41 protein-coding genes are annotated in these 57671 nt (G+C 73.5%); 22 read left to right on the forward strand and 19 right to left on the reverse strand.

Annotated features, from left to right (window positions below; genetic code table 11):
• Positions 1 to 150: 150 nt before the first annotated feature.
• A complete protein-coding gene (locus ACF061_RS06495; RefSeq protein WP_392265678.1) occupies positions 151 to 1797 on the reverse strand; it encodes an ABC transporter substrate-binding protein in 1647 nt (548 codons plus the stop codon).
• A 1041-nt stretch (positions 1798 to 2838) separates the two neighbouring features.
• On the opposite strand from ACF061_RS06495, the gene typA reads away from it, so the two are divergent.
• Positions 2839 to 4746 carry a translational GTPase TypA gene (typA, locus tag ACF061_RS06500; protein ID WP_392265679.1) on the forward strand — a complete coding sequence of 636 codons (1908 nt, stop codon included), beginning with the start codon at positions 2839 to 2841 and terminating at the stop codon, positions 4744 to 4746.
• A 210-nt stretch (positions 4747 to 4956) separates the two neighbouring features.
• Here the strand turns inward: typA and ACF061_RS06505 are convergent, their stop codons facing one another.
• Positions 4957 to 7185, reverse strand: coding sequence for an ABC transporter family substrate-binding protein (locus ACF061_RS06505; RefSeq protein ID WP_392265680.1), 2229 nt, complete (start codon positions 7183 to 7185; stop codon positions 4957 to 4959).
• Between the two features lie 433 nt (positions 7186 to 7618).
• Here ACF061_RS06505 and ACF061_RS06510 point away from each other — a divergent pair, with 433 nt between their 5' ends.
• The 4 genes from ACF061_RS06510 to ACF061_RS06525 are packed head-to-tail and all read left to right on the forward strand — an operon-like array spanning position 7619 to position 11521.
• Complete coding sequence (locus ACF061_RS06510; protein WP_392265681.1) at positions 7619 to 7906, forward strand: hypothetical protein; 288 nt, start codon at positions 7619 to 7621, stop codon at positions 7904 to 7906.
• 17 nt (positions 7907 to 7923) lie between these two features.
• On the forward strand, positions 7924 to 8760 hold the full coding sequence (locus ACF061_RS06515) for a hypothetical protein (RefSeq protein WP_392265682.1): 837 nt from the start codon (positions 7924 to 7926) through the stop codon (positions 8758 to 8760).
• 41 nt (positions 8761 to 8801) lie between these two features.
• Positions 8802 to 10754 carry a fumarate reductase/succinate dehydrogenase flavoprotein subunit gene (locus ACF061_RS06520; RefSeq protein WP_392265683.1) on the forward strand — a complete coding sequence of 651 codons (1953 nt, stop codon included), beginning with the start codon at positions 8802 to 8804 and terminating at the stop codon, positions 10752 to 10754.
• A complete protein-coding gene (locus ACF061_RS06525; protein WP_392265684.1) occupies positions 10751 to 11521 on the forward strand; it encodes a succinate dehydrogenase/fumarate reductase iron-sulfur subunit in 771 nt (256 codons plus the stop codon). Before ACF061_RS06520 ends, ACF061_RS06525 begins: the two co-directional genes overlap by 4 nt.
• Here ACF061_RS06525 and ACF061_RS06530 read toward each other — a convergent pair.
• Entirely contained in the window at positions 11502 to 11816 is a 315-nt protein-coding gene (locus ACF061_RS06530; protein ID WP_392265685.1) for a hypothetical protein, read from the reverse strand. The genes ACF061_RS06525 and ACF061_RS06530 overlap by 20 nt on opposite strands.
• A 36-nt stretch (positions 11817 to 11852) precedes the next feature.
• Positions 11853 to 13136, reverse strand: a complete 1284-nt coding sequence (locus ACF061_RS06535; protein WP_392265686.1) for a hypothetical protein — start codon at positions 13134 to 13136, stop codon at positions 11853 to 11855.
• A gap of 215 nt (positions 13137 to 13351) precedes the next feature.
• On the opposite strand from ACF061_RS06535, the gene ACF061_RS06540 reads away from it, so the two are divergent.
• Positions 13352 to 14812 (forward strand): hypothetical protein, encoded by a 1461-nt coding sequence (locus ACF061_RS06540; protein WP_392266164.1) that lies wholly within the window; start codon positions 13352 to 13354, stop codon positions 14810 to 14812.
• Positions 14813 to 14843: 31 nt separating this feature from the next.
• Here the strand turns inward: ACF061_RS06540 and ACF061_RS06545 are convergent, their stop codons facing one another.
• The 5 genes from ACF061_RS06545 to ACF061_RS06565 form a co-directional block, all read right to left on the reverse strand.
• Positions 14844 to 17645: a SpoIIE family protein phosphatase gene (locus ACF061_RS06545; protein ID WP_392265687.1), complete on the reverse strand. Its 2802-nt coding sequence runs from the start codon at positions 17643 to 17645 to the stop codon at positions 14844 to 14846.
• Between the two features lie 457 nt (positions 17646 to 18102).
• A complete protein-coding gene (locus tag ACF061_RS06550; protein WP_392266165.1) occupies positions 18103 to 18510 on the reverse strand; it encodes an ATP-binding protein in 408 nt (135 codons plus the stop codon).
• Positions 18511 to 18691: 181 nt separating this feature from the next.
• Positions 18692 to 19120, reverse strand: a complete 429-nt coding sequence (locus ACF061_RS06555) for a (deoxy)nucleoside triphosphate pyrophosphohydrolase (protein ID WP_392265688.1) — start codon at positions 19118 to 19120, stop codon at positions 18692 to 18694.
• A gap of 276 nt (positions 19121 to 19396) precedes the next feature.
• On the reverse strand, positions 19397 to 19594 hold the full coding sequence (locus ACF061_RS06560) for an SPOR domain-containing protein (RefSeq protein ID WP_392265689.1): 198 nt from the start codon (positions 19592 to 19594) through the stop codon (positions 19397 to 19399).
• Positions 19595 to 20058: 464 nt separating this feature from the next.
• Entirely contained in the window at positions 20059 to 20811 is a 753-nt protein-coding gene (locus ACF061_RS06565) for a GntR family transcriptional regulator (protein WP_392265690.1), read from the reverse strand.
• 543 nt (positions 20812 to 21354) lie between these two features.
• Here ACF061_RS06565 and ACF061_RS06570 point away from each other — a divergent pair.
• Positions 21355 to 22461 (forward strand): pyridoxal-phosphate dependent enzyme, encoded by a 1107-nt coding sequence (locus tag ACF061_RS06570; RefSeq protein WP_392265691.1) that lies wholly within the window; start codon positions 21355 to 21357, stop codon positions 22459 to 22461.
• 40 nt (positions 22462 to 22501) lie between these two features.
• Here ACF061_RS06570 and ACF061_RS06575 read toward each other — a convergent pair whose 3' ends face one another.
• Positions 22502 to 22780 (reverse strand): hypothetical protein, encoded by a 279-nt coding sequence (locus ACF061_RS06575; protein WP_392265692.1) that lies wholly within the window; start codon positions 22778 to 22780, stop codon positions 22502 to 22504.
• Positions 22781 to 22982: 202 nt separating this feature from the next.
• Between ACF061_RS06575 and ACF061_RS06580 the strand changes: the two genes are divergently transcribed.
• The 5 genes from ACF061_RS06580 (at position 22983) to ACF061_RS06600 (ending at position 33757) form a co-directional block, all read left to right on the forward strand.
• Entirely contained in the window at positions 22983 to 26627 is a 3645-nt protein-coding gene (locus ACF061_RS06580) for a DUF4132 domain-containing protein (RefSeq protein ID WP_392265693.1), read from the forward strand.
• On the forward strand, positions 26624 to 27730 hold the full coding sequence (locus ACF061_RS06585; RefSeq protein ID WP_392265694.1) for an AAA family ATPase: 1107 nt from the start codon (positions 26624 to 26626) through the stop codon (positions 27728 to 27730). Before ACF061_RS06580 ends, ACF061_RS06585 begins: the two co-directional genes overlap by 4 nt.
• Positions 27731 to 27885: 155 nt before the next feature.
• The gene (locus ACF061_RS06590; protein ID WP_392265695.1) at positions 27886 to 30171 is read left to right on the forward strand and encodes a DUF5682 family protein; all 2286 of its coding nucleotides are present in this window, start codon (positions 27886 to 27888) and stop codon (positions 30169 to 30171) included.
• A complete protein-coding gene (locus ACF061_RS06595) occupies positions 30168 to 31448 on the forward strand; it encodes a VWA domain-containing protein (RefSeq protein ID WP_392265696.1) in 1281 nt (426 codons plus the stop codon). The genes ACF061_RS06590 and ACF061_RS06595 overlap by 4 nt, the downstream gene beginning before the upstream one ends.
• Complete coding sequence (locus ACF061_RS06600) at positions 31445 to 33757, forward strand: hypothetical protein (protein WP_392265697.1); 2313 nt, start codon at positions 31445 to 31447, stop codon at positions 33755 to 33757. Before ACF061_RS06595 ends, ACF061_RS06600 begins: the two co-directional genes overlap by 4 nt.
• A gap of 15 nt (positions 33758 to 33772) precedes the next feature.
• On the opposite strand, the gene ACF061_RS06605 is transcribed toward ACF061_RS06600, so the two are convergent.
• The 3 genes from ACF061_RS06605 to ychF form a co-directional block, all read right to left on the reverse strand.
• Positions 33773 to 34495, reverse strand: a complete 723-nt coding sequence (locus ACF061_RS06605) for a DUF4232 domain-containing protein (protein WP_392265698.1) — start codon at positions 34493 to 34495, stop codon at positions 33773 to 33775.
• 103 nt (positions 34496 to 34598) lie between these two features.
• Positions 34599 to 37247 carry a BTAD domain-containing putative transcriptional regulator gene (locus tag ACF061_RS06610; RefSeq protein ID WP_392265699.1) on the reverse strand — a complete coding sequence of 883 codons (2649 nt, stop codon included), beginning with the start codon at positions 37245 to 37247 and terminating at the stop codon, positions 34599 to 34601.
• Between the two features lie 334 nt (positions 37248 to 37581).
• Positions 37582 to 38670 (reverse strand): redox-regulated ATPase YchF, encoded by a 1089-nt coding sequence (gene ychF / locus ACF061_RS06615; RefSeq protein ID WP_392265700.1) that lies wholly within the window; start codon positions 38668 to 38670, stop codon positions 37582 to 37584.
• 338 nt (positions 38671 to 39008) lie between these two features.
• Here ychF and ACF061_RS06620 point away from each other — a divergent pair, with 338 nt between their 5' ends.
• On the forward strand, positions 39009 to 39437 hold the full coding sequence (locus tag ACF061_RS06620) for a DUF6542 domain-containing protein (protein ID WP_392265701.1): 429 nt from the start codon (positions 39009 to 39011) through the stop codon (positions 39435 to 39437).
• Between the two features lie 33 nt (positions 39438 to 39470).
• Here ACF061_RS06620 and ppgK read toward each other — a convergent pair whose 3' ends face one another.
• Positions 39471 to 40223, reverse strand: coding sequence for a polyphosphate--glucose phosphotransferase (gene ppgK, locus ACF061_RS06625; protein WP_392265702.1), 753 nt, complete (start codon positions 40221 to 40223; stop codon positions 39471 to 39473).
• 307 nt (positions 40224 to 40530) lie between these two features.
• Complete coding sequence (locus ACF061_RS06630; protein WP_392265703.1) at positions 40531 to 41547, reverse strand: 4-hydroxy-3-methylbut-2-enyl diphosphate reductase; 1017 nt, start codon at positions 41545 to 41547, stop codon at positions 40531 to 40533.
• A 202-nt stretch (positions 41548 to 41749) separates the two neighbouring features.
• On the opposite strand from ACF061_RS06630, the gene xseA reads away from it, so the two are divergent.
• The gene (gene xseA, locus ACF061_RS06635) at positions 41750 to 42958 is read left to right on the forward strand and encodes an exodeoxyribonuclease VII large subunit (protein ID WP_392265704.1); all 1209 of its coding nucleotides are present in this window, start codon (positions 41750 to 41752) and stop codon (positions 42956 to 42958) included.
• A 9-nt stretch (positions 42959 to 42967) separates the two neighbouring features.
• Positions 42968 to 43204: an exodeoxyribonuclease VII small subunit gene (locus ACF061_RS06640; RefSeq protein ID WP_392265705.1), complete on the forward strand. Its 237-nt coding sequence runs from the start codon at positions 42968 to 42970 to the stop codon at positions 43202 to 43204.
• Positions 43205 to 43244: 40 nt separating this feature from the next.
• Here the strand turns inward: ACF061_RS06640 and ACF061_RS06645 are convergent, their stop codons facing one another.
• Positions 43245 to 43778 (reverse strand): DUF4245 domain-containing protein, encoded by a 534-nt coding sequence (locus ACF061_RS06645; protein WP_392265706.1) that lies wholly within the window; start codon positions 43776 to 43778, stop codon positions 43245 to 43247.
• Between the two features lie 127 nt (positions 43779 to 43905).
• Between ACF061_RS06645 and glpX the strand changes: the two genes are divergently transcribed.
• A complete protein-coding gene (gene glpX, locus ACF061_RS06650; protein ID WP_392265707.1) occupies positions 43906 to 44940 on the forward strand; it encodes a class II fructose-bisphosphatase in 1035 nt (344 codons plus the stop codon).
• A 399-nt stretch (positions 44941 to 45339) separates the two neighbouring features.
• Here the strand turns inward: glpX and ACF061_RS06655 are convergent, their stop codons facing one another.
• A complete protein-coding gene (locus ACF061_RS06655; RefSeq protein ID WP_392265708.1) occupies positions 45340 to 45711 on the reverse strand; it encodes a WhiB family transcriptional regulator in 372 nt (123 codons plus the stop codon).
• Positions 45712 to 45858: 147 nt separating this feature from the next.
• Positions 45859 to 46560 carry a DUF1707 domain-containing protein gene (locus ACF061_RS06660; RefSeq protein ID WP_392265709.1) on the reverse strand — a complete coding sequence of 234 codons (702 nt, stop codon included), beginning with the start codon at positions 46558 to 46560 and terminating at the stop codon, positions 45859 to 45861.
• Between the two features lie 191 nt (positions 46561 to 46751).
• Between ACF061_RS06660 and ACF061_RS06665 the strand changes: the two genes are divergently transcribed.
• The 4 genes from ACF061_RS06665 (at position 46752) to ACF061_RS06680 (ending at position 53278) form a co-directional block, all read left to right on the forward strand.
• Entirely contained in the window at positions 46752 to 48422 is a 1671-nt protein-coding gene (locus tag ACF061_RS06665) for a fumarate hydratase (protein ID WP_392265710.1), read from the forward strand.
• A 232-nt stretch (positions 48423 to 48654) separates the two neighbouring features.
• Positions 48655 to 50043, forward strand: a complete 1389-nt coding sequence (locus tag ACF061_RS06670) for a class II fumarate hydratase (RefSeq protein ID WP_392265711.1) — start codon at positions 48655 to 48657, stop codon at positions 50041 to 50043.
• A 71-nt stretch (positions 50044 to 50114) separates the two neighbouring features.
• Positions 50115 to 50807 carry a DUF402 domain-containing protein gene (locus ACF061_RS06675; protein WP_392265712.1) on the forward strand — a complete coding sequence of 231 codons (693 nt, stop codon included), beginning with the start codon at positions 50115 to 50117 and terminating at the stop codon, positions 50805 to 50807.
• A 308-nt stretch (positions 50808 to 51115) separates the two neighbouring features.
• Positions 51116 to 53278, forward strand: a complete 2163-nt coding sequence (locus tag ACF061_RS06680) for a SpoIIE family protein phosphatase (RefSeq protein WP_392265713.1) — start codon at positions 51116 to 51118, stop codon at positions 53276 to 53278.
• Between the two features lie 283 nt (positions 53279 to 53561).
• Here ACF061_RS06680 and ACF061_RS06685 read toward each other — a convergent pair whose 3' ends face one another.
• Positions 53562 to 55988, reverse strand: coding sequence for a transglycosylase domain-containing protein (locus ACF061_RS06685; protein WP_392265714.1), 2427 nt, complete (start codon positions 55986 to 55988; stop codon positions 53562 to 53564).
• 271 nt (positions 55989 to 56259) lie between these two features.
• Here ACF061_RS06685 and ACF061_RS06690 point away from each other — a divergent pair, with 271 nt between their 5' ends.
• Entirely contained in the window at positions 56260 to 57231 is a 972-nt protein-coding gene (locus tag ACF061_RS06690) for an SPFH domain-containing protein (protein WP_392265715.1), read from the forward strand.
• The gene (locus tag ACF061_RS06695; protein ID WP_392265716.1) at positions 57228 to 57476 is read left to right on the forward strand and encodes a hypothetical protein; all 249 of its coding nucleotides are present in this window, start codon (positions 57228 to 57230) and stop codon (positions 57474 to 57476) included. The genes ACF061_RS06690 and ACF061_RS06695 overlap by 4 nt, the downstream gene beginning before the upstream one ends.
• Positions 57477 to 57671 lie beyond the last annotated feature (195 nt).

Here is a 57671-nt window from a genome sequence, read left to right on the forward strand (position 1 = left end):
CGCGGCGCCGGCCCTGCCGCGCCCCGCCCGCGAAAAGGCGGAAGCGCGGGCGTGGGGGGGGGGGGCGGCGGCCCCCCCCCCCCCCCCCCCCCCCCCCCCCCCCCCCCCCCACCCCCGGTTGACGGATTCCGCGCGGAACGCGGTGACCCGTTACTTCGTGCTGATCTCAGCGAGGTTCGGGTCCTCGTGGAAGTCCATCTGCAGACCGGCGTACTTCTTGGTGTTGGCGAGACGCAGCTGGGTGCGGTTCCACAGCGGGATCAGGGCCATGTCGTCCATGGCGACCTTCTCCGCCTCCTTGTAGATCGCGTTGCGGGCGGCCTGGTCCTCGGTGCCGCGCGCCTTGGTGAGCAGGTCGTCGAACTTCTTGTTGCTGTAGCGGGCACGGTTGTCACCCGTGACCTTGCCGTTGGCGTCCTTGTTGATGGACGCGGTGTCCAGCAGCGGGTACAGGAAGTTGTCCGGCGTCGGGTAGTCGGCGCCCCAGGCGAAGCGGTACATGCCCGTGGCCTTCGGCTTCTGCTGGTCGGCGAGGAGCTCGGCGAACGGCTTGCCGGTGGCCTTCACCTTCACGCCGAGGACGTTCTCGACCTGCTGCTTGACGGCCTGGACCCACTCCTCGTGACCGGCGCCGGTGTTGTACGCGATCTCGATGGTGGTGCCCGGCTTCAGGCCGCCCTCGGTGGCGAGCTGCTTGGCCTTGGCCTTGTCCTGCTTGACGCAGGAGGCGCACAGGTCCTTCTGGTACACGTCCGTGAAGGAGGGCGGCAGGATCGTCGTCGACTTGGTGTACATGCCCTGGAAGACGCCCTTGATGATGGCGTCGCGGTCGATCGCGTAGGAGACCGCCTCACGGGCCTTGGCGTTCTTCAGCGGACCGTTGTCGGTGATCGGCATGATGTAGTTCATGCCGCTCATGTCCTGCTGGATCCACTCGCCCTGCGGGCTGTACTTGGCCTTGGCGGCCGGCAGCTGCGGGGTGGGCATGCGGGCCCAGTCGTACTGGCCCGACTCGAAGCCCTGGTACTCCAGCGTGACGCCGTTGTTGGAGTTGAGGATGTCGATCTGCACCTTGTCCAGGTGGGCCTTGGTCAGGCCGTAGTCGTCGTTGCGGACGAGCGTGATCGACTTGTTGTGCTCCCACTTGCCCTGCATCTTGAACGGGCCGTTGCCGATGGGGGCTTCGTTGAACGCCTTGTTCTTCGCGTCGCCCGCGGCCTTCGGGATCGGGCTGAAGACCGTGTGCGTGGTCTTGATGTAGAACTCGAAGTCCGGCGTGGAGAGCTTCACCTGGAGGGTGTACGGGTCGGGCGCGCTGAGACCGGACATGGTCGTCGCCTTGCCGGACTGGGCCTCGTCGAAGCCCTGGATGCCGGCCATGTGGTAAGCGACGTCGGACGCGGCCGACTTCACCGCGACACGGTTCCAGCCACGGATGAAGGACTCGGCGTCGACCGCCTCGCCGTTGGTGAACTTGGTGCCCTTCTTGATGGTGAAGGTCCAGGTCTTGCCGTCCTTGCTGACCTTCTTCGAGGTGGCCAGCGCCGGGTTGACCTTGCCGTCGGCGGTCGGCTCGTACAGACCCGTGAAGAGGTTGTCCGTGACGAGAACGCCCTCGGACTCCTGCGCGTTGTAGGGGTCGATGGCCACCGGCTCGGTGATGCCCATCCGGAAGGTGCCGCCGGCCTTGCCGGAGCCCTTGCTGCTGCTGTCGTCGTCACTGCCTCCGCAGGCAGTCGCAGCCAGGGCTATGACGATTGCACCCGCGACCCACTTGGCGCTGCTGGCACCACGCATGGGTTCCTCCTCTGAGTCCTTATGTTCACCGCAAGAGGGAGCACACGACATCCCACGGCCATGAAGAACGGGGAAGTTCAAGTGCACCCGCAACGCTCGTGAGCCGGCGCCTCCTGCAGCGCGTGACTCGTCGACCCGAGCTCTACGCGCCTAACTATCTGCCATCGCCTCACTGACAGACCACAGTCATTTGGTCTCGTTTCGATCACACCTGCCGCCTACTTCTTCCAAAATCCGGACAAACGGTTTGGCGAAAGATCCCTGCGAAACGGACTTGTTACACAAGTATCGGAGTGCACTGTCCGAATAGCGGACAGAGTGACGGGAAATCAGTTGAGCTCGGCGACGGAGAGTGCTTCCTCGACGTCGCGAGCAGGCAAACCGGGGCACACTCCGCCCGGCGAACGCCCATATCCGGGCAACCGTACTGCCCCGGAGCCACGGACGGGCACGAACGTGGTAGTCACACCTGTTCCGTAGGGAAAACCCTCTGTCCGGCCATTGCCGTATCCCCATCGAAGAGGCGGGGCCGGCGCGGCGCCGCGGACCCGCGGCCGTTCCCGGACCGCCCCAGCACGGCCGGACCGTCCCGGCGCGGCCGGACCACGCTCGCCCGGTGGATCACGCACCTCACCCGCGCCGCACCGCACCCACCTGCCCCGTCCCGAGCGAGCGGCACGACCACACACGAGCCCGGCCCGACTCAGCTCAGCTCAGCCCGGGCCAGCCCGGCCCGGCATCCGGCATCCGGCACCCGGCACCCGGCACCCGGCACCCGGCACCCGGCACCCGGCACCCGGCACCCGGCACCCGGCACCCGGCATCCGGCATCCGGCATCCGGCATCCGGCATCCGGCGGAGCATGCCCGGCGGAGCATGCCCGGCGAGGGTGCCCGGCGGCGGTGCTCGGGGGCGCGCGCAGGCGGCACCGTGACACCACCCCGTACCATGGGGTGAGGCCGTGGCGTGTTCAGCCCGGCAGGGCGCGCGTACCGAGGACGTACGCGCAGCCGTCCGCACACTCCGGGAGTACGCCTCAATATGGCCACGCGCCACGACATCCGCAACGTAGCCATCGTCGCCCACGTCGACCACGGCAAGACGACCATCGTCGACGGCATGCTGAAGCAGGCCGGCGCCTTCGCCGCGCACCAGCTCGACTCCGTCGACGACCGCATGATGGACTCGAACGACCTGGAGCGTGAGAAGGGCATCACGATCCTCGCCAAGAACACGGCGGTGAAGTACCACCCCAAGGACGGCGGGGAGCCCATCACGATCAACATCATCGACACCCCCGGCCACGCCGACTTCGGTGGCGAGGTCGAGCGCGGTCTGTCGATGGTCGACGGTGTCGTCCTCCTCGTGGACGCGTCCGAGGGCCCGCTGCCGCAGACCCGGTTCGTGCTGCGCAAGGCGCTGCAGGCCCGCCTCCCCGTCATCCTGTGCATCAACAAGACGGACCGTCCCGACGCCCGGATCGACGAGGTCGTCAACGAGACGTACGACCTCTTCCTCGACCTGGACGCCGACGAGGAGCAGATCGAGTTCCCGATCGTCTACGCCTGCGGCCGTGACGGTGTGGCGTCCCTCACCAAGCCGGACAACGGCACGGTGCCGTCCGACTCCACCAGCCTGGAGCCGTTCTTCTCCACCATCCTGGAGCACATCCCGGCGCCCACCTACGACGAGGAGCTCCCGCTCCAGGCCCACGTCACCAACCTCGACGCGGACAACTTCCTCGGCCGCATCGCGCTGCTGCGGGTGGAGCAGGGCGAGCTGCGCAAGGGCCAGACGGTCGCGTGGATCAAGCGCGACGGCTCCGTGCACAACGTGCGCATCTCCGAGCTGATGATGACCGAGGCGCTCACCCGCAAGCCCGCCGAGAAGGCCGGCCCCGGTGACATCTGCGCCGTCGCCGGCATCCCGGACATCATGATCGGCGAAACGCTGGCCGACCCCGAGAACCCGGTCCCGCTGCCCCTGATCACGGTCGACGAGCCGGCGATCTCCATGGTCATCGGCACCAACACCTCCCCGCTGGTCGGCCGCGGCGGCACCGGCAAGGGCGCCGACGCGAAGGCGGCCGTCAAGGACCGCAAGGTCACCGCCCGCCAGGTCAAGGACCGGCTGGACCGCGAGCTGATCGGCAACGTGTCGCTGCGCGTGCTGGAGACCGAGCGCCCCGACGCCTGGGAGGTCCAGGGCCGCGGCGAGCTGGCGCTGGCCATCCTGGTCGAGCAGATGCGCCGCGAGGGCTACGAGCTGACCGTCGGCAAGCCCCAGGTGGTCACCAAGGAGGTCGACGGCAAGACGTACGAGCCGGTCGAGCGCATGACGGTGGACGTGCCCGAGGAGCACATGGGCGCGGTCACCCAGCTCATGGGCGTGCGCAAGGGCCGGATGGACAACATGTCCAACCACGGCTCGGGCTGGGTCCGCATGGAGTTCGTCGTGCCCTCCCGCGGCCTGATCGGCTTCCGTACCGAGTTCCTGACCCAGACCCGCGGCACGGGCATCGGCCACTCCATCCACGAGGGCTTCGAGCCCTGGTTCGGCACGCTGCAGACCCGTAACAACGGCTCCCTGGTCGCCGACCGCTCCGGCTCGGTCACCGCGTTCGCGATGACCAACCTCCAGGAGCGCGGTGTGCTCTTCGTGGAGCCGGGCACCGAGGTGTACGAGGGCATGATCGTCGGCGAGAACTCCCGTGCCGACGACATGGACGTCAACATCACCAAGGAGAAGAAGCTCACCAACATGCGGTCCTCGACCGCCGACGTGGCCGAGTCGATCGTCCCGCCGCGCAAGCTCTCCCTGGAGCAGTCCCTGGAGTTCTGCCGCGACGACGAGTGCGTCGAGGTGACCCCGGAGGCGGTCCGCATCCGCAAGGTGAACCTGGACGCCCGTGAGCGCGCCCGCGCCGCGAGCCGCGCCAAGCACGGCTGACGCGCGGGGCCGGTGCCTGAGGACGCCGCCCGGAGAGACGACCAGGTCTCTCCGGGCGGCGTTTCCCGTCTCCGGCTGTTTCCCGACTCCGGACGCCGCCCGTCGTCGTCCGGGGGTGGTGCGGCCGGCCGGACGGGCCCCGGCGGCCCGCGCCGTCGTCCGCGACCGGCCCCGGCGGCCCGCGCCGGCCCGGCCGTCCGCCGCTCCGGCCTACTTCGGTGACGAGGACGGCTGCACGCCCTTCCGCAGGAAGCCGATGTCCTCGTAGAGCGGTGTCTGGAAGCCGAAGGCGCCCACGTTGGCCAGGCCGGCGCGGACCGCGACGAGCTGGGGGCGCTGGTAGAGCGGGATGGACCCGGCCGTGGCCCAGATGCGGGAGTCGGCCTTGCGGATCAAATCGCGCTGCTCGTCCTCGTCCAGGGCGGCGACGGCCTGGTCGAAGAGCTGGTCGACCTGGTCGGTCCCGACGCGGGTGTAGTTCTGCTGGACGTTCAGGGAGCCGTCGGCGGCCGGGACGGGCTTGGCGTAGACGGGGCGGGCGTCGGTGGCCGGGTAGGCGGAGGAGGGCCAGGAGTACAGGGCGAGGTCGTACTGGCCGGAGGCGATGTGGTCGCGGAAGTAGCTCTCCTCCGAGACCTTGGTGATCTCCGTGGCGATGCCGACCTTCGCCAGCATGGCCGTGACCCGGTCGGCGACCTTGCGCAGCGTGTCCGAGCCGGGACCGGAGGGCAGCACGAAACGGAGCGTGAGCGGTTTGCCGTCCTTGGCCAGCGGTCCCGCCACGGCGCCGGCCGGTGCGGCGGTGCCCTTGGGGGCGTAGGCGCCGGGCGCGCCGCCCTGCTTGAGGTGCTCCCGCGCGTACTGCCTGCCGTCCTGGGCGAACTGCCGGGCGCCGCTGCCCTCCTCGGCGGGTTCCTCCGCGCTCTCCTGCCCGCCCGGCTTGCCGCGGTCGCTGTCCGCGCGGCCCTTGCCGTCCCCGTTGTGCTCGACGGTGTCGTCGACGCCGACGATGTAGGTGCCGTCGCCTCGGCCGCCGTGCGCCCCGCCCGGGGCCCTGCCGCCCTCCGGGCCCGCCGCCTTCTCGCCCTTCTTCGGTTCCTTGACGGGCCCGCGCACCCAGCCGGCGTCCGCGAGCAGTTCCTGGGCCTCGGCGGTGTCCTGGCCGCCGAGCGCGTCGCTGTTGTCGGCGTAGGCGTCCTGGCCGGACAGGGCGAGGTGGCTGCCGACCGGGACGGCGGGCAGGGCGAGCGGTTTCAGGACCAGGTCGGCGAGTTCCCGGCGGTTCAGGGCGTGCGCCACGGCGTGCCGGACGCGCTCGTCGGCGAGGGGGCCGCCGGCGCCGTTGAGGGCGAGCTGGGTGTAGGCGGGCTCCAGGGACTTGCGGAGCTCGACGGCGCGCAGGGCGTCCTGCTGCTTCAGTCGGGCGGTGAGCGTGGAGCGGCCCTCCTTCAGGGCTCGGCGCTCCCGGTCGGCGGCCTTCTCGTCGGATCCGTGGACCAGTGCCCAGGAGCGCAGGGCGCTGGCGGCGGTGCGCCCGCCGGCCGGGCCCTGGAGCGGGGCGCCGGCGGCCTGTGTGATCCGGCCGGCGTCGGCGGGGTCGACGTCGGCCACGTCCAGCGTGCCGTCGGCGAGCGCGGCGGCCCGCTTGTCGCGCGGCACCTCGTGCAGCACGATCTCGGACAGCTTGGCCCGGTGGCCCCACCAGCGGGGGTTGCGGACCAGGACGACGTCCTTGTTCTTGGTGTCGGTCTTCTGCACCGTGAACGGGCCGGCGCTGACCTTGAGCTTCTTGCGGGACCCGTCGTTGAAGGCGTTGGCGGTGCCGGTGACGTCCTTGGGGTACAGCGGTGAGAACAGCGACCGCCAGTCGGCGTAGGGGCGGGCGAAGGTGACCCTGACCTCCAGGTCGTTGGCGCCCCGTTCGACCTTCTGGATGCGGTCGTACCCGGCGTTGCGCGCCGTCCAGTACGCGGAGTCCTTGCCCGACAGGGCGCGCCACTGGGCGGCGAAGTCGGCGGCGCCGATCTCGCGGCCGTCGCTCCAGACGGCCTGCTGGTTGAGCCGGTAGACGACGACCTGCTTGGGCTCGGTCTCGACCACGCGGGCGGAGTCGAGGTAGTCGGCGTCGCGCTGCGGGCGGCCGGCGGCGTCGATGCGGAACATGGCGGGCAGGACGGCCTGGGCGATGCGGGTGGTGCCGGCGTCGGCGTCCGCCTGGAAGGTGTTCAGCGTCTGCGGCATCGCGTCCACGGCCCAGCGCAGGGTGCCTCCGTCGGTGACCAGTTCGCGGGCGACCGGCTCGATGTCCTGTCCGGCCAGCGGTCTGCTGCCCTCGTCGTCGGAGCCGCAGCCGGCCAGGAGGGGCACGGCGAGGGCTCCCGCCGCCAGGAAGGCGACCGAGCGCATGACCGCGCGCGGCCCGACACCGTCGTACGACATCTGTGCTACCTCCGATGACCCGCTCCCCCCGCCGGTGGACTTGGGTGGGGTTCGTTCACTTTTGGCGGTATTTTGGTGTTGATCAGATCTACGCAGTTCTACGGCCCCACTGAAGAGGAAAGGGTTCTCCGCCCGGAGGCGACACGGCGGCGCGGGCCCGGAAGTCACCCGTGCGGAGCAACGCGCGGGCCGGAAGGTCACTCGTGCGGAGCAGCGATGCGCCCCCGGTGCACACAGAGCGCGTGCGGGCGTGCGTGTCGGCGTGCGTCGCGTGGGCAAGGGCGTGCGGGGTGTGACGCGGGGCGCGCACGAGGGTGCGCGTTCCGCCAATCGCCGCACACGCCTTCCCACCGACAGGTGTGACGCGCAACACTCTCAGGCGCATGAACGTCGCCGTCCAGGGCCGTGCGGCCCGTGGAAGTGAGGTCACGTCATGTCCGTGCACGACGACCTGACGTCCGTACAACGCACCCTCGACGATCTGCTGCGGTCGGTGGCCCGGCTGGAACAGCAGCTCGGCGCCGGCCTCGAAGTGCGCCGGGTGCGCACCGACGCCGATCACCTGCGGGAGAGCGTCGCCCTGCTGCGTGAGTCCGTCCAGGGCACCGCCGCGGCGCAGCGCCCCGCCCTCGTCACCATCTCCGACACCCCCTACGACATCTCCCTGTGGACGGACACGGACGACGAGGGACTCGGCGCCCGCGACCGCCACGCCCCCTGACCGACCGGAGTCCTCACGTGGCCACTGGTACGGAACCCCCCGGCACCGACCCCCACCCGCCCCGCGGCGGCGTCCGGTCCCCGGCGCGCGCCGCGATCGGCGCCCCGCACCTGCGGACCGACCGCTGGTGGCTGGCGCCCGCCGTCACCGCGGCCGGCCTGCTGGCCTTCGTCGTGTACTCGACGTGGCGGGCCTTCGCCGACGCGGACTACTACGCGGCCCCGTACGTCTCGCCGTTCTACTCGCCCTGCCTGGCGCAGAACTGCCGGGCGATGCACGGGGGCCCCAACGCCGACCTGTTCGGCAGCTGGTGGGCGATCTCCCCGGCGATCATCATCCTGATCTTCCCGCTGGGCTTCCGCCTGACCTGCTACTACTACCGCAAGGCCTACTACCGCAGCTTCTGGGCGTCCCCGCCGGCCTGCGCGGTCGCCGAGCCGCACACGCGGTACACGGGCGAGACCCGTTTCCCGCTGATCCTCCAGAACGTCCACCGGTACTTCTTCTACGCGGCGCTGCTGGTCGCCGGCGTGCTGACCTACGACACGGCGCTGTCCTTCCGCGACCAGCACCACCACTGGGGCCACATGGGCCTGGGCACCCTGGTCTTCCTCGCCAACATCGTGCTGATCTGGGCGTACACGCTCTCCTGCCACTCCTGCCGGCACATCGTCGGCGGCAAGCTCAGACACTTCTCCAGACATCCGGTGCGCTACCGGGCCTGGCAGTTCGTGGGCCGGCTCAACGCAAGGCACATGCAGCTCGCCTGGGCCTCGCTGATCAGCGTGGCGCTCGCCGACTTCTACGTCTATCTGGTCGCCTCCGGCGCCTTCGGCGATCCGCGCTTCTTCTAGTGACCTTCCCGCCAGCAACCTTCCAGTGAGTGGGGCCTTGTATGACCGTGGTCGACCGGCAGGAGTGGGACGTCGTCGTGGTCGGGGCGGGCGGCGCCGGGCTGCGCGCCGCGATCGAGGCGCGTGAGCGCGGGGCGCGTACGGCGGTGATCTGCAAGTCGCTGTTCGGCAAGGCGCACACGGTGATGGCCGAGGGCGGCATCGCGGCGGCGATGGGCAACGCCAATCCCCACGACAGCTGGCAGGTGCACTTCCGCGACACCATGCGCGGCGGCAAGTTCCTCAACCAGTGGCGGATGGCCGAACTGCACGCGCGGGAGGCGCCGGACCGGGTGTGGGAGCTGGAGACCTGGGGAGCGCTGTTCGACCGGACGAAGGACGGCCGGATCTCGCAGCGCAACTTCGGCGGTCACGAGTACCCCCGCCTGGCGCACGTCGGCGACCGCACCGGGCTGGAGCTGATCCGCACGCTGCAGCAGAAGGTGGTGTCGTTGCAGCAGGAGGACCATCGTGAGGGCGGGGACTACGAGTCCCGGCTGAAGGTGTTCCAGGAGTGCACGGTGACCAGGGTCCTGAAGGACGGGGACAGGGTCTGCGGAGTCTTCGCCTACGACCGCGAGACCGGCCGCTTCTTCGTGCTGGAGGCCCCCGCGGTCGTGATCGCGACCGGCGGCATCGGCAAGTCGTTCAAGGTGACGTCGAACTCGTGGGAGTACACCGGCGACGGGCACGCGCTCGCCCTGCTCGCCGGTGCGCCGCTGCTGAACATGGAGTTCGTGCAGTTCCATCCGACCGGCATGGTCTGGCCGCCGTCGGTGAAGGGCATCCTGGTCACCGAGTCGGTGCGCGGCGACGGCGGGGTGCTGCGCAACGCCGAGGGCAAACGGTTCATGTTCGACTACGTACCCGACGTCTTCAAGGAGAAGTACGCCGAGTCCGAGGACGAGGCGGACCGCTGGTACGAGGACCCGGAGAACAACCGTCGCCCGCCCGACCTGCTCCCCCGCGACGAGGTGGCCCGCGCCATCAACGCGGAGGTGAAGGCGGGCCGCGGCTCCCCGCACGGCGGGGTCTTCCTGGACGTGTCGACCCGCATGCCCGCCGAGGTCATCAGGCGCCGGCTCCCCTCCATGCACCACCAGTTCAAGGAGCTGGCCGACGTGGACATCACGGCGGAGGCGATGGAGGTCGGGCCGACCTGCCACTACGTGATGGGCGGCGTAGCGGTGGACTCCGACACGGCGGCGGCGCGCGGGGTGCCGGGGCTGTTCGCGGCCGGGGAGGTTGCGGGCGGCATGCACGGCTCCAACCGGCTCGGCGGCAACTCGCTGTCCGACCTGCTGGTCTTCGGGCGCAGGGCGGGGTGGCACGCCGCCGAGTACGCGCAGGGGCTGGCCCACGCCCGCCCGCCGGTGGACGACACCCAGGTCGAGGCGGCTTCGGCGGAGGCGCTGCGGCCGTTCTCCGCAGGAGCCGGGGCGGAAGAGGGGGAAGGTGCGGTGGCCGGCGGTCCGCCGGAGAACCCGTACGCCCTCCACCAGGAACTCCAGCAGACCATGAACGACCTGGTCGGCATCATCCGCCGCGAGGCCGAGATGGCGCAGGCGCTGAGGAAACTCGCCGAGCTGCGGGTACGGGCCCGCCGGGCCGGGGTGGAGGGGCACCGGCAGTTCAACCCCGGCTGGCACCTGGCCCTGGACCTGCGGAACATGCTGCTGGTCAGCGAGTGCGTGGCGCGGGCCGCGCTGGAGCGCACCGAGTCGCGCGGCGGGCACACCCGTGAGGACCACCCGTCCATGGACCGTGCCTGGCGCCGTGCCAACCTGCTGTGCCGGCTGACCGACCCGACCGGCGGCCTGGCGGCGACGGACCCGGCCCGGGGCCAGATCACCCTCTCCCGTGAGAGCACCGATCCCATCCGCCCGGACCTGCTCTCCCTCTTCGAGAAGGAGGAGCTGGTCAAGTACCTCGCCGAAGAGGAGCTGTACGAGTGAGCAGCTACGAGGCCCGCTTCAAGGTGTGGCGGGGCGACGCGCAGGGCGGCGGCCTGGCCGACTTCACCGTCGAGGTCAACGACGGCGAGGTGGTGCTGGACATCATCCACCGCATCCAGGCCACCCAGGCGCCCGATCTCGCCGTGCGCTGGAACTGCAAGGCGGGCAAGTGCGGTTCCTGCTCGGCGGAGATCAACGGGCGTCCGCGGCTCATGTGCATGACCCGCATGTCCGTCTTCACCCGGGAGGAGACGGTCACCGTCACCCCGCTGCGCGCCTTCCCGGTGATCCGGGACCTGGTGACGGACGTCGGCTTCAACTACGTCAAGGCGCGCGAGGTGCCGGCCTTCGTCCCGCCGGCGGACCTCGGCCCCGGCGAGTACCGGATGATGCAGGAGGACGTGGACCGCTCGCAGGAGTTCCGCAAGTGCATCGAGTGCTACCTGTGCCAGGACGTGTGCCACGTCGTACGCGACCACGAGGGCAACAAGCCGGTGTACGCCGGTCCTCGCTTCCTGATGCGGATCGCCGAGCTGGACATGCACCCGCTGGACGCCGCGGCGCAGACGGGCCTGGACCGCAAGCGCTCCGCCCAGGACGACCACGGTCTCGGCTACTGCAACATCACCAAGTGCTGCACCGAGGTGTGTCCGGAAGGCATCAGGATCACCGACAACGCCCTGATCCCCTTGAAGGAGCGCGCGGTGGACCGCAAGTACGACCCGCTGGTGTGGCTGGGGTCGAAGATCAGGAGGCGGAGCTCATAGACCCGCTCCGGGCGGTCCGGCCGGGGCGGCGGGCCAGCGTCTGGACGCCCAGGCTCCCCATGAAGACGAACCAGCCGATCAGCGGCAGCGCGTCGAACCTGGCGGGGAGGACGCCGAGGAACAGCCACAGGGCGAGGCCGGCCGCCCCGGTCAGCTGACCGTATCCCCACAGCCCGGGCCGCGCGATGCGCCCCCGGGCCGGCGGCGGCACCCAGCCGGTCGTGATGCCGGCGATGCCGAACACCGCCATCAGCGTCACGGCCAGCGCACCGAGGACCACCAGGTACATGTGCATGACGACCAGGATGGCACCTGGACCCTCGGCGGGGCACTACAGGCGCACCCAGTCCCGACGGTAGGCGGTCCAATCGGCCTCCGTGGCCGCGAAGTCGACGTACAGGGCGACGCCGAACCGCGCGCGGTAGGCGTCCGTGCGGGACAGACCGAGGCGGACGCCGCGGACGGCGGCCGGTACGGTCTCGGCGCGCGCCCGGTGACCGAAGCGGTTCTCGTGGTAGAAGGGCAGCCCCATCAACAGGTCGGTGGAGGGCGGGGTGACCTCCAGGGCGAGCGAGGTCTGCTCGGCGACATAGCCGCCGTACAGGCTCTCCAGCGGCTGCATGGTGTCGTACGACATCACGGCGATCTGGTCGACCCGGCGGGCGACCTGGCCGAAGTACGCCTGCGACCACCACTTGGGATGGTTGGTGAGCGTGCCCCACAGGGAGTGGAACGCCGGGAGCGGGTCGATCTGGTGCGCCGCGACGGACAGGGGGACGCCGTGGGCGCGGGTGACCTCGTGGAGGTCGTCCAGGAGGCCGAGGTAGTCGCGGTCGCCGGAGTGCAGCGGCTCCAGGTCGAAGTGGGCGCCGTCGAAGCCGGCCGCCAGGACCTCGCGGGTGGAGGTGACCACGGCGGCCCGGGTCCGCGCCCGCTCCAGGCGCATCCCGTGCGGTGTCTCGGTGGCCAGCCGGTCGCCCAGCCAGGCCTGCACGCGCACCCCGGGCAGCGCCCGGTGCACGGCCGCCGTCAGCCAACCGGCCCGTGAGTAGGCCGACCTGGGCAGCGTGCCGTCGTCCTCCAGCGGGCCCGCGTGCACGTACAGGTCGCGGATGCCGGTCCCGTGCAGCCGCTCGGCGAGGGCCGTGACGTCGGCGTCGTTCTTCCGCCCGTCCACCCAGGCGTGCCCGAGCCAGATGGCGTCCTGTCCCCTGGTGTAGGTCCCGCCTGCCGGGTCGCCCGCGTAGTTCACCCGCAGCGCGGTCTCGGCGGCGAGGAGGGGGAGGACGAGTACGAGGACGAGCGCGAGTGCGGCGCGGCGGGCCCGGCGCAGGGCGCGCCGGCCCCGGGGGGCGGACCGCCGCCCGTCGCCCGGCCGTGCCCCGGGAGCGGGGCCCGGCCCGGCGGGCGAGCCCGGCCCGGCGGGCGGCTTGGGGCCTGTGTCGGTGCCGGTGTCGGTGCCGCCGGTGGTGGGCGTACTGGTGTCGACGTCGGCACCGGTGCGAGTGCGAGTGCCGGTGCCCGGCTCGTGGGCGGCATCAGAGCGCCGGCCGGTGGGGGTTTCCTCCGCCGTGCTCGGTGCCGCGTCCGGTTCCCCGTCCGTGGTGGGTTCCATCCCGGTGTCCCCTTCCGCATCGCCGTGTCCCGCCCGGCCCACCGGCGCCGCAGCCCCGGTCGCGTGCCCGGCCGGGCGGTCATACGCTCCCGAATGTGACGTCATCCCTGTCCCGGGCGGCCCGGCCGCGGCGCGCGGCCCCGCACTGGTCCGTGCGGGTGACGCGTGCCGTGCTGGGGGGCGCGGCGGGCGTCGTGTGGCTGGCGCTTCCGGTTATGACGATCAACGGCGGCGCGGCGGTTGCACTCCCCCGGGCCGGACCCGCGCCCGGGACCGCCGCACCGCCGCAGGACGAGACGTCGGGCTCCGACCTCGTCCTGCCGCTCGTCGCCGTGGGCGCGGCGGGCCTGCTCGCCGGATACGGGTATGTGCGACGGACCCGGCGGGCGAGGACCCGTACCACGCCCGGCGGCGGGCCGGCCCCGCCCTCCGGGCTTCCGCCGGCCGCCGGGCTCGACGAGTGGGTCCGGCGCTCGCTGGTCCTGGCCGACGACTGCGTGCGCACCTCGCGTGAGGAACTCGGCTTCGCCGAGGCCCGGTTCGACGCGGTGGCCGTCGCACCCTTCGCCCGGGCGGTACGGCGGGCCGAGGCGGAGCTGGCGGCCGCCTTCGGGATGCGCCGGCGCTACGACCACGGTCTCCCCGAGGACCCGGCGGCCCGACGGCAGGCGCTGGCCGCGATGGCGGGACGGTGCGAGGAGGCGGGGCGGCTGCTGGACGAGGTGGCCGGCGGGTTCGACGGGCTGCGCGGCCTGGATCGGGGGACGGGCGGGGCGCTGGAGGTCGCGGAGGCCCGGTTCCGGGAGCTGGCGGCCCGGACGGCGGGGACGGAGGCGGTGCTGGCCCGCCTCGCCCGGCGCTACGCCCCCTCGGCGTGGGAGTACGCCACGGGATACGTGGAACAGGCCAAGGACCGGCTGCTGTTCGCCACCGCCCATCTCAACCGCTCGCGGCAGTCGGCGGACTTGGCCCGGACGTCCGACGCCGCCCGCCATCTGCGCGCCGCCGAGGGCGCGGTGGCCCAGGCGGCGGTACTCCTCGGCGGCGTCGAACGGCTCGCCGCCGAGCTGGACGAGGCCGCCGCGATGGTCGCCGCCGCACTCACCGGGGCGGAGGCCGAGCGGGCCGGGGCGGCCGCCCGGCTCACGGGAGTGCCGCCCGGCGAGGCACGCGCCCGGATCCTGCGCACGGACTCCGTCCTGGCCTCCGTGCGCGAGGAGCTGACCGCGCCGCGGCCGTACGATCCGCTGGACGTCCTGCGCCGCGTCGTCCGCGCGGTGTCGCCACTGGCCGTGGGCGGCGGCGGTGTACTGTCCGCCGCCGCCCTGCTCACCGCGCGCAGCGCCACCGCCGCCGCGGCCGACTTCGTCACGACGCACCGGGGGGCGGTGGGCGTCACGGCCCGCGCCCTGCTGACCGAGGCGGAACGCGTCCTCGCCTGCGGCGCCCCCGCCGACCGGTCGCACGCCGACGCCCTGGCCCGCGAGGCCCGGGGCCTCGCCGAGCAGGACGTCCGCGCCCACGGGAACCCGTACGCCGAGGCGGACGCACACGACGGCGGCACCGCCGGGGCCGTCCTCGGCGGCATCCTGCTGCCGCCCCCTTCGCCCGCCGGCACCCCGCCGAGCTTCGGCGGCCCCGGCACCCGGGCGCGTCGCACGGCCGGCACCGCCTGACGCCCCCGCCGCGGCGGTGGCCGGGATGCGGTCAGAACAGGCTCAGCAGCGCTTCCGCCGGGTCCACCAGAGCGTTCTCGCCGTCGGGGAGCGGGAGTTCGAACCAGACGGTCTTGCCCCGCGGGGTGCGCCTCGATCCCCAGGCGGCGCTGAGCAGTCCGACCAGCTGGAGGCCCCGGCCGCCCTCGTCGGTGTCGCGGGCGCGGCGCCGGCGCGGCTGGACGAGCCCGGAGTCCCACACCTCGCACACCAGTGTGCGGTCGAGGAGGAGCCGGAGCCTGATCTCGCCCTCGCCGTAGCGCAGGGCGTTGGTGACCAGTTCGCTGACGAGGAGTTCGGTGGTGTCGACCAGCGGTTCCAGGTCCCAGGCGAGCAGTTGCGAGCGGGCGTACTCGCGGGCGCGGCCGACGCTGCGCGGCTCGCGCGGCAGGGTCCAGTCGCCGACGGACTCGGCGGGCAGACCCTGGACGCGGGCCATCAGCAGCGCGATGTCGTCCTCGCCGTGGTGGCTGCCGAGGGTGTTGAGGACGTGGTCGCAGACGTCCTCCAGGTTCTGGAAGGTGTCGGCACGCGGCCCCGTCGCCGAGTGGTGGCCGGGCGCCGGGCGGGCGGGGTCGGTCAGGGCGCCCACGAAGGCGTGCAGGCCCTCGTCCAGGGGGTGGTCGCGGGACTCGACCAGGCCGTCGGTGTAGAGGGCGAGCAGGGCGCCCTCGGGGAGTTCGACCTCGACCTCCTCGAAGGGTTCGCCGCCGACGCCCAGCGGCAGGCCCGGGGGCACGTCCAGCATGAGCGCCGGCTCACCGGGTTCGACCAGTACCGGGGGCAGGTGGCCCGCGTTCGCGAAGGTGCACCTCCGGGTGACCGAGTCGTAGACCGCGTAGACGCAGGTCGCGAGGTAGACCTCGGAGAGGTCGGCCTCGCGGGGGCGGCGGGCGGCGCGGGTGGCCTGCTGGACGCCTCCCCCGGAGCTGAACGCCTGGGTGGGACCACCGGGCGCGCCGAGGCCGCGGGCGATCTCGTCCAGTTGGGAGAGGACCTCGGCCGGTTCGAGGTCGAGCAGGGCGAGGGTGCGCACGGCCGTGCGGAGTTCGCCCATGGCGACGGCGGCGCGCAGGCCGCGGCCCATCACGTCGCCGACGACCAGCGCGGTGCGGTGGCCGGGGAGTTCGATGACGTCGAACCAGTCGCCGCCGACCTCGCTGGGCCGGCCGGTGGCCGCGTTGCCGGGCAGGTAGCGGCAGGCGATGTCGAGGCCGGACGCCTCCGGGTCGCCGGGCGGGAGCAGGGACCGTTGCAGTATCAACGCCCGTTCGTGTTCGCGCCGGTAGAGGCGGGCGTTGTCGATGCAGACGGCCGCACGTGCGGCGAGTTCCACGGCGAGGTCGCGGTCCCGGTCGCCGAACGGTTCGCTGCCCTTGGTCCGGGCGAACTGCGCCAGTCCCACGACGGTGTCGTGGGCGACCATCGGGACGGCCAGCGTGGACTGCACCAGGCCGCCCTCCTCGCCGGGCACGATCTTGGGGCGTGCGGTGCGCAGGGCGTCTGCGCGGCGCGAGTTGAAGGCGAAGTGGTGGACGGCGCCCAGTTCCACGTGCGCGCCGGTGCCGGAGAAGGGCGCTCCGGAGACGGCGCTGGCGAAAGCGACGCGGCGCAGTTCGGCGCTGCCGTCGGCGAGGCCGGGCGGGGTCTCGTCGCCGGTCAGCAGGCCCTGGTAGAGGTCGACGGTGGCGAGGTCGCAGAAGCCGGGGACCACGACGTCGAGGAGTTCGCGCGCCGTGGTCTCCAGGTCCAGGGAGTTGCCGATGCGGGCGCCGGCCTCGTTGAGCAGGGCGAGGTTGCGCCGTGCGGCGGCGGCCTCGCGGGCGGCGGCGCGGCGTGCGGTGACGTCGGTGCCGAGCCAGGCGATGCCGATTGGCCGGCCGCTTCCGCTGTGCACGCGGTAGAGGTTGATGGACCAGTGGCGGCGTTCGTCGGAGCCGGGCACGAAGCCGGTGACGTGCATGTCCGCGATGGACTCGCCGTTCTCCAGGAGCCGGCGCAGGGTCGCGGTGACCCGTTCGGCCTCACCGCGGGGCAGGTACTCGTGGACGGTCTTGCCGCGGTGCTCGTCGGGTGTGCCGCCGAAGATGGAGGCGAACCGCTGGTTGGCGCGGCGGATGCGCAGGTCGGGGTCGAGCAGCAGGAAACCGAACGGGGACTGTCCGAAAATCGCCTGGGAGGCGGCCAGGTCGGTCTCGATGTTGCGCAAGGTCCGGACGTCGACGACGATGCAGACAGCGGCCTTGTCGCCTTCCGCGGTGCGGGTGGGCATGACGTACACCTCGGCGAGTCCGCGCACGACGCGCGACCTGGCCTCGGCGGGCTCACGGCCCGGCCGAGTGCGGTCGAAGCCCGTCCCGGCGCGATCGAAGCCCGGCCCGGGAAGGCCGCGGGCCGTCGTGCCGTCGCCGTGTTCACCGTCCGCCGTGACCGGCAGGCGGAAGGGGACCACTCCGGTCCACTCCCGTCCGTCGAGGATCTCTGCCATCTTCCGCTGGCCCTGCTCGCGCAGGTCGGAGTCGATGAACGCCTCGATGGGGTCCATGCCGACGGCGCGCTCGGCCGGGATGCCGAACAACTGCTCGGCGCGCAGGCTCCACTGGTCGACGTGGCCGTCGGGGCCGATGGAGAAGGACGCGACCTTGATGTAGTCGTAGATGGAGCCGGGCGGACTGCTCTGCCACATGGCGTCCACGGGCGGCGCCCCCTCGGCGGCACCGCCGCCCGTGGACCCCGTCCTCGCGCCGTCCGACGGGTCCTCGGACTCCGTGGCCTTCGCTGGTATCTCGCTCACGCGAACCGTCCCCTCCAGCTCACCGCGCCCGGCACCGGTCACCGGGGGCGGCTGCCCGCAGTATCCAGCACTACGGGGCCGCACGACACGGTGTTCACGATCACAGGACCATCCCGATGTGCTCCGGACCGGCCTGCGACAACACAATGAGTCTTCTAACCAGGCGGCACCCCGTCGAATCCCGTCATGGGCAACCGTCATCGCCGAGCGTCACCGGCGGCCCTCACGGGCAACGGCACCACCGGCCGTCACCGCGGTCCGTCACCGCGGTCCGTCACCGCCGTCCGTCACCGCCGTCCGTCACCGCCGTCCGTCACCGCCGTCCGTCACCGCGGTCCGTCACTGCCGTCCGTCACTGCCGTCCGTCACTGCCGTCCGTCACTGCCGTCCGTCACTGCCGTCCGGCATGGCCGTCCGGCACGACCGACCCGTCCCGGCCCCTCTTCACGGCCGACGCTCACCCCGGCACCGCGAGTTCGAACCAGACCGTCTTGCCGCCCCCGTCCGGCCTCGTGCCCCAGCGGCGGGAGGAGGAGGCGACCAGTTGCAGGCCCCGGCCGCTCTCGTCCCCGGGGCGGGCGGGGCGTTCGCGAGGCGGGTCCGGCAGCGGGTCGGAGACCTCGACCAGCAGCACGTGCGGCAGCCCGGCGGGCCGCACGAGCCGGAGCCCGATGGGGCCGGTGGCGTGCCGCAGCGAGTTGGTGACCAGTTCGCTCACCAGGAGGGCGGCGGTGTCGCCGACGCTGTCCAGCTCCCAGGCGCGCAACTGGCCGCGGACAGCGGCACGCGCCGTGCGCACCGCGCCGGGATCGGCGGGAAAGGTCCACTCGGCGCAGTCGTCTTCGGTGTCGATCACGCCGATCACTTCCCAGGCCGAAAAGCCCGCCACGTCAGATTTCTCGGGTTCAGTGGGGACATACCCGATATGTGGAGCGCAGTACCGCGATCCGGCGGCCCGTACCACCGCCGACCGGTCCGCCGTACCGGAACGGCGCACGCACGCCTCCCGCGCGGACCCGGCCGCGTAGCGGCGCCGCGCCCCGGTGTCACGCGCCCGGGGACGCGGGCCGCCGGGTCTCGGCGAGGTGGGGAAGGACGGACCGTACCGCGGGGACGTCCTGGTCGAGCCAGGGGACGGTCCAGATCTCGGCCGGCGTCAGCCAGCGCAGTTCGTCGTGGTCCTGGAGCGGCTTCGGGGCGGCGGACCCGGGGCGCAGGCGCGCGGTCCACACCCGCAGTTCGTACGGCGGCCGCAGCGGCCAGGAGCCCGGGACCCGCTCGGCGACCTCGGCCTCGACGCCCAGTTCCTCACGCAGCTCACGGACGAGGGCGTCCTCGGGCCGCTCACCGGGCTCCACCTTTCCGCCGGGCAGTTCCCAGCGGCCGGCCAGCTCCGGGGGCGCGCTGCGGCGCGCGGCGAGCAGGCGGCCGTCGTCGAGCAGGGCGGCACCCACCACCACGGTCCGTTCGGTCATGCGCCGGAGCCTACGGGAGCACGTCGCGAGTCGGCGAAACGACGGAGACCCAACGGGCAACGGCGACCCCGCGCGGGCCCGCCGCACGTCGGCGAACGCGGCGGAAGCCCGCGGCATTCGCGCTGGAAGTCCACGGTGCCGCGACGGAAGTCCGCGGCGAACGCGGTACCTCGGGGCCGTCCAGGGCCCGGCGAGGCCGGCCGGCCGGGATCCGGCGACGCCGGCCGGGCCCGCCGGTGTGCGACGACGCCGTTCGGCCCCGGTGCCGGCCGGCGGTCAGCCGTCGCCGGCCGCGCCGCCGCCGTTCTGTCCGACGCGTTCGACCCAGTAGAGCTGCTTGTGGCCACGGTGGTCGAGGCTGTCCGCGATCTTCTGGGCCTCGGCACGGGTGGCGTATCTGCCCACGCGGTAGCGATTGCCGTTGTCGTCCTGCCGGACGACGAGCCAGGGAAGAGTGATCGTGCCGTCGTTCATCCCGCCCCACTGCTCCTTCCCGCCCCTGCGCGCCTGTGCGCGCCAGCGCTCGCGACCGGCGTCCGCCCCCTCTGTCGCGCCCCGTACGCCGAGGAAACCGCAGTTCGCATATGCCCGAGCCTACGCCCAACCTTCACGCAGCGAATACGACTTTTCACAAAGAGGTAGGCAACCGGCCAGCTGACAGGGGGCGCACGCAGGTGAACGCGCCGCCTCTGGCGTGGGTGCGCGCTCCCGGGGGCGTATCACGGGGAGCGAGGGCGACCTGCGAGAACGGCCGGAATCCAGCGTCCCGCGGCGGCAGCCGGCCGCGAGCGCGAGGGGCGGCCGGCGCCAGGGGCGCGCGCCACCGCGTGGACCGTGGCACAGACCGCCGGGTGAACCGCCGCGACGACCGGCCGCGCGCCCCGCCGTCACGACGGTCGCCTGCCCCGTCGCCCGCCCGACGGCGGCCGTCGCCCCGGCTACTTCACGGGCAGGTGGTACGCGACCCGGTAGCGGTCGGCGGGGATCACCAGGTCGGCCGTCTCCACGGGCCGGCCGGAGGCGTAGAAGGTGCGCTGGACGACCAGTACGACATGGCCGGGGACGCCGCCCAGGGTGTGCAGTTCCTCGGCGAGGCCGGGGCGGGCGCCGACCTCCTCGGTGACGTTGTCGACCACGACGTCGATGGCGCGCATGCGCTCGACGACGCCCATGCCGCCCAGCGGCCCCTCCTCGGGGAGCATGACGGGCGTGCGCCCGGTGAGCGCGAGCGGCTCCCAGGAGGTGGAGAGCATCATCGCCTCGCCGGAGTCCCGGTAGACGTACTTGGTGCACATCACGCGGTCGCCGGGCTTGATGCCGAGCCGCTCGGCGATGGCGCCGCTCGCGGCGGTCTGCGCGCTGCGCGACTCCCAGGTGCCGCGCGCCTCCCCGGTGGCCTGCTCCTGCCGGAACGGAGTGGCCCCGCCGGCCGGCCGGAAGCCGGAACGGGCGACCCGGCGCGGCACGGGCCGCTCGCGTACATACGTCCCCGAACCGGAACGGCCCTCGACCAGGCCCTCGGCCATCAGCACCTTGCGCGCCTCCAGGGCGACGGTGTCCGAGACGCCGTACTCCTCGCGGATCCTGGCCTGGGAGGGCAGCCGGGTGTGCGGTGGCAGCAGGCCGTCGACGATCTTCTTGCGGAGGTCACCCGCGACACGCAGATACGCCGGCTGCTCACCGAAAGTCACTGGCCACTCCCATCAGGTTTTACAGACAGCAACAGCCTGGCAACCGTAGGTTGTAACTTGCAAGCAAAGGCCAGAGAATCACTCGATGTGATGACGTCCGCCGGCGAAGGGCTTCACCCAGGCAGTTTCTCCCGCTATGGCGGCCGTCACACCTCCCCGGCACCGCCGCCACCCGCCGCACCGCGGTCGGCGACCGCTGCCACCGGCGGCCGGCGGAGCGGCAGCCGGGCCCAGAGCCTCGCGTGCCGTGACAGGCGGCGACCGGATGGGCCGGCCCCGGCCCGATCGGCCCGGCGACAGCCTCCACCAGCGGTTCGGGTACAGCGACCGACGGGGGCGGGACGCGGGCGGGCGAAGGCGCGGTGCGGGCGGGCGACGGGGACACCGACGGGTCCGCGCTCCGCGCCGGCGGGCGGACCTCCCGGGCCGTCGACGGACTGACGGCGCGCTGGGCGCGGACCGCGGCGGACGGTCTCGCCGCCGGCCGGGTCACCGACCCCACCGCGTACCCCGGGACGCACCCCCCGGGCTTAACCTGCGGTCATGACACCTCTGCCGGACCGCTACTGCCCCACCGACGGCGTCCGCGTCCCCGGCGCCTCCCTCGCCTGGTGCTGCCCGTCCTGCCACGGCCCCCTGGACCTCGACTTCGCGCCCACCCCGGCGCCCCTGAAGTCCCTGACCGGACGCGTCAACTCCCTGTGGCGGTACGCCGAGACACTGCCGCTGCCGGCGCCCTCGGTGTCGCTCGGCGAGGGCCGCACCCCGCTCGTGGCGCTGACCGACGAGGTCTCGGCCAAGCTCGACTACCTGATGCCGACGCTGTCGTTCAAGGACCGGGGCGCGGTCATGCTGGCCGAACTCGCGCTGCGCGCCGGACCGCGCCGGGTGGTCGCGGACAGCAGCGGCAACGCGGGCACCGCGACGGCGGCGTACTGCGCCCGCGCGCGGCTGCCCTGCACCGTGTACGTGCCGCTGGGCACGTCCGCGAAGAAGCTGGAGCAGATCGAGGCGCACGGGGCGCGGGTGGAGGTGGTCGACGGGGGCCGTGAGGCGGCGGGAGCCGCGGCCCGGCGGGCGGCGGACGAGCCGGACACCTTCTACGCCTCGCACGTCTACAACCCGTACTTCCTGCACGGCACCAAGACCTACGTCCATGAACTGTGGGAGGACCTCGGCGGTCGCCTGCCCGACATCCTGGTCCTGCCGGTGGGCAACGGAACCCTGCTGCTCGGCGCGGCGCTGGCGGTCGCCGAACTGTACGCGGCCGGGCTGCTGGACCGCCGTCCGGCGCTGTGGGCGGTGCAGGCGGCGGCGGTGGCGCCGCTGGCCCACGCCTTCGCCCAGGGCGCCGAGGAACTCACCGGGACCACCGCCATCGCCCCGACCCGGGCCGAGGGCATCGCTATCCCCCGCCCGCCCCGCGCCCGTCAGATCCTGCGCGCGGTACGCGCGTCGGGCGGCACCTTCCTGACCGCCACCGAGGACCAGATCCGCCACGCCCAGCTGGACCTCGCCTCGCGCGGCCTCTTCGTCGAGTCGACGGGCGTGGTCTGCTGGGCGGCCGTGCGCGAGGGCCTGCCGGCCGGCAAGTCGGCGGTGGTGCCGCTGTGCGGGGCGGGCCTGAAGTCGGGACTCGCCCGGCCCTAGAGGGCCTGTCTGCGGATTCCCTAGTGCCCCGCGCCGGTCCTCAGGCGACGAAGGCGGTGGCGCGGGTGTGCTTCTCCCGGGCGGTGACGTCGCCGCGGACCTGGTCGGGACGGCCGAGGACCGCGGTGACCGCGTCGTCGCCGAGCGGGGGGGCCGCAGCGGGGGTCCGGCGAGCCGGGAGCCGCCGGGACGAGCGCCGCCGCCCTCGCCGGGGCGCCGGTCCGGGTGCCGTCGCCGCCGACGATCCCGCGCGGGTCTCGTCCACCTCGGCGTACCCGCCGCCCCCGGCCCGGCCCGCGCCGAAGAGTGAGGTGCGCAAGGCCTCCGGCTCGCCGTCCCGGTCCCGCGCCGCACCGGCCGCCGCTCACCCCCGCCGGTCCCGCCCCGCTCCCGCCCTTCGCGGGGGGCGGGGCGCCTCGGCCGTCCGGCGGCGTTGTCAGTGGCCGTCGTTACTGTGACCGGCAACTGATCAATTGCTGATCGGAACGATCGCCCGACCATGGGTCGGTGGAGGAGGGGCTGTGCGGCGCTGGGAGTTCACGGGGGACGGTTCGGCGAAGTTCTGGGAGGCCGAGGCGGAACAGAGCAGCGTCACCGTGCGCTACGGCAAGGTCGGCTCGGCGGGCCGGACGCAGCTGAAGACCCTGGACTCGGCCGAGGCCGCGCGGCGGCACCTGGCGAAGGTGATCGCGGAGAAGGAACGCAAGGGGTACCGGGAGGTCACGGCCGCCGACACCGGGGCCACCGACGCTCCCGCCGCGACCGGCGTCGCGGCGGGAGCGGCCGCGGCGGGCGCCGGGCCCGGGGGCGGGCCGGTGACCTTCCCCGACGAGGACACCTTCGAGATCCCGGCCGCGTGGCGGCGGATGGTGTACCCGAGGCGGGGCGGTTTCACGCCGAGCGTCGGCGAACCGCGCGAGGAGGCCGAGTCGTTGACGGCCGGCCGGCTCGCGGAGGAGGCGGACTGGCTCGAGGAGGTGCTGTCCGCCCCGAAGAGCGACCCGCACATCGTGCGGGCCGTCCGGGCGCACCTGAGCGGCAGCCCCGATCCGCTGGGGGCGGCCGCGGTGGCCGCGGTGACCATGCACTACCGGCTTCCCGAGGGCGTCTTCGTGGACGCCTGGGTCCGCTCCTTCGGCCTGGCCTTCGCCGCCCGGGCGGTGGTGGAGTTCTTCGACGTCCAGGCCAACTGGGCGCAGTACGGGAGCAGGCGGCAGGACCCCTGGCTCGGCTTCCGCCCCGAGAAGGAGTCCACCGACGGTCACTGGAGCCGGCCGCGGTTCGCCGACCGGCTGCGCTCCCTGCTGGCCGTGGCGGACGAGGACGCGTACCGGGAGGCCGTCGCCGCCCTGGCCGGCTGCCGGGACGGCGAGCGGCGCCGCATCGTCGTGTCCTACCTGGTGCCCAGCGAGCGCGACTGGGTCGCCGAGTGCTGCGCGGGCCCGCTGAGCGGCGACGCGACGCTCCGGGCCATGCTGCTGTGCTCGCTCGGCTCGCCGGCGCAGCTGGCCCACTTCGAGGACGGATTCGACCTCGGCTGGAACGGCTGCTCGATGCGGCTGGTCGCCACGCTCGCCGAGGGCACCGGCAAGGCCTTCGCGCCGGTGCTCCAGGAGGTGCTCGACAAGGGCTACGGCTCCGACTGGACCAGGACGTACGCGGGCGCCCTGCTGCAACTGCCGACGGACGACGCCTTCCGGATCCTGCTCGCCCGCGCCGAGGACAAGCACGTCCGCCCGAGCCTGCTGGAGGCGATGCGCCGCTACCCGGTCCGGGCGCTGCGCCTGCTGGCCGCGGCCGCGGCCGGCTCCGCCAGGACCGCCTCGACGGCCCGGCAGCTGCTGACGACACACGTGCACGCGCACCGGGAACTGACGGCGGCCGCGCTGCCCGGCCTGCCCGCCGAGGCCGCCGAGCTCGTCGACCCGCTGCTCACCCGCAGCGACCGGGTGGCGGACGCGCCCGTGACGGCGCTGCCCGAACTGCTGGTGAGCCCGCCGTGGACCCGGCGGCGTACGGCCCGAAAGGAGCGCGTGGCGGCCGAGGCGCCCACGGCCCCGCCGGCACGGGTGGTCTGGCAGCCCGGTGAGCGGGACGCCTGGGCGGCCACCGAGTCATCGCTCGCCCGGTGGCGCCGCGACCACGACTGGGCCGAGGAGACCGAGACACTGCGCCGGGGCGGGCAGTTGAAGGACGTCCGGCACGCCCATCTGTTCGTCGTCGGCGCGCCGGACGTGGTCCGTCCGCTGCTGGCGGACTGCGCGCCCGAGGACTACTGGGGCGGGGAGGAGGCGCTCAAGCCGGTGGCGGCCAGGTTCGAGGTGGACGCCCAACCGCTGCTGCTGCGCGCCGCCGCCCGGCACCCCGCCACCCTGGGCCCGCTGCTCCTGCCGTACCTGGACGTCACGGTCGCCGGTCAGGTGTGCGACTGGCTGGCGCGGCTGAAGTCGGCCGACGCCACGGCCCGCGCCTGGCTGTCCCGGCACGCCCTGGCCGCCGTGCCCGTCCTCGTCCCGCACGCGGTGGGCCGGGCCGGCACGGCACGGCGCGGCGCCGAGCAGGCGCTGCGGCTGCTGGCCGCCGCGCACGGCGCCGAGGAGGTGCTGCGGGCCGCCGCCGGGTGCGGGACGGAGGCCGGCGAGATCGTCGGGGAGCTGCTGTCCGTCGACCCGCTGGAGAGCGCTCTGCCGGCCCGCATGCCCGCCGTCGGCGCCTGGGCCGACCCGGCGCTGCTGCCGCAGATCCTGCTCTTCGGGGGCGGCGCCCTGCCCGCCGACGCGGTGCGCCACGCCCTCACCATGCTGGCCCTGAGCAAGCCGGGCGAGGTCTATCCCGGTGTGCGGGTGCTGACCGCGCACTGCACCGCCGAGTCACTGGCCGCCTTCGCCTGGGGCGTGTTCGAGCAGTGGCGGCTGATCGGCATGCCCGCCAAGGAGAGCTGGGCGCTGCGCGCCCTCGGTCTGCTCGGCGACGACGGGACGGTACGCCGGCTCACCCCCGTGCTGCGGGCCTGGCCCGGCGAGGGCGCCCACCACCGGGCCGTGGAGGGCCTGGACGTCCTCGCCGCGATCGGCACCGACGTGGCCCTGATGCATCTGCACGGCATAGCCCAGCGGGTGCCGTTCAAGGCGCTCAAGGCCCGCGCCCAGGAAAAGATCGCCGAGGTCGCCGAGGGGCTGGGGCTCACCGGCGAGCAGCTGGGCGACCGCCTGGTGCCCGACTTCGGCCTCGACTCGGACGGCAGCACGGTCATCGACTACGGCGCCCGGCGCTTCACCGTCGGTTTCGACGAGCAGCTGCGCCCCTACGTCCGGGACGCCGACGGCAAGCGGCGCAAGGCGCTGCCCGCGCCGGGCGCCAAGGACGACCCCGAGCTGGCGCCGGCCGAGCGCAAGCGGTTCGCGACGCTGAAGAAGGACGTCCGCACGGTCGCCGCCGACCAGGTGCGGCGGCTGGAGGCGGCGATGGTGGCTCAGCGCGTCTGGACGGCCGACGAGTTCCGGGAGCTGTTCGTGTCCCATCCGCTGCTGTGGCACCTGGTCCGCCGTCTGGTGTGGCTCGGCCGGACCGACGGCGGCGACGGGAGCGGCGGCACGGGCGGCACGGTGACGGCCTTCCGGGTGGCGGAGGACCGTACGTTCGCCGACGTCGATGACAACGAGTTCGCCCTCCCCGAGGGCGCGAGCGTCCGCCTGGCCCACCCGCTCGACCTGTCCGCCGAAGAACTCCGCGCCTGGTCGGAGCTGTTCGCCGACTACGAGATCCTGCAGCCCTTCCCTCAGCTGGGCCGCCCGGTGCACGCCTTCACCGAGGAGGAGGCGGCGAGCCACCGGCTCACCCGGTTCGAGGGCGTCACCGTGCCGGTCGGCAGGCTGCTCGGCCTCACCAAGCGGGGCTGGGCGCGGGGCGTGCCCCAGGACGCCGGCGTGGAGCGCTGGTTCCACCGGCCCCTGGGCCGCGACCGCCACCTGGTGATCGCCCTGGACGAGGGGATCGCCGTCGGCGTGCCGGACATGTTCCCCGACCAGACCTTCGAGACGGTCTGGCTCGACACCGAGCCCGGTGACTACTGGCCGCGGCGCCGGTTCCCGCTGCGTTTCGGCGACCTGGACCCGGTCGTCGCCTCCGAACTGCTCGCCGACCTCACCGAGGTGACCGCCAAGTGACCGCGCCCGCCGCTCACCCGGCCACGCCCGAACCGCTCCAGCGACCGCCCGCCGAGGTCCGCCACGCCGACGAGCTCGCCGCCCTGCGCGCGGCGGACGACGATCCCCGTCCGCCGGGCTGGCAGCTCAGCCTGCGCGCGGCCCGCCGTTTCATCGTCGGTGACGAACGGGCCGGGATCAGCCGCAAGTTCGTCGGCAACGTCTCCCTGGTGGAGCGGGCCCTGGTGACCCTGGCCACCAACCGCGGCCTGATGCTGGTGGGGGAACCGGGCACCGCCAAGTCGCTGCTGTCCGAGCTGATCGCGGCGGCCGTCAGCGGCGGCTCCGCGCTCACCGTGCAGGGCGGTGCGGCCACCACCGAGGACCAGATCAAGTACTCCTGGAACTACGCGCTGCTGGTCTCCGAGGGGCCGTCCGCGCGTTCGCTGGTGCCCGCGCCCATGCTGCGCGGGATGGCCGAGGGGCGGATCGTGCGCTTCGAGGAGATCACCCGCTGTCCGCTGGAGGTGCAGGACTGCCTGCTGTCGTTGCTGTCCGAGCGGGTCATCGCCGTCCCCGAGCTGCCCGGGGAACAGGGCATGGTCTTCGCCCGCCAGGGTTTCAACGTGATCGCCACCGCCAACACCCGGGACCGGGGCGTCAACGAGATGAGTTCCGCCCTCAAGCGGCGCTTCAACTTCGAGACGGTCTTCCCGATCGCCGACTTCGACACCGAACTGGCCCTGGTCGAGGCGGAGGCGACGGCGCTGCTGCGCCGGTCCGGGGTGGAGCCGCCGCCGCGCCGGGACGTGCTGGAGGTCCTGGTCGGCACCTTCCGCGAGCTGCGCGGCGCCGCGGCCGGTGCGCAGGGCGAGCGGCTGTCGGCGGTGATGAGCACCGCCGAGGCCGTGTCCGTGGCGCACGCGGCCGGGCTGCGCGGCTGGTTCCTGCGCGGGGAACCGGGCGACGCCGCCGACGTGGTGGCCTGTCTGCCGGGCACCGCCGCCAAGGACAGCCCGGAGGACCTGGCCCGGCTGCGCCGCTACCTGGAGCAGCGGGCGCCACGCCACTCGGGCCCGCAGTGGCAGGCCCTGCACGACGCCCGCCACCTCCTCGCCGACTGATGCCGGCCACGACCGCCGGGCCGACGGGGCCCACCGGGTCTCCGGGAGCCGTCGCCCCGGCCGGGTCGCCCGGGGCCGCCGCCCCCGCGGGAGCGGCCGGGTCTCCGGGAGCCGTCGCGTCCACGGCAACCACCGGGTCTGCCGTCCTCATCGGCGTGCGGCACCACTCGCCCGCCTGCGCGCGTCTCGTCGCCCGTGCGATCGAGGCGCTGCGGCCCGCGTACGTGCTGGTGGAGGGGCCGGCCGACATGAACGCGCGGCTGGACGAGCTGCTGCTGGGGCACCGGCTGCCGATCGCCGTGTTCAGCCACTACCGGGACGACACCCGGGTGGCCTCCTCCTGGGCGCCGCTGTGCGAGTACTCGCCGGAGTGGGTCGCCCTGCGGGAAGGCCACGCCGCCGGCGCCGAGGTGCGGTTCATCGACCTGCCGGCCTGGCACCCGGCCTTCGCGGAGCGCTCGGACCGGTACGCCAACCGGTACGCCGACGCCGAGGCGCGCTACGCGGAGGCGACCGGGCGGCTGTGCGCGCACTACGGCGTCGACACGGTGGACGCGCTCTGGGACCAGTTGTTCGAGGTCGCCGGGGCGGCGGACCCCGACGACGGACTGCGGGCCCGCCTCGACGCCTACTTCGAACTGGTACGCGGGAATGCCGAGGCGGATCCGGGCGACCGGGCCCGCGAGGAGTACATGGCCTCCTGGGTGCGGGCCGCGGTGGCCCAGGCCGGCGGACGGCCCGTGCTGGTGGTGACCGGCGGCTTCCACCAGCCGGCGCTGCGCGCCCTGGCGTCGCGGGACGGTCCGGCGGACTGGCCCGCGGTGCCCGAACCGGCCGGGGACGCGCTCGGCGGGAGCTTCCTGGTGCCCTACTCCTTCCGCCAGTTGGACGCCTTCGCCGGTTACCAGTCCGGCATGCCCTCCCCCGGCTACTACCAGCGGCTGTGGGAGTCCGGTCCGGCGGCCGCGGCGCGGGGACTGCTGCGCTCGGTCGCCGAACGGCTGAGGGCCCGCCGTGTCCCGGTGTCCACGGCCGACCTGATCGCCGCCCACGGCCTGGCCCAGGGCCTGGCCCGGCTGCGCGGCCATCCGCACGAGACCCGGGTGGACGTGCTGGACGGTCTGGCCGGCGCCCTGATCGCCGACGACCTGGAGCAGCCGCTGCCGTGGACCACCGGGGGCGCGCTCGGGGCGGGCGCCCATCCCGTGGTGGTGGAGATGGTCGCCGCCTGCACCGGCGAGGCCGAGGGCCGGCTGCACCCGGACACCCCGTTGCCCCCGCTGGTGCACCACGTGACGGCGGAACTCGCCCGGCTCGGCCTCGCCGACACCGGCGGACCGGTCGCCCTCGATCTCACCGACCCCGCGGACCGCTCCCGCAGCCGGATCCTGCACCGCCTGCGGGTACTGGGCGTACCCGGCCTCACCCGTCTCACGGGCCCGGCCCACGGCGTCGACCCGGTGTTCACCGAACGGTGGGAGACCCAGCCGGCGGATGGCCGCGAGGCCGCGCTGATCGAGGCGGGGGCCTACGGAGCACGGCTGGACGAGGCGGCCGCGGCGGTGCTCGCCGAGCGGGTGCGCGCGGCGGGCACGGACGTCGCACCGCTGGCGCGACTGCTGTTCGACACGGTGCTGTGCGGGGCCGGGCCGCTCTGCGTGGACCTGCTGGGCACGCTCGCCGCCCGGGTCGGCCAGGTCGGTGAGCTGGGTCCGCTGGGCGAGATCCTGGCGGCGGCGCTCGGTCTGTGGCGGCACGACCGGGTGTTCGGCGTGGCCGGCGACCGGCTGCTGGGCAGTGTGGTGGGAGGCGCCACCGACCGGGTGTTCTGGCTGGCGGAGGGCCTGCACGGCGGCCGCGGGGTGGATCTGGCACGGCTGCGCGCGCTGGCCGCCGCGCGGGACGCGCTGCTGCACGCTCCGGAGCTGCCGTCGGTCGGCAGGCGGGCCGCCGCGGAGGCAGCGGCCCGCATCGGACGCGATCACCGCGCCCCCGCCGACCTGCGCGGCGCCGCGTTCGGCCTGCGGCACGCCCTCGGCGCTCCGGACGACCCCGCCGCCCAGGTGCGGGCCCTGGCCCCGGCCGCCGGGGAACTCGGCGACTGGCTCACCGGCCTGTTCGCGCTGGCCCGGGAGGAGATCGTACGGGGCGCCGGGACGGCCGGGGAGTCCCTCGTCGACGTGGTGGACGACATCGTCTCCGCGATGACCGGGAGCGACTTCCTCACCGGGCTGCCCGCGCTGCGGCAGGCCTTCGCCTTCTTCCCGCCCCTGGAGCGCGAACGCATCGCCGGACGGCTGCTGGAGCGACGCGGTCTGCGCGGCTCGGCGCGCTCCCTGCTGCGCACGACCGCCGACCCGCTGCTGCTGGCGCGCGCCAGAGCCCTGGAGGACGACGTGACCCGCCTGCTCGACCGGCACGATCTGAGGACGGCACGATGAATCCGCGCACGCCCGACCCGGCACGCGAACCGGTGCCGGCGCCGGTGCCGCCGCCACCGTCGCCGTCGCCGGGGACAGGACCGGCACAGCCACCGGCACCGGCCGCCGGTGCCCCGGCCCCCGCCCCGGACCCCGACCCCGGCCTGGAGCGCTGGCGCCTGATCCTGGGCGCCGCCGCCGAACGCCACACCGGCCCGCTGCACGGCGAGGCCGCGGCCCGGGACGCCGCGCTGGACTGGCTCTACGGCCGCGACGAGGACCTGCGCCGCCGCGGCGTGCGCCGTGGACCGTCCGCCACCCGCGAAGGCGGTAGCGGCCCCTCACAGCTCACCGCCGTCGACTGGCTCGACGACATCCACCGGCTGTTCCCCAAGGAGACCGTGGAACGGCTGGAGCGCGACGCCGTGGAGCAGTACGAGATCCACGAGATCGTCACCGACCCGGACGTCCTCGCCCGGGTCGAACCCAGCCAGACCCTGCTGCGCGCCGTCCTGCGCACCAAGCACCTGATGAACCCCCAGGTGCTGGCGGCGGCCCGGCGGATCGTCGAGACGGTCGTGCGGCAGCTGATGGAGCGGCTGCGGCCCGAGGTCCGGCGGGCGTTCACCGGCTCGCGCTCCCGCCGCCCCAGCCGGCTGCCCCTGGCCCGCGACTTCGACTTCAGGGGCACCATCCGGGCGAACCTCGCCCACTACCAGCCGCGGGAGCGCCGCCTCCTCATCCGCGAGCCGCGGTTCCACTCGCGCACCCGGCGCCACCTGGAACAGTGGCAGCTCGTCCTCCTGGTCGACCAGTCGGGATCCATGGCCGGGTCGGTGATCCACTCCGCGGTCACGGCCGCCTGTCTGTGGAGCCTGCCGGGCCTGAGAACCCATCTGGTCGCCTTCGACACCCAGGTGGTCGACCTGACCGGCGAGGTGACCGATCCGGTGGAGGTGCTGATGAAGGTGCAGCTCGGCGGCGGTACCGACATCGCCCGTGCCGTCGACTACGGCGCCGCGCTGGTCGACAACCCGCGGCGGGCCGTCGTCGCCGTCGTCTCCGACTTCTACGAGGGCGGCGACTCCTACCGTCTGGTGCGCACCGTGCGCGGGCTGGTCGAACAGGGCAGCACCGTGCTCTGTCTGGCCGCGCTGGACGAGGAGGCCGAGCCCGACTACGACCGGGACCTCGCCGGACGGCTCGCGCGGGTCGGCGCGCACGTGGGCGCGATGACGCCGGGCCGGCTCGCGGAGTTCGTCGCCGAGAAGGTGGGCCGGGGAGGGCAGGGCCGATGACGCGTGCCGACCTGCGGGCGCTGACGCCGGAGATCCTGGCCGCACTGGCCAACCGCGGCCTCGTCAAACGTGCCGAGAAGGACCTGGCGGCGGGCTCCGGCGCGGTGGTGACCACGACCGGCGACGGCACCGTGCGCGGAGTCTTCCCGGACGGCGTCGAGACCACCCTGCCCCCGGGCACCGGCCTGGCGGAGGCCGACTGCAGCTGCGGCGCGGCGGGGATGTGCCGCCACCGTGTCGGGCTGGCGCTGGCGTACCAGCGCACCGCCCCGGACGCGTCCGCGGCCCCGGCCGCGCCCGCCGCTCCGGAGACACCGGCGGCCCGGAACCCACACGGCGCCGTGAACCCGCCCGCCGCCCCGCTGATCCCCGCCGCCGGAACCGCGAAGGACGCCCGGAGCACAGAGGACGCCCGGAGCACGGAGGGTGCCCGGAGCGCAGAGGACGCCCGGAGCACGGAGGACACGCGGGACACCGGAGGCGGACGGGACACCCCGGACGGACGGAGCGCGGCAGCGACCACCCCCGGGACCGGCGCCGCGAGGACCGCGGACGCCCCGGGGCCCGTCTCGGCAGGAGACGCCCCGGAGACCGCCTCGGCCGGTGCCGCGCCGGCCTTCGAGGACTGGTCGCCGGGCGAGTTCGACGACGAGGCGCTGGCCGCGGAGCTGGGCCGCCCGGCCCTGGCCGCCGCGCGACGGGCCCGGGCCCGCGGGTACACGGCCCGGCTGCACCGCCCGAGCACCGCCGACCCGGTACCCCGCGTGGAACTGCCCACCTGCACCGTCCGCTTCCCCGTCCCGCACGAGCTGGGCTACGCCCTCACCGACGCGGCGGCCGCTTTGCGCGGCGAGGTCGTGGCCCTGGCGGTCTGGGCGTTCCGGGCGGGAGACGCCGGGGAGACGACACGGGTGACCGTCGGCGCAGGCCCCGGCCCCGGCCCCGGCGAAGACGGGGGCAGGGCCCTGCGCGACGCCGTCGCCCTCGCCGACGAACTCCTGCTGGACGGCGTACGGCACACCGGCCCGGTGTTCGCCGGATCGTTGCGCCGTGCCCGCGAGGCGCTGGGCGCCGCCTCCCAGCACTGGCCCGCCGGGGCGGTGGCCGAGCTGGCGGAGCAGCTCGACGCCTACGCCGCTCGCGGCGCCCGTTACGCGCCGGTGCGCCTGGCCGCCCTGCTCGCCGAGCTGCACGCCCGGCACCGTGCCGCCGGCCGGGACCCGGCCGGTGTGCTGGGCACCAGGGAGGCGCCGGTGACCCCGCTGCGCCGGGTACGACTGGTCGCGCTCGGCTGCCGGATCGGCGGCACCGCCCGGGACCGCACCGCAGAGGTCTACTTCGCGCACGCCGCCGCCGGGACCGCCCTGGTGCTGCGCAAGAGGTGGGAGTCGGCGGACGGGCGGTCCCCCACCGGGCACGAGCTGTCCGCGCGCCGGCTGCTCGGCTCCCCGCTGCTCGCGCTGGCCACGGCGAACGTCGTCAGCGAGCACACCTCGCGCGCCGCCGACCGGACGGTCGCCATCTCCCGGGGCCGGATCGCCGCCACCAGCGTCACCCCGGTCGGTTCGGCGTGGACGGAGCTGCCCGGCACCCTGCTGCTGCGGGACGTCGCCGGTCACCTGCGCGCGCTCGACGAACGGCCGCCGCGGCTGATCCGCCCCCGGGTGGCGGCGGAGTCCGTGCGGGTGGTCGCGGTGGAGGCGGTGGAGTCGGTCGGCTACGACCCCGCCGCGCAGCGCCTGGAGGCGGTCCTGCGCGACCCGGCGGGCAACGAGGTCGTGGTCGCCGCCGAGTACAACCCGCTGTGTCCCGGCGGCCTGGACGCGCTCGCCGCCGCGCTCGCGCATCCGCGGGTCAGCTGCGTGAGCGGCATGCTGTCCCGGGCCGGCGGCCGGCCCCTGCTGGACCCGCTGGCGGTGCTGACCGGCACGGGCGTGGTCGTTCCCGACCTGGCGGCCGGGAACGGCGACGGTGCGCTCGGCACGGCCCCGCCGCGCCCGGCCGACCCGGTCACGGCGGCCCTGGAGGATGGGCTCGCGGCCCTGGCCGACGCGGCCCACCACGGTCTGCGCCGGGCGGCCGGACCCGCCCGTGCCCGCCTCGCCGACAGCGCGGCCCGCCTGCGGCGCACCGGTCTGCACGCCGCGTCCCGGCTGCTGGGCGAAGTGGGCGCGGCGCTCGACGGGCCGGACCCGGCCGCGGCGGGGCCGGTCTGGGTGGACGCGCACATCCGCCTGTCCGTGAGCCTGGAACTGCACCAGGAGGGCCCCGCCGACCCGGCCGGGACCCTCCTGTCCGACACCTCCTGACGGTGTCCTGACGGATCAGAACTCGTCGGCGCCGTTGCGCAGCTCCTCCGTCCAGTAACCGGTCTTGGCGACCGCCTCGTCGACCGCGAGGCCGCCGGCCGGGGCGTGGACGACGACGCTGCCCTCGGCCGGGCCGTCGGCGGCGAAGAGGTTCACGTTGAACTCGGTGACGACCTTGTTGTCCTCGTGCGCGCCGCCGCCTGCGATCCGGACGTTGGCGTACGCCGGGGCGCCGGCCGCCAGGACGACCGGGGTCTGCGGCGCGCTCTTGGCGACGGCCGGGACGTCCTTGGCGGTCTGAATGGGGCCGAAGGCGATCAGCGGGTACCGCAGCAGGGTGCACGAGTGGCCGGAGACGTTCCGGGCGGTCAGCACGACGTGCTCGGTGGGCGTCTCGTCCGCCTTCTGCACCGTGATCCGCACATCGCCGCTGGCGCAGGCGGGGGCGTTCGCGGCGGACTTGCCGGAGCCCGTCGAGCCGCCGGCGGCCTTGCCGCTGCCGCCGCCGGTCGTGGTGCCGCCCTTCTCGGACGCGCTCTGGGCGGCGTTGCCCTTGGCCGTGCCGGTCGTCCCGGACGTGGCGGAGACGTCGCCCGGCGTGTTCGCGACGGTCGCCGCCGCCGGAGCCGCGCCCTCGTCCTTGGCACCGTCCCCGTCGCCGCCGCACGCGGTCAGGCCCAGCGAGAGGGCGGCGACGGCGGCGACGGCCAGGACGGTGTTCTTGCGGTGGTGACGCATGGTGGTACTCCCCCGTAGCGGTGTGAAGCGGTGGTGGTCGGCAGCGGTCCCCCGGTGCCTGACTCAGCTTCCGGTTCCGCGCTGCCGTTCCGCTTACGTCCCGCTAACGCCCCACCACCAGCCGGGACAGCAGCTCCGCCGCCCGCTCCGAACCTTCCGTGAAACCGGCCGCGTCGGCTGCCCGGGTGGCCCGTTCGAACTGGTCCGCGGCCTCGGTGACCCGGCCGAGGCCGGCCAGCGCCTCGCCGCGGGCGATCTGCAACTGCGCCCGGCCAACGGTGGCGTGCGGCGCGACCAGTTCGGTCGCGCGCTGGAGGTGGGTGAGCGCCGCCGCGTACTCCCCGTTGTTCAGGCAGTGCCTGGCCAGGTGCTGGAGGGTCAGCACCTGGGTGTCGGGATGGTCGGTCAGCCCGGCGAGCGACACCGCCCGGGACATCAGCTCCCCGGCCCGCCCGGTCTGCCCCACGGCGTCCAGTACGGCGCCGAGGTTGACGTAGGCGATCGCCTCGCTGATCGCGTCGCCCGCGCGGGCCGCCAGCTCGGGCGCCTGTTCCAGGTGGACCAGGGCCTCGGTGCTGCGGCCCTCCTCGTGCAGGATCCAGCCGAGCAGCGCCCGGGTCCGGGACTGCGCGTCCAGGTCGCCCACGCGTACGGCCGAGTCCAGTCCGGCCTCGAGGAGCGGGGTCCAGCCGTCGCCGACCCGCCACAGCATCAGCGGCCACTGCACCAGCGCGAGCCGCCAGGCCCGGTCGTGCAGGCCGAGGGCCGCGGCCGCGGCGACCGCGCCCTCCAGCGCGGAGCGCTCCGCCTCGTACCAGGCCAGCGCGGCGGCCCGGTCCTCGAACTCCCTGGTCGTCGCGGGCCGCCGGGCGTCGGCGGGCAGCGCGTAGCAGGGCTGGGAGCCCGGTTCGGCCGCCGCGTCGGCCGCGAGTCCCGTGTACAGGTAGTGGTCCAGGAGGCGGCGCAGGCCCTCGGGGTCCGCCTGCGGGGCGAGGTGGCGGGCGTACAGGCGGACCAGGTCGTGCGGTGTCCAGCGGCCGGGCACGGACTCGGTGAGCAGATGGGCGGCGGCCAGCCGGTCCAGGTCGGCGGAGGCCTGTCCCGGGGTGGTGCCGGCGAGCGCGCTCGCCGCGAACCGGTCCAGGTCGGAGCCGGTGTGCAGGCCGAGGGCGCGGAACATCCGGGCGGCGGGCTCGGGCAGTTGCTGCACGGTGAGGTGGAGGGCGGCGGAGACACCGGTGTCCTCGACGTTGAGCAGCGCCAGCCTGCCCTGTTCGTCGGCGAGTTCGTGGACCATCGCGTCGAGTGTCCACTGCGGGCGCTCGGCGAGCCGGGCGGCGGTCACCCGCAGGGCGAGCGGCAGTCCGTCGCACAGTCCGGCGAGCCGTTCGGCCGCCTCGGGTTCGGCCGCGACGCGCTCCTTGCCCAGAACGCTGGCGAGCAGCTCCGCCGAACCGGTCACGGGGAGGTGCCCGAGGGGCACCGGCCGGGCGGCGTCGGTGGCGACGAGCCCGCCGAGCCGGTCCCGGCTGGTGACCAGCGTGGCGCAGTGGTCGCCGCCGGGCAGCAGGGGCCGGACCTGTTCGGAGGAACGGGCGTTGTCGAGGACGACGAGCAGCCGGCGGCCCTGCGTGAGGGTGCGGAACAGCGCGCCCCGCGCGGCCGCGGTCTCCGGGATCCGCTGCGCCGGGACGCCCAGCGCGAGCAGGAACTCCCGCAGCACGGACCCGGTGTCCGGCGCCGGGGTGTCGCTGAAGCCCCGCAGGTCGGCGAAGAGGCGGCCGTCGGGGAAGTCGGCGCGCCGCTGGTACGCCCAGTGCAGGGCGAAGGCGGTCTTGCCGACCCCGGCGGGTCCGGTGATGAGGCAGACGGGCGCCTCCCCGTCGGCGACGGCCCCGCTGAGCGCGGTCAGTTCGGCCTCCCGTCCGGTGAAGCCGCGTGGCGGCCGGGGCAGCAGCTCGGGGACGGGGGACTCGGCGGGCGGCGCCGGCCGGGCGGGCGCGGGAGCGGGTTCGGAGGACCTGAGCAGCGTGGCGTACGCCTCGGTGAGCACGTCACCGGGATCGACGCCGAGTTCGTCGGCGAGCAGCCGCTGCGTGCGGTGGTACCAGTTGATGGCGTCCGACTGCCGCCCCGAACGGCCCAGCGCCAGCATCAACGCGGCGGCCAGGGACTCGCGCAGCGGGTGCGCGACGGCTTCGGTGCGCAGCACGGCCGCGGCCCGGGCGTGCTCGCCGAGCTCCCCGTACGCCTCGGCCAGCGCCTCCACGGAGGCCAGCCGCAGATCCTCCAGGGTGCCGGCCGCCGCCTCCAGCGGTCCGCTGCGCACGGTCCCGGTGAGCGCGGGCCCCTGCCAGCAGGCCAGCGCCTCGCGCAGCATCCGCACGGTGTCGGCGGGGCTGCGCTGCACCCGGGCGAGCCCGACGAGTTCCTCGAAGCGGTGCGCGTCCACCAGGGACTCGGGCAGTTGCAGCTCGTAAGCGGTTCCGTGGGTGACGAGTTCGATGCCGTAGTCCGGCGCACCGTGCCCGGCGAGCAGGGCGCGCAGCCGCGAGACGTGTCCCTGCACGACCGTCTTGAAGTGGACGGGCGGCTCGTCCTCCCACAGCGCCTCGGTCAACCGGTCCACGCTGACCGGGGTGTTGGGCCGCAGCAGCAGCATGGCCAGCAGGCTGGAGCGCTTGGCGGGCCCCAGTGTCACGTCCCCGTTCTCCGTGACGACGGCGACGGATCCGAGCAGCCGGAACTCCACCTCGTACCTCCCCCGATCAGCCTCGCAGTCAGGCACAGAGAATACGCGGAGTGACCAGGTCACCGTCGCGGACCGGGCGGCTCCTGGCCGAAGCGCGACTGCCGTCGGCGGGCCCCTGGCGCGCGTGGCGCCCGCCGGCATCTTCCGGGGCGCCTTGAAGCGGCTTGTGCCTTTCGAGATGAGCCTGGATCTCGACAAGGTCACCCCGCGAAGGAGCGGGCAGGAGTCGGCACCGCGTCCGTGCGGGAACGCGGAAGGGATCCGGCTCGCCAGAGCCCGACCCCTTCCGGCCTGCGCGTATGACTTTTTTGCTAGCGCATGGGTGGTCCTGCGGTCACACGTTGAACCTGAACTCCACCACGTCACCGTCCTGCATGACGTAGTCCTTGCCCTCCATGCGGGCCTTGCCCTTGGCGCGGGCCTCGGCGACCGAGCCGGTCGCGACCAGGTCGTCGAAGGAGATGACCTCGGCCTTGATGAAGCCCTTCTGGAAGTCGGTGTGGATCACGCCGGCGGCCTCGGGGGCGGTGGCGCCCTTCTTGATGGTCCAGGCGCGGGACTCCTTGGGGCCGGCCGTCAGGTAGGTCTGCAGGCCCAGGGTGGCGAAGCCGACGCGGGCGAGGGTGGCCAGGCCCGGCTCCTCGGCGCCCACCGATTCCAGGAGCTCCATGGCGTCCTCCTCGTCCAGCTCGGCGAGGTCCGCCTCCAGCTTGGCGTTGAGGAAGATCGCCTCCGCGGGGGCGACCAGGGCGCGCTGCTCGTTCTTGAAGTCCTCGTCGACCAGTTCGTCCTCGTCGACGTTGAAGACGTAGAGGAACGGCTTGGTGGTGAGCAGGTGCAGGTCGTGCAGCAGCTCGTTGCGCTCGGTGCCCTGGACGATGCCGTGCGCGAAGAGCGTGTCGCCCTTCTCCAGGATCTCCTTGGCCTCCTCGACGGCCTTGACCTTCGGGCCCACGTCCTTCTTGATCCGCGACTCCTTCTGGAGCCGGGGCAGGACCTTCTCGATCGTCTGGAGGTCGGCGAGGATCAGCTCGGTGTTGATCGTCTCGATGTCGTCCTTCGGCGAGACCTTGCCGTCGACGTGCACGACGTTCTCGTCCTTGAAGGCGCGGATGACCTGGCAGATGGCGTCCGACTCGCGGATGTTCGCCAGGAACTTGTTGCCCAGGCCCTCACCCTCGCTGGCGCCGCGCACGATGCCCGCGATGTCGACGAAGTCGACGGTGGCCGGCAGGATCCGCTCCGACTTGAAGATCGAGGCGAGCTTGGCGAGACGACCGTCCGGGACGCCGACGACCCCGACGTTCGGCTCGATCGTGGCGAACGGGTAGTTGGCCGCGAGCACGTCGTTCTTGGTCAGGGCGTTGAACAGGGTCGACTTGCCGACGTTCGGCAGACCGACGATTCCGATCGTGAGCGACACGTTGCGACTTCCCGTACGTGAGGAGACTGGTGGCCAGGCGGCCGATCCACCAGTCTACGGCGTGCGGCGCCGCACCCCGGCGACGGTTCGAACACTTGGCCAAGCTGCGCCCCGCGGCGTGTCAAACGGCCTATTCAACACATAAACAGACCTAGGTTGGTCCTGTGGAGCCACACAGGACGCGACCTCAGCAGCACGGACCGCGACGCGGCAGGCCGCCGGTGCCTCCTCGGGGGACGGAGCCGGAAGTCCGGGGGCGCCCGCCCGCCCCCCGGAGAAGCGGGGGCGGACCCGGGCGGCGGCGCCCGGCGGGCGCGGCGCGGCCACCGGGCGCCGCCGTGCCGGCCGGTGTCATACGACGGCTGCGGGAGCTGCCCAATCCGCGGCTGACCGGGCTCGGGGGCGGGCTGTTCTGCGGTGCGGTGCTGTTCGTGCTGGGCTGCCTGGACGCCCTGCTGCTCGGCGGCTCGCAGACCCTCTACGGCGTGCTGTTCCTGCTGGTGTGCGCGCTGACCGCGGTGTGGGTACGCGAGGGCGACCTGCTGACCGCGCCCGTGGTGGCGCCCATCGGTTTCGCCGTGGGGGTGCTGCCCCTGGCGGAGGGCGACGGGAGCCTCCTCGGGACGCTGACGGGCCTGGTGACCGCCCTCGCCACCCAGGCGCTGTGGCTGTACGGCGGGACGCTGGTCGCGGGAGCGACGGCGCTGGTGCGGCGCGCCGGCCGGCCGCCCGCCCGCCCGGCGGTACGGAACCGCCCGCCGGGCTGAGGCGACGGGCGGTTCCGCCTCCCGGCCGAGCGGTCACGCCTGGGCGCTCTGCGCCGCCCGCATCGCCGCGCCCACGATTCCCGCGTTGTTCTCCAGCTGGGCGGGGACGATCTCCGCCCTGACCCCCTCGATGAGGGGCAGGAACTTGTGGGCCTTGCGGCTGACGCCGCCGCCGATGACGAACAGCTCCGGCGAGAAGAGCATCTCGACGTGCACCAGGTACTTCTGGACGCGGCGGGCCCACTGCTCCCAGGACAGGTCGCGATCGTCCTTGACCTTGCTGGAGGCCCGCTTCTCCGCCTCGTGGCCGTCCAGCTCCAGGTGGCCCAGCTCGGTGTTGGGGACGAGCACGCCGTCGGTGAAGACCGCGCTGCCGATGCCGGTGCCGAAGGTCAGCAGGATCACCGTGCCCCGGCGGTCCCGGCCGGCGCCGAAGTGCATCTCGGCGACGCCCGCCGCGTCCGCGTCGTTCACCACGGTCACCGGCAGACCGCCCAGCCGCTCGCCGAACAGGGCGCGCGCGTCGGTGTCGATCCAGCTCTTGTCGACATTGGCCGCGGTACGGACCGTGGCGCCGTCGGTGACCACGCCCGGGAAGGTCAGCCCCACCGGTCCCGTCCAGCCGAAGTGGTCGACGACCTGCTTGACGCCGTCGGCCACGCCGTCGGGCGTCGCCGGGTGCGGGGTGAGCACCTTGCACCGCTCCTCGGCCAGGTCGCCCCGGTCCAAATCCACGGGCGCGCCCTTGATCCCCGACCCGCCGATGTCCACACCGAAGATCTGCATGGCACCACGTTACGACGTGCGACTGACGGCCATGTGCCGGACCGGGAGCACCGGCTCCTCGCCGGGACGCCGTTCCGGACGGGGACCGCGTTCCGGGTGAGGACGGCGTCCCTGACGGGGCCGGCGGCGGTCACGCCCCGGCCCGGGGCGGGACGGGAACGGCCACGACTGCGGCCCCGTCGCGGCTGCGGCGGTGACGCCTCGCTCGGGACCGGGACGGCCACGGCTCCGGCCCGGCCGCGGCCGGGCGCGCGCGGCACGGGCGGCGCGGGTGGCCTGCCACCCGCGCGTTCGCGGCCGGTGGCGGTCAGCCCTTAGCCGGGCCCGATCCGCCGCGCTCGGCGACCAGTGCCGCCGCCTCCTCGCGCAGGTCCCGGCGCAGCTCCTTCGGCAGGGAGAAGGTGATGGACTCCTCGGCCGCCTTGACGATCTCCACGTCCTCGAAGCCGTGCCGCGTGAGCCACTCGAGCACCTGCTCGACCAGGACGTCCGGCACCGACGCGCCCGAGGTCACGCCGACCGTCGACACGCCCTCCAGCCAGGCCTCGTCGATCTCGTCGGCGAAGTCCACGAGGTAGGCACGGTCCGCGCCCGCGAGCTTGGCGACCTCCACCAGCCGCTTGGAGTTGGAGGAGTTGCGGGAGCCCACCACGATCACCAGTTCTGCCTCGGCGCCCATCTGCTTGACGGCGAGCTGACGGTTCTGCGTGGCGTAGCAGATGTCGTCGCTGGGCGGGGAGAGCAGCTGCGGGAACTTCTCCTTGAGGGCGTCCACCGTCTCCATGGTCTCGTCCACCGACAGCGTGGTCTGCGACAGCCAGACGACCTTCGACGGGTCACGGACCTCGACCTTCGCGACGTCCCCGGGGCCGTCGACGAGCTGGATGTGGTCGGGGGCCTCGCCGGAGGTGCCGATGACCTCCTCGTGGCCCTCGTGCCCGATCAGCAGGATGTCGTAGTCGTCGCCCGCGAACCGGACGGCTTCCTTGTGGACCTTGGTGACCAGCGGGCAGGTGGCGTCGATGGTGGCGAGCCGGCCGCGCGCGGCCTCCTCGTGCACGACGGGCGCCACGCCGTGCGCCGAGAACATCACGATGTTGCCCGGCGGCACCTCCTCCGTCCGCTCGACGAAGACGGCGCCCTTCTTCTCCAGGGTCTGCACGACGTACTTGTTGTGGACGATCTCGTGCCGGACGTACACCGGAGCCCCGTACTGCTCCAGGGCTTTCTCGACGGCGATCACGGCGCGGTCCACACCCGCGCAGTAGCCGCGGGGGGCGGCGAGCAGGACACGGCGGCCAGACGTAGCGGTCATGGCACCCATCGTAAGGCCGCCCGACGGGTCCGAAGATCGTGCCGCCCGGGCGACGACGCGGTCCGGCCGCCCGCCCAACCGGGCCGGGACCGCCCCGCGACGCGCCGGCCGTGCGGTGAAGCCGCTGCCGCCGGGACCCGCCGCGCCCGGTCCCGCCCCGGCCGCGGCCGGAGGGCGGACGCTGTCGGTGGCGGCGGCTACTCTCGCGGACATGGCCATCTCCACGTCCCCCGAAGCTCCCCTGCCCGTCGGCGAGGTCTCACGGCTCATCGGCGGCTGGATCGACCGGCTCGGCGCGGTCTGGGTCGAGGGCCAGATCACGCAGCTGTCGCGGCGGCCGGGCGCGGGCGTGGTCTTCCTGACACTGCGCGATCCGTCGCACAACATCTCCGTCGGGGTGACCTGTTACCGCGAGGTGTTCGACGCCGTCGCCGACGTGGTCGGCGAGGGCGCGCGCGTCGTCGTGCACGCCAAGCCCGAGTGGTACGCCCCGCGCGGGCAGCTGTCGCTGCGGGCCGCCGAGATCAGGCCGGTGGGGGTCGGCGAACTGCTGGCCCGGCTGGAGCAGCTGAAGAAGAACCTGGCCGCCGAGGGGCTGTTCGCGCCCGCGCGGAAGAAGGCCCTGCCCTTCCTGCCGCAGCTGATCGGCCTGGTCTGCGGGCGGGCCTCCGCCGCGGAGCGGGACGTGCTGGAGAACGCCCGGCACCGCTGGCCCGCCGTCCGCTTCGAGGTGCGCAACGTCGCCGTGCAGGGCGTGCACGCCGTCCCGCAGGTCGTACAGGCCGTCAAGGAGCTCGACGGGATCGACGAGGTGGACGTGATCGTCGTGGCGCGCGGCGGCGGCAGTGTCGAGGACCTGCTGCCGTTCTCCGACGAGCAGCTGGTCCGCGCGGTCGCCGCGTGCCGTACCCCCGTGGTCTCCGCGATCGGGCACGAACCGGACACCCCGCTGCTGGACTACGTCGCCGATCTGCGGGCCTCCACCCCCACCGACGCCGCCAAGAAGATCGTCCCGGACGTCGGCGAGGAGTACGAGCGGGTACGGCAGCTGCGCGACCGCGCGCGGCGCTGCGCACGGGCGCAGGTGGAGCGGGAGGAGCGCGGGCTGGCCCACGCGCTCTCACGGCCCTGTATGGAGGATCCGCACCGGATGATCGACGAGCGCGCGGACCACGTCGCCGCGCTCCTCGACCGGAGCCGGCGCACCCTGCGGCACCTGCTGGACCGCGCCGACTCCGAGCTGGCGCACACGCACGCCCGAGTGGTCGCCCTCTCGCCCGCCGCGACGCTGCGGCGCGGGTACGCGGTCCTTCAGCGGGCCGACGGCCATGTGGTCCGCGACCCCGCCGAGGTGGCGGCCGACGAGGCGCTGCGGGCGCGGGTGGCCGGGGGCGAGTTCACGGTTCGGGTCGACACATAGGGTGGGCGGATGACAAGCAAGGCAGCACCGGCCGAGGAGACGCTCGGCTACGAGCAGGCACGCGACGAGCTGATCGAGGTCGTCCGGCGTCTGGAGGCGGGCGGCACCAGCCTGGAGGAGTCCCTGGCCCTGTGGGAGCGGGGCGAGGAGCTGGCCAAGGTGTGCCGGCGGTGGCTGGAGGGCGCCCGCGCCCGGCTGGACGCGGCGCTCGCCGAGGAGGCGGCCCAGGACGAGGACGACCGGTAGGGCCCGCCCGCCCGCGGCTGCCGGTCCCTCTCGGGAGGGCTCAGGACTCCCTTTTCAGCTGAAGCGCCTGCGCCATCGAAGTCAGCCGGTCGAAGCCGGCCGTGCCGGCCACCACCGTCGTCGAGCCCTTGGCGTCCTCGTGCACGAGGGCGTCGTAGCGGCCGCCGGTGTACCGCGTCCAGGTGCGGCCGCCGATCTCCTGGGTCACCTTGGTGGCATGGCCGCCCTGGCTGGCGTCGGCGATGAAGTCCTTGCGCTTCTGGGTCGACTGCTCGACCGCCACGTACTGGCCCTCGGGATCCTGGAAACCCAGGTGCCACAGGTCGCCCTGGTCGGCCCGGTAGCGGACCGAGGTGGCCTTCCAGCCGTCGGGCAGCCCCTCGGGCGCGGCCACCGGGTACGAGGCCGCGCGGCGTGCCGTGAGCAGTTCGACGCGGTAGTCGACCGCCTTCACGTCGGGAGCGCGATCGTCGTGCGGGACGAAGAGGTAGACGACCCCCGCCGCCAACACGGTCACGCCCAGGGAGGCGACGACGCCCCGGACTGTCTTCTGCTTGCGGTTCGAACCTGCCACGCTTCCTATCGTCGCAGGTGTCCGGCCCGCTCATCCGTGGGGTCCCCTGCTCATTTTGTCTGCCCGGCGATAGAGTCGGGGTCAGAACCCTCATCCGGCCGTCGTCGTATCAGAAAGGTGCGCTCCGATGACCGAGCATCATCATCTGCCGTCCGAGCTGGAAGTCCCCGAAGAGGCTCCCGACCGCAACATCGCCCTGGAACTCGTCCGGGTCACCGAGGCCGCCGCGATGGCCGCGGGCCGCTGGGTCGGGCGCGGTGACAAGAACGGCGCCGACGGCGCCGCGGTCCGTGCCATGCGCACCCTCGTCTCCACCGTCTCGATGAACGGCGTCGTCGTCATCGGTGAGGGCGAGAAGGACGAGGCCCCGATGCTCTTCAACGGAGAGCGCGTGGGCGACGGGACCGGGCCGGAGGTCGACATCGCCGTCGACCCGATCGACGGCACCACCCTGACCGCCAAGGGCATGCCGAACGCGATCGCCGTGCTGGCCGCCGCCGAGCGTGGCGCGATGTTCGACCCGTCCGCCGTGTTCTACATGGACAAGCTGGTCACCGGGCCGGACGCGGCCGACTTCGTGGACATCGACGCGCCGGTGTCGGTGAACATCAAGCGGGTGGCCAAGGCCAAGCGGGCCACGCCCGAGGACGTCACGGTCGTCATCCTGGACCGCCCCCGGCACGAGGGCGTCATCAAGGAGATCCGGGAGACCGGCGCCCGGATCAAGCTGATCTCCGACGGCGACGTGGCCGGTTCGATCCTGGCGCTGCGCGACGGCACCGGGGTCGACATGCTGCTCGGCATCGGCGGCACGCCCGAGGGCATCATCTCGGCCTGCGCCGTGAAGTGCCTGGGCGGCACCATCCAGGGCAAGCTGTGGCCCAAGGACGACGAGGAGCGGCAGCGGGCGGTCGACGCCGGGCACGACCTCGACCGCGTGCTGACCACGGACGACCTGGTCTCCGGCGAGAACGTCTTCTTCGTGGCCACCGGCATCACCGACGGCGAGCTGCTGCGCGGTGTGCGCTACCGCTCGGAGACGGCGATCACCGACTCCATCGTCATGCGGTCCAAGTCCGGCACGGTCCGCCGGATCGACTCCGAGCACCGGCTGAGCAAGCTGCGCGCGTACAGCGCGATCGACTTCGACCGGGCGAAGTAGCGGACCGCCCGCCCCGATCACGCCGGTCCCGTGGGCCGGTCACGGCGATGGGGCGCCCCCGGTGCGGCGGGGCGCCCCATTCGCGCGAGCGGGACAGCGGGCGTGGAGAAACGGCCCACGAGGAGAAGCACCGGTGGGCGCGGGGGCCTCACCTCCTCCAGCGCGGCCGGACGTCCCGGTAGGGCACGTGCGGCGCTGCGACGGGAAAGGCCCACCGGATCGCGGCGTCCGGCACGGCGCTCCTCCGGCCTTCGGCCCGGGGAGCCCGCCACCGCGTCGTCGCATCACCCGGGTACGCCAGCGCGCGGGCGATCAGCACGCGGGGCGGTGCGCCGCCCCGCGTCGCACCGCGCCGGGCCTCGCGAGCTCCTCGGCGGACCTCTCCGGTCGCGGCACCGGCTAGCCCGCTATCCGGCCCGTCGTGCGCGCGGTCTTCTTCAGCTCCATCTCACGGCGGCGGCGGCGGGCCAGGACGACACGGCGCTCGGCCGCGGTCAGCCCGCCCCAGACGCCGTACGGCTCGGGTTGCAGCAGCGCGTGTTCGCGGCACTCGACCATCACCGGGCAGCGCGCACAGACCCGCTTGGCCGCCTCCTCGCGCGAGAGCCGGGCGGCGGTGGGCTCCTTGGAGGGCGCGAAGAACAGGCCGGCCTCGTCGCGCCGGCACACCGCCTCGGTGTGCCAGGGTGCGTCTTGGTCCCTGTCTCGCTCCGGCTCCCGCTGGGCCGGTACGGCAGCGACCTGCAGGGACGAATGCGGCGGTTGCAGCACGGTCTTCTCCTGACGACGGCTTCGCGAGCTGGAGGATGCCGCGAGGATGGGCCCCGCGTGAAGCCACGGCGCCCTCCAAGAGACGATGCAGCAAGCCCTACCCGCTGTACGCGCGCCTATGCACTGAGTTCCCGACCGTACGGTTGGTCAGAGGTGCTTGCGCAACCGCTTGTCGACCTTGCGCTGCACCCGGTCGAGGATGTCCGCGACGAGCTTTCCCCGCTTGGGCCGCGCCTCGACGTTGCCGAGGACGGCCCAGCCGTCGACGTAGACCACGGGCGCGTCGGGTTCGGTTGAATCCAGCGGCTGCACCTCGAAGTTGCCGAGGACGCCCCCGCCGGCGCCGCGCAGCGAGACGTTCTCCGGCACGCGGATCTGGATGTCGCCGAAGACCGAGACCGCCTTGATCACGACCTGCTGGTACTCGAAGATCGCCTCGCTGAGGTCTATCTCGATGCTGCCGAAGACCGAGTAGGCGTGCAGCCGGCGGCCGGCGCGCCAGCGGCCCCTGCGCATGGCGGCGCTGAACACCGCCACCACGTTCTCGTCGGCGTGAGGGGGTATCGCCCCGTCCGCCGGACGGTTCGGCACGGAGGTGTAGGCCGGGGCCGTGCGGCCCTGGTGGGCGGCGGGCAGGTCCTGGATGAAGACCTCCAGCTCGCCGACCGTCTTGGCGCTCAGCACCCCCTCGACGCGCTCGGCGTGCTCGTCGGCGGTCAGGCGGCCCTCGGCGAGGGCTTCGCGGAGGATGTCGGCGATGCGGTCACGGTCGGCGTCCGAGGCGCGCAGCTCGGCGACCGGGGCGGAGGCCGCCGCCGTACGCGGTTCGGTCTGCTTGTGAAGGTCCACGGCAGCAGCGTACCGAAACGCGATAGATCGCGACTACCCTTCGTCGCGCCCTGTGGAGAACCGTCACGGCCGCTCGTGGGCGAGGGAACTGAGCGGGACCTCACAGGCCCGCCGCCGACGGCAGGTTCTACGCTGGTGGGCGCCCGCCGGCGTCGGCGGGCAGCCGTCTGCCGAGTGAGGAATGGGCGAAGATGCCTGAGTTCGCGTACACCGATCTGCTCCCCATGGGTGAGGACACGACCCCGTACCGGCTGGTGACGTCCGAGGGCGTCTCCGCCGTCGAGGGGCCTGACGGGCGTACGTTCCTCAAGGTCGAGCCGGAGGCGCTGCGCAAGCTGGCCGAGGAGGCCGTCCACGACATCCAGCACTACCTGCGCCCGGCCCACCTCGCCCAGCTCCGCCGCATCATCGACGACCCCGAGGCGAGCTCGAACGACAAGTTCGTCGCCCTGGACCTGCTGAAGAACGCCAACATCGCCGCCGCCGGCGTGCTGCCCATGTGCCAGGACACCGGTACGGCCATCGTCATGGGCAAGCGCGGGCAGAACGTCCTCACCGAGGGCGAGGACGAGAAGGCCCTCTCCCGCGGCGTCTACGACGCCTACACCAAGCTGAACCTGCGCTACTCGCAGATGGCCCCGCTCACCATGTGGGAGGAGAAGAACACCGGCTCCAACCTCCCCGCCCAGATCGAGCTGTACGCCACCGACGGCGGCGCCTACAAGTTCCTGTTCATGGCCAAGGGCGGCGGCAGCGCCAACAAGTCGTTCCTGTACCAGGAGACGAAGGCCGTCCTGAACGAGGCCTCCATGATGAAGTTCCTGGAGGAGAAGATCCGCTCGCTGGGCACGGCCGCCTGCCCGCCGTACCACCTGGCGATCGTGGTCGGCGGCACCTCCGCCGAGTTCGCCCTGAAGACCGCGAAGTACGCCTCCGCGCACTACCTGGACGAGCTGCCGGCCGAGGGCTCGCCGCTCGGCCACGGCTTCCGGGACAAGGAGCTGGAGGAGAAGGTCTTCGAGCTGACCCAGAGGATCGGCATCGGCGCCCAGTTCGGCGGCAAGTACTTCTGCCACGACGTGCGCGTGGTCCGCCTGCCCCGGCACGGCGCGTCCTGCCCGGTCGCGATCGCGGTGTCCTGCTCGGCGGACCGCCAGGCGGTCGCCAAGATCACCGCCGAGGGCGTCTTCCTGGAGCAGCTGGAGACGGACCCGGCGCGCTTCCTGCCGGAGACCACCGACGAGCACCTGGAGCAGGACGGCGACGTCGTCGAGATCGACCTGAACCAGCCGATGGAGTCGATCCTCGCCGAGCTGACCAAGTACCCGGTCAAGACCCGCCTGTCCCTGACCGGACCGCTGGTCGTGGCCCGCGACATCGCGCACGCCAAGATCAAGGAGCGTCTGGACGCCGGCGAGGGCATGCCGCAGTACCTCAAGGACCACCCGGTCTACTACGCCGGCCCGGCCAAGACCCCCGCGGGCTACGCCTCCGGCTCCTTCGGCCCGACCACGGCCGGCCGCATGGACTCCTACGTCGAGCAGTTCCAGGCCGCGGGCGGCTCCAAGGTGATGCTGGCCAAGGGCAACCGCAGCAAGCAGGTCACGGACGCGTGCGACGCCCACGGCGGCTTCTACCTGGGCTCCATCGGCGGCCCGGCGGCCCGCCTCGCCCAGGACTGCATCAAGAAGGTCGAGGTCCTGGAGTACGAGGAGCTCGGCATGGAGGCCGTCTGGAAGATCGAGGTGGAGGACTTCCCGGCCTTCATCGTCGTCGACGACAAGGGCAACGACTTCTTCACCGACCCGGCCCCGCAGCCGACGTTCACGTCGATCCCGGTGCGGGGCCCGGGGCTGGCGTAGCGCCCCGGGTGCGGCGGGGGCGGGTCCCCGCCCCCGCCGCGTCTTCCCTGAACCGTCCCCGGCGGGCGCCGCGGCGTCCGGACGTCGGCCCCGCGGCGCCCGGGCGGAGCCCCTCGGGCGGACGGGCGCGGGCGGCGGTGACCACGGCCCCGGTCACCGCAACCACCGCGAGCCCGCCCCCCGTTCGGCCCATACCCGGAACATCCGCGCAGGTTCACGCGCTGTACCGGGTATGAGCGACGAATACCGCATCGAGCACGACTCCATGGGCGAAGTGAGGGTCCCCGCCGACGCCAAGTGGCGTGCCCAGACCCAGCGCGCCGTGGAGAACTTCCCCGTCTCCGGGCAGCGGATCGAGCGCGCGCACATCGAGGCGCTGGCCCGGATCAAGGGCGCCGCCGCGAAGGTCAACGCGGAGCTCGGCGTACTCGACGAGGACGTGGCCCGGGCGATCCAGGACGCGGCGGCGGAGGTCGCCGAGGGCAGGTGGGACGCGCACTTCCCGGTCGACGTGTTCCAGACCGGCTCCGGGACGTCGTCGAACATGAACACCAACGAGGTCGTCGCCACCCTCGCGAGCGAGCGCCTGGGACGGGACGTGCACCCGAACGACCACGTCAACGCCTCCCAGTCCTCCAACGACGTCTTCCCGTCCTCCATCCACATCGCCGCCACCGCCGCCGTCACCAGGGACCTGATCCCCGCCCTCGACCACCTGGCCGGGACACTCGCCCGCAAGGCCGAGGAGTTCGGGGACGTGGTGAAGTCCGGGCGGACGCACCTGATGGACGCCACGCCCGTCACCCTGGGCCAGGAGTTCGGCGGGTACGCGGCCCAGGTGCGGCACGGCGTCGAGCGGCTGAACGCCTCCCTGCCCAGGCTCGCCGAACTACCGCTGGGCGGCACCGCCGTGGGCACCGGCATCAACACCCCGCCCGGATTCTCCGCCGCCGTCATCGAGGAGGTGGCCCGCGTCACCGGGCTGCCGCTCACCGAGGCCCGCGACCACTTCGAGGCGCAGGGCGCGCGGGACGGCATCGTCGAGACCAGCGGGCAGCTGCGGACCATCGCCGTCGGACTGACGAAGATCGCCAACGATCTGCGCTGGATGTCCTCCGGGCCCCGTACCGGACTCGCCGAGATCTCCCTGCCCGACCTGCAGCCGGGGTCGTCGATCATGCCGGGCAAGGTCAACCCGGTGATCCCCGAGGCGGTGCTCATGGTCGCCGCCCAGGTGATCGGCAACGACGCCACCGTCGCCACCGCGGGCGCCGCCGGCAACTTCGAACTCAACGTGATGCTGCCGGTCATCGCCAAGAACGTCCTGGAGTCGATCCGGCTGCTCGCCAACGTCTCCCGGCTGCTCGCCGACCGGACCGTCGACGGGATCGTCGCCCACCGCGAGCGGGCCCGCGAGTACGCCGAGTCCTCGCCGTCGGTCGTCACCCCGCTCAACAAGTACATCGGGTACGAGGAGGCCGCGAAGGTCGCCAAGAAGGCGCTCGCCGAACAGAAGACGATCCGTCAGGTCGTGCTGGAGAGCGGCTACGTCGAGCGCGGCGACCTCACGGCGGAGCAACTGGACGAGGCGCTGGACGTCCTGCGGATGACCCGCCCGTGACCGGTGCTCCCCGGGCGTGAACCGTGACGCCCACCGCAGCGCGGTGTGCCCATGACACCTAGTATCTGCGCATGGCAGACGACGGAGCGGTGCGACGCGTGAGGACGGGCGGTGCGACGGCCCGCTGGGCTCCCGGGAGCCGGATACTGTGGCGGTACCGGGAGAACGGCGGCTCCGGCTTCCACATCGCCCGCCCCGTGACCGTCGTACGCGACGACGCGGAGCTGCTCGTGGTGTGGCTGGCGCCCGGCACGGAGTGCGTGCGGCCCGTGCTCGCCGACGGCACACCGGTGCACCTCGAACCGCTCGCCTCGCGCTACACCAAGCCGCGCGCCGTGCGGCGCGACCACTGGTTCGGCACCGGTGTGCTGAAGCTGGCGAGGCCGGGCGAACCGTGGTCGGTGTGGCTGTTCTGGGAGCCGGGCTGGCGGTTCAAGAACTGGTACGTGAACCTGGAGGAGCCGCTGGCCCGCTGGGCGGGCGGCGTGGACTCCGTGGACCACTTCCTGGACATCACCGTGCAGCCGGACCGCAGTTGGGCCTGGCAGGACGAGGACGAGTTCGCTCAGGCGCAGCGGGACGGGCTGATGGACGCCGCCCAGGCCGAGCGGGTGCGGGCGGCGGGCCGGTCGGCGGTGGAGGTGGTCCGCGCATGGGGGCCGCCGTTCTCGGAGGACTGGCAGCACTGGCGCCCGGACCCCTCCTGGGCGGTACCGTCACTGCCGGAGGACTGGGACCGTACGCCCGCGCACGTGTCCTCATGAGACCCTTGATGCGCCCCTGGGCGGGAAACGTAGGATCGTCCTCCGCAAGGGCGCAGGGAGGCGCGACGCAGGGGCAACTCCCGGCGCACGTACCGAGTCTGACCGGACGTCACCGAGGGGCGGCAGGACGTGAGCGAGGGGGACGAGGGCACCACCCGTGCGGGCCGCGCAGGACCCGCCGGTGACACAGGCACAGCCTCTGACCACGCCGGAAATCCGTTCCTGGGGCACGTATTCCGGGTATCGGGTCTTCGGCGGGACCAACTGCGCGCCCGGCGCGCAGCCCCGGACGGATGGATTCGACACGCGTGACGGAGCAGCCGACCTCCTTCGAACGCCCCCAGCAGGGCGCCGACCCCGCGGACGCCCGCGGGGCACTCCTGCGTACCCCGGAGCCGCCGCAGGCGTTACCGCTTCAGCCCCGCCCGGACGGCGCCTCCCCGTGCCCGGTCCCGGCCCAGAGCGCGGTCGGCGAGCCGCCGCGGGCGACCGGGACCGACGAACCGCGCGCGGGCGAGGCGGGTCCCGCGGCCGGGTACGAGCACGCTCAGCCCATGGCCGCCGAGCCAGACCCGCACCGTCCGCGCCCGGTGCCGGAGGGCATCCCGGCCCAGCCCGACCCGGGCAGCCGGACCACCGGCGCCGCGGGAGCGGCCGGGGTGAGCCGGCCGCCGGGCGCGCCCGGCGGAACCGAGCGGCGCGGCCCCGGCGGCCAGGAGCGGCGGACCGGCCAGACGCTGCCGCCCGGACGGCCGCTGCCGATGCGGCGGGACGGTGACCGGCTGCGGTTCGTCGGCGCGGCGACCCGCCGCATCGCCCGCGGGATGGATCTCGACGAGATCGTCATGGGGCTGTGCCGGGCGACCGTGCCGACCTTCTCCGACGCGATCCTCGTCTATCTGCGCGAGCCGCTTCCCGTGGGCGACGAGCGGCCCGTGGGCCCGCTCGTGCTCCGGCTGCGCCGCACCGACCGGATACCGGCGGAGCGCGACCCGGAGGTCGGGTTCATGCCCGCGCCGGCGCCCGAGCAGCCGGCCGAACTGTCCGTGGTCACCAACGAGCTGTGCGAGGTGCAGCCCGGCAGCGCGCTCGGCGAGGTGCTGCGCGGCGTACGGCCGGTGTTCACCGACGCCCCGCCCGCCCGGGCCGCGCTGACCGAGCTCCTCGGTGACGGTTCCGAGTTGGCCGTACCGAGCGGGCAGCGCGCCATTCTCGCCCCGCTGCGCGGCCGGCGCCGGGTGATCGGCGCCGCGCTCTTCCTGCGCCGTCCGGAGCGCCTGGCGTTCGAGGCCGACGACCTGCTGGTGGCCGCCCAGCTCGCCACCCACAGTGCCCTCGGCATCGACAAGGCGATGCTGTACGGCCGTGAGGCGTACATCGCCGACGAGCTGCAGCGCACCATGCTGCCCGAGACCCTGCCCCGTCCCACGGGCGTGCGGCTGGCCTCCCGCTATCTGCCCGCCGCGGAGACCGCGCGGGTGGGCGGCGACTGGTACGACGCGATCCCGCTGCCCGGCAGCCGGGTCGCCCTGGTCGTCGGCGACGTGATGGGCCACTCCATGACCTCGGCGGCGATCATGGGCCAGCTGCGCACCACCGCGCAGACCCTCGCCGGGCTGGACCTGCCGCCCCAGGAGGTGCTGCACCACCTGGACGAGCAGGCGCAGCGGCTGGGCACCGACCGCATGGCGACCTGTCTGTACGCCGTCTACGACCCCGTCGCGCACCGCATCACCATCGCCAACGCCGGCCACCCGCCGCCCGTCCTGCTGCACCTGGGCGGCCGGGCCGAGGTGCTGCGGGTGCCGCCGGGGGCCCCGATCGGCGTCGGCGGCGTGGACTTCGAGGCGGTGGAACTGGACGCGCCGGCCGGCGGCACGCTGCTCCTCTACACCGACGGTCTGGTCGAGTCCCGGCTGCGCGACGTGTGGACCGGCATAGAGCAGCTGCGCGAGAAACTGGCGGCGACCGCGCAGCTCACCGGCCCCGACCATCCGCCGCCGCTGGAAGCCCTGTGCGACGAGGTGCTCGACATGCTCGGCCCGGGCGACCGGGACGACGACATCGCGCTGCTCGCCGCCCGCTTCGACGGGATCGCGCCGAGCGACGTGGCGTACTGGTTCCTGGACCCGGAGGACTCCGCACCCGGCCGGGCCCGCCGGCTGGCCCGCCGGGCGCTGGCCCGCTGGGGTCTGGAGGAGCTCACCGACTCGGTGGAGCTGCTGGTCAGCGAGGTCGTCACCAACGCCGTGCGGTACGCCTCCCGTCCGGTGACGCTGCGGCTGCTGCGCACGGACGTGCTGCGCTGCGAGGTCGGCGACGACGTGCCGCAACTGCCGCGCCTGCGCCAGGCCCGCGCCGACGACGAGGGCGGCCGGGGACTGTACCTGGTGAACCGGCTGGCCCGCCGCTGGGGCGCGACCCGGCTGAGCACCGGCAAGGTGGTCTGGTTCGAGCTGCACCGGGGCTGACCCGCGTCCGGCCCGGCCCGGGTGACGCACCCGGCCGGGCGAGTCCGGAACGACACGAGCCCGGGTACGACGCGGGTTCGCGTCGTACCCGGGCTCGTGTCGTGCTCCGGGCGGCGGGGCGGGTCGTGCGGCGTGCCGGCGCTCAGCCGGCGGCGCCCCCTCGTTTGGGCTCAGGCCCGGACGCCGTCCGTCCGGACCGGACCCTGTCGGCCTGGGAGCCGCCCCTGCGGTCCGGCTTCCCCCGGACCGCAGGTGACGCACAGGCACCCGGGAGCCCGGCGCGTCACTGGGCGTGCTGCCTGCCGGTCAGCTGCGGCCGGTCGTTCAGCTGCTGGCCGCCGCCCGGATCGAGCGGGTCGTCACCGGTGGCGCTGCCCGAGGGATCCGGCGTGAACGGCGGCGACTGGCTGGGCGGCGCCTGCGACGTGCTCTGGCTGGGCGGCGGGCTGCTCGGCGTCCGGCTGGGCGGCGGGCTGCTCGGCGTCTCGGACGTCGACGGCGGCGGGCTGCTGGGTGTCTGGGAGGCCGACTGAGTCGGCGGCGCGCTGATGGTCGGGCTGTTGGTCGGCTGGACGGCGGCGCCCTGCTTGGTGTCCAGGTCGAACTTGCTGGTGCCGTCCATCACTCCGAAGGTGTACGCCGCCCAGATCTGCGCGGGGTAGCCACCGCCGTTGATGCGGCCGGAGCCCGGGATGAGACCCGTGGCGCCGCTCAGCGTGGTGTGCGCGCCGCTCTTGGAGTCCTCGCCGAACAGGCCGACGGAGGTGACGAGCTTCGGTGTGTAGCCGGTGAACCAGGCCGACTTGTTCTCGTCGGAGGTTCCCGTCTTGCCCGCGACCTGCTGGCCGTCGCGCAGCGGGTTGTCCCGCACCGAGGTCTTGGCCGTTCCGTCGTCGACCACGCCGGTCAGCACCGAGGTGACGGTGTCGGCGGCCTCGCGCGTGATGACCTGGCCGCCGATCGGGTCGGGCATCGTGACCTCGCGGCTCTTCTGCTCGGCCTTGGCGACGATGGTCGGGGTGACCTTCTTGCCGTGGTTGTCGAGGGTGGCGTAGATCCCGGCCATCTCCAGCGGGCTCGCGCCCATGGAACCCAGGGTCTGCGCGGGGACCGCCTGCATGCCCTTGGTGTCCATGCCGAGCCGGTTCGCGACGGACATCACCTTCTGCATGCCCACGTCGATGCCCATCTGGGCGAAGACGGAGTTCACGGACTGGTTCATCGCCGTCTGGACGGTGATGGGACCGTAGTCGTGGTCGTCCTCGTTGGGCGGACCGAAGCCGACCTTGGTGCCGTGGTCGACGGCCTGCCGGCCGCTGGTGCCGTCGTAGATGGTGTTGGCGGTGATCGGCTGGCCTTCCTGGGTCTCGGCGTCGCCGTCGACGGCCGCGGCGAGGATCACCGGCTTGAAGGTGGAGGCGGGCTGGTAGTCCCGCCGGGTGGCGTTGTTGTAGTAGTGCTTGAAGTAGTCCACGCCGCCGTACAGGGCGACGACCTTGCCCGTCTTCGGGTCGACGGAGACGGCGCCGGCCTGGACGTTCCCGTCGACCTTGCGCTTCTTCGCGTCCAGCTTGCCGGTCAGCTGCTCCTTGACCGCCTTCTCCAGCGCGGCCTGCTTCTTCCGGTCGATGTTCAGGGTGATGGTCCAGCCCTGGTCCTCGACCGCCCGCTCCGCCTCGGAGGGGGTGAGGTCCTGCTCCTTGATGAGCTGCTGTTCGAGCTGCTTGTTGGCGAGGGCGATCAGGTAGCCCTTCTGGCCCTCCTGCCCGGGGGTGGGCCTGGGGGCCTTGGGCACCGGGAACGTCATGGTCTGCCGCTTGCCGGCGTCCAGCCAGTGCTGCTCGACCATCTTGTCCAGCACGTAGTTCCAGCGGTTCTTGGCCAGCCGCTTGCCGGCCTCGCTGGCGGCCGCCCAGTCGTACTGGCTCGGCGCCTGCATCAGGGCGGCGAGGTAGGCGCCCTGCTCGACCGTCAGGTCCTGGGCGTCGACGCGGTAGTAGGCCTGCGCGGCGGCCTGGATGCCGTACGCGCCGCGGCCGTAGTAGCTGGTGTTGATGTAGCCCGCGAGGATCTCGTCCTTGGACTTCTTCTGGTCCACCTTCAGCGAGATGACCAGTTCCTTCAGCTTGCGCGAGACGGTCTGGTCCTGGTTGAGGTAGAAGTTCTTGACGTACTGCTGGGTGATCGTCGAGCCGCCCTGGGTGCCCTTGCCGGTCACCGTGTTGAGCAGACCGCGGGCCGTGCCCCTCAGGTCGATGCCCGAGTCGTGGTAGAAGGTCTTGTTCTCGGCGGCGACGAAGCAGTGCTGGACGTCCTTGGGCACCTTGTCCAGGGCCACGCTCTCCCGGTTGACCTTGCCGTCACGGGCCAGGATCGTGCCGTCGCTGTACTTGTAGACGTTGCTCTGACGCTGCGCGTCGGCGTTGCCCTCGGGTATGTCCACCATCATGTAGAGCACGATGAAGGCGCCGATGCCGAGCAGGCAGAGGCCGAAGAACGTGCCGAGGATCTTCTTCCAGGTGAACAGCCGGCGTATCCGGCCCTTGTCCGCCTTCCCCGCTCTGCCGGACCGGCCCGCCGCCCGGCGGGCCGCCGCCCGGCCGCCCGGGGCCGCGCCCCCGACGCCGGCCGCCGGCGTCCCGGACGAGCTCCTGGGCGCGGCGCGGCGGCCACCGCGCTGTCGCGCTCGTCTCTCTTCCGCTCGTCCCATGCGTCCGTCCGCTCCGCTTCCGTCTCGGCTGTCACTCACGTACGTGCAGGTCAGCTCAGAAAGCTAACACCGCCCTCTGTGACAAAGGCCCCGCGATCCGCCCTTTTTCGGACGTGACAATGAGCACCCGCCCCGAAGGAACCGACGCTCCAAACACGCCGAGGGTTGCCAAGGATGCAAAAAGTGTTATCACTTAGCTAGAGGAAAGCTAGTGGCCGCACACCGGGCCACGGTCGATACGTACGCATGCGTACGGGAACGGGGGATCCCCATGTCCGAACAGGGCGCCGCACCCACCACCGGCGGGCCGGACGCGCACGGCGGGCCCGGGACGCCCGACCTGCCCGACATGCCCTCCCCGCAGGTCCGGGAGGTCCCGGCGCACAGCATCAAGGGCGGCCTCGCGCTGCTCCTCGGACTGCTCGGGCTGCTGGCCGCGGTGGCGCTGGTCGTGGGCGGGGCCACCCTCACCGACACCGGCGCCAAGGCCGCGCTGATCGCCGTCGGTGTCGTGGTCGGCGTCGCCGCGCTGCTCGCCATGTGCGGGCTGAACATGGTCGCGCCGGGCGAGGCGCGGGTCGTCCAGCTCTTCGGGCGCTACCGGGGCACCATCCGCGAGGACGGCCTGCGCTGGGTGAACCCGCTGACCTCCCGGGAGAAGATCTCCACCCGGGTCCGCAACCACGAGACCGCCGTCCTGAAGGTCAACGACGCCTACGGCAACCCGATAGAACTGGCCGCGGTCGTGGTGTGGAAGGTGCGGGACACCGCCCAGGCGTCCTTCGAGGTGGACAACTACCTGGAGTTCGTCGCCACCCAGACCGAGGCGGCCGTACGGCACATCGCCATCGAGTACCCCTACGACGCCCACGACGAGGACGGACTGTCGCTGCGCGGCAACGCCGAGGAGATCACCGAGAAGCTCGCCGCCGAACTGCACGCGCGCGTGGCGGCGGCCGGGGTGCAGATCGTCGAGTCGCGGTTCACCCACCTCGCATACGCTCCCGAGATCGCCTCGGCGATGCTCCAGCGGCAGCAGGCGGGCGCGGTCGTCGCGGCGCGGCGGGAGATCGTGGACGGAGCCGTCGGCATGGTGGAGGCGGCGCTCGCCCGGATCGCCGAGCGGGACATCGTGGAACTCGACGACGAACGGAAGGCGGCGATGGTGTCGAATCTGATGGTGGTGCTGTGCGGGGACCGGGCGCCGCAGCCGGTGCTGAACACCGGGACGCTCTACCAGTGACCGAGTCTTCGGAGACCCCGAAGCGCCGGCCGCAGCAGCGCAAGCAGGTGCTGCTGCGGCTGGACCCGTCGGTGTACGACGCGCTGGCGCGCTGGGCGTCGGACGAGCTGCGCTCGGCCAACGCCCAGATCGAGTTCCTGCTGCGCCGCGCGCTGGCGGAGGCCGGCCGGCTCCCGGGCGAGACGGGCCCGCTCCCCCGGCGCGGGCGCCCGCCGGGCAGCCCGCCGCCCCCCAGGCCCCAGTAGCCCGCGGCCCCCGGAGCGCGCGAGCGCTGGATCCGCGCCACGGCACGGCGGCGCGGCCGCAGGCGGCCGCGGCACGGGTCCCGCACTCGCCCCGCCCCTGTAGCGGAACGGTGACAAACAGCCCTCACCTGCGGGGACGTGCCCCGCACCACCGACTGCACACTGGGCGTATACACCGCACGTATACACACTGTG

It is taken from the genome of Streptomyces sp. NPDC015220, from assembly GCF_043079345.1.
Classification (GTDB): domain Bacteria; phylum Actinomycetota; class Actinomycetes; order Streptomycetales; family Streptomycetaceae; genus Streptomyces.

What these genes read in the sequence shown, in the direction of transcription:
- ACF061_RS06675 (WP_392265712.1), top strand. Translation starts at nt 50,115, where the DNA reads ATGGCAGACGACGGAGCGGTGCGACGCGTGAGGACGGGCGGTGCGACG.
- xseA (WP_392265704.1), top strand. Translation starts at nt 41,750, where the DNA reads ATGGCCATCTCCACGTCCCCCGAAGCTCCCCTGCCCGTCGGCGAGGTC.
- ACF061_RS06560 (WP_392265689.1), bottom strand. Translation starts at nt 19,594, where the DNA reads ATGAACGACGGCACGATCACTCTTCCCTGGCTCGTCGTCCGGCAGGAC.
- ACF061_RS06630 (WP_392265703.1), bottom strand. Translation starts at nt 41,547, where the DNA reads ATGGGTGCCATGACCGCTACGTCTGGCCGCCGTGTCCTGCTCGCCGCC.
- glpX (WP_392265707.1), top strand. Translation starts at nt 43,906, where the DNA reads ATGACCGAGCATCATCATCTGCCGTCCGAGCTGGAAGTCCCCGAAGAG.
- ppgK (WP_392265702.1), bottom strand. Translation starts at nt 40,223, where the DNA reads ATGCAGATCTTCGGTGTGGACATCGGCGGGTCGGGGATCAAGGGCGCG.
- ACF061_RS06600 (WP_392265697.1), top strand. Translation starts at nt 31,445, where the DNA reads ATGACGCGTGCCGACCTGCGGGCGCTGACGCCGGAGATCCTGGCCGCA.
- ACF061_RS06605 (WP_392265698.1), bottom strand. Translation starts at nt 34,495, where the DNA reads ATGCGTCACCACCGCAAGAACACCGTCCTGGCCGTCGCCGCCGTCGCC.
- ACF061_RS06520 (WP_392265683.1), top strand. Translation starts at nt 8,802, where the DNA reads ATGACCGTGGTCGACCGGCAGGAGTGGGACGTCGTCGTGGTCGGGGCG.
- ACF061_RS06505 (WP_392265680.1), bottom strand. Translation starts at nt 7,185, where the DNA reads ATGTCGTACGACGGTGTCGGGCCGCGCGCGGTCATGCGCTCGGTCGCC.
- ACF061_RS06670 (WP_392265711.1), top strand. Translation starts at nt 48,655, where the DNA reads ATGAGCGACGAATACCGCATCGAGCACGACTCCATGGGCGAAGTGAGG.
- ACF061_RS06530 (WP_392265685.1), bottom strand. Translation starts at nt 11,816, where the DNA reads ATGCACATGTACCTGGTGGTCCTCGGTGCGCTGGCCGTGACGCTGATG.
- typA (WP_392265679.1), top strand. Translation starts at nt 2,839, where the DNA reads ATGGCCACGCGCCACGACATCCGCAACGTAGCCATCGTCGCCCACGTC.
- ACF061_RS06685 (WP_392265714.1), bottom strand. Translation starts at nt 55,988, where the DNA reads ATGGGACGAGCGGAAGAGAGACGAGCGCGACAGCGCGGTGGCCGCCGC.
- ACF061_RS06535 (WP_392265686.1), bottom strand. Translation starts at nt 13,136, where the DNA reads ATGGAACCCACCACGGACGGGGAACCGGACGCGGCACCGAGCACGGCG.
- ACF061_RS06640 (WP_392265705.1), top strand. Translation starts at nt 42,968, where the DNA reads ATGACAAGCAAGGCAGCACCGGCCGAGGAGACGCTCGGCTACGAGCAG.
- ACF061_RS06555 (WP_392265688.1), bottom strand. Translation starts at nt 19,120, where the DNA reads ATGACCGAACGGACCGTGGTGGTGGGTGCCGCCCTGCTCGACGACGGC.
- ACF061_RS06495 (WP_392265678.1), bottom strand. Translation starts at nt 1,797, where the DNA reads ATGCGTGGTGCCAGCAGCGCCAAGTGGGTCGCGGGTGCAATCGTCATA.
- ACF061_RS06570 (WP_392265691.1), top strand. Translation starts at nt 21,355, where the DNA reads ATGACACCTCTGCCGGACCGCTACTGCCCCACCGACGGCGTCCGCGTC.
- ACF061_RS06665 (WP_392265710.1), top strand. Translation starts at nt 46,752, where the DNA reads ATGCCTGAGTTCGCGTACACCGATCTGCTCCCCATGGGTGAGGACACG.
- ACF061_RS06540 (WP_392266164.1), top strand. Translation starts at nt 13,352, where the DNA reads ATGACGATCAACGGCGGCGCGGCGGTTGCACTCCCCCGGGCCGGACCC.
- ACF061_RS06595 (WP_392265696.1), top strand. Translation starts at nt 30,168, where the DNA reads ATGAATCCGCGCACGCCCGACCCGGCACGCGAACCGGTGCCGGCGCCG.
- ACF061_RS06690 (WP_392265715.1), top strand. Translation starts at nt 56,260, where the DNA reads ATGTCCGAACAGGGCGCCGCACCCACCACCGGCGGGCCGGACGCGCAC.
- ACF061_RS06510 (WP_392265681.1), top strand. Translation starts at nt 7,619, where the DNA reads ATGTCCGTGCACGACGACCTGACGTCCGTACAACGCACCCTCGACGAT.